Consider the following 54655-nt stretch of genomic DNA (forward strand, 5'->3'; position numbering starts at 1 on the left):
ACTTCGACATCAAGGGCGAATACACCGGCCTCACCAGCCGCGCGATGACGGCGCCGGACGGCAAAATCCGCATCCCCCTGAACGAGGAAGCCAAGCAGGGTGGCGGTCAGATCGAAGAATTCCTGATGGCGTTCAACGGCGAAGGCATCCAGCACGTCGCGCTCTCCACGAGCGACATCTACTCCACGATCGACAGCCTGAAGGCGCTCGGCCTGCCGTTCATGACCGCGCCGCCCGAGACCTATTATGCGATGCTCGATGAGCGCCTGCCCGGCCACGGCGAGCCCGTCGACGCGATGAAGTCCCGGGGCATCCTGCTCGACGGCTCCACCGAAAACAACGACCCGCGCCTGCTGCTCCAGATCTTCTCGGGCAACGTGCTCGGCCCGGTGTTCTTCGAAATCATTCAGCGCAAGAAAGACGAAGGCTTCGGCGAGGGCAATTTCAAGGCGCTGTTCGAATCGATCGAGCGCGACCAGATCGAGCGCGGCGTGCTCGAAACCGCGGAGGCCTGAGCCATGAAGCGCTACCTCAATTTCCCGCTGGTGAAGGGCGAGGCGAGCCGCCAGGCGCACGCCGATCTTCCCGAAGGCACCTACGAGCGCGAGATGTCGAAGGAGGGCTTCTTCGGCCCCGCCGCCTTCTTCTATCACCGCAACCCGCCGACAGCGTGGACCGATTTCGACGGGCCGCTCGCGCCCCGCGCCTTCGATCTCACGCAGATCAACGAAGCACCGAACTCGCTCTGGTCCGCCCCGGTGGTACTCCACAACAGCGCCACCGAAATCCGCCTGTGGCGTCTCGCCGACGCCATGACGGCGCTCGATCGCAACGGCGACGGCGATCAGCTGCTGTTCGTGCACCGCGGCAGCGGCGATTTCTTCTGCGATTTCGGCCATCTCGCGATCGGTCAGGGCGACTATGTCGTGATCCCGCGCGGCACGATGTGGCGCATCGTGCCCACCGAGCCGCTGCAGATCCTCGCCGTCGAGGCGACGAACTGCAGCTACACGCTCCCCGACAAGGGGCTGCTCGGCCCGCACGCGATCTTCGATCCGGCGGTCATGGATACGCCCGAGATCGATGAGGCCTTCCACGCGCAGCAGGGCGACACCGAAACGCGCGTCGCTGTAAAGAAGCGCGGGCAGGTTTCGTGGATGACCTATCCGTTCAACCCGCTCGACGCGGTGGGCTGGCACGGCGAGCTTTCGGTCGCACGCCTCAACGTGCGCGACATCCGCCCGATCATGAGCCACCGCTACCATGTGCCGCCCTCGGCGCACACGACGTTCCTTGCCGACCGCTTCGTCATCTGCACCTTCGCGCCGCGCCCGTTCGAAACGGACCCGAAGGCGCTGAAGGTGCCGTTTTTCCACAACAACGACGATTACGACGAGGTGCTGTTCTACCACGACGGCGACTTCTTCAGCCGCGACAACATCCACCCCGGCATGATGACGCTGCACCCCTGCGGCTTCACGCACGGCCCGCACCCCAAGGCGCTCACCCGGATGTTCGAGCAGCCCAAGCCGATGACCGACGAGTATGCGGTGATGATCGACACGCGCGATCCGCTCGAAATCGGCGAAGCGGCTTCCGCTGTCGAATGGACCGGTTACAAGGATAGCTGGAAAAGCAAATCCTGAAGGGGGCCCACATGAAACCCATGATCCTGTCCGCGGCGATGCTGTGCCTCGCCGCGCAGACGGCAACTGCCGCCGCGCCGAATTCGCCGCAAGGCACCGCCGCGCTCAGTCTCTACAAGGACATCGTCGAGATCCGCTCCGCCGCCGGTCACGGCAAGGTGCCCGAGGTCGCCGCGCGCGTCGTCAAGGATCTGAAGGCCGCTGGCTTCGCGGACGCGGACATCAAGGTCGTGCCGATGGGCGAGACCGTGTACCTCCTCGCCCGCTATCCGGGCAAAGCAGGTAGCACGAAGCCGCCCGTCGCCTTCCTCGCGCACATGGATGTGGTGGACGCGAAGCCGGAGGACTGGTCGTTCGATCCCTTCGTCCTGCGCGAGAAGGACGGCGACTTTCTCGGCCGCGGCACGCTCGACAACAAGATGGGCGTCGCCCACCTGACGCGCGCCTTCGTCGATCTCAAAAACAGCGGCTTCGTACCGGACCGCGACCTCTACCTCGCCTTCTCGGGCGACGAGGAAACCGGCATGACGACGACGCGCGCGCTCGTCGACGCGCTGAAGCCCGTGAAGCTCGAATATGCGCTGAATTCGGACGCGGGCGGCGGCGCGCTCACGCCGGACGGCAAGCCCTTCGGCTACGGGATGCAGGTCGCCGAGAAAACCTTCGCCACCTTCGACGTGACGATCCGCAACGAGGGCGGCCACTCAAGCCGTCCGCGCAAGGACAATGCGATCTACGATCTCGCCGCGCTCCTCAAGAATGTCGAGGCGCTCAAGTTCCCGATTCAGGCGAACAGCGTCACGCGCGCCTCGTTCGGTGCGATGGCGAAAGAACTGAAAGCCTCGCAGCCACAGGTCGCCGAGATGCTGCGCCGTTTCTCCGAAAACCCGAACGATGCCGAGGCCGCAGCCGCGCTTGCATCGAGCGAAGAGTTCGAGCCCGAAATGCGCACCACCTGCGTCGCCACGATGCTGAACGCGGGCCACGCCGAAAACGCATTGCCGCAGCGCGCGATCGGCACGGTCAATTGCCGCATCTTCCCCGGCGTGGACGTTGCGACCGTGCAGGCCGCGCTCGAACAGGCCGGCGGCAACCCGAAAGCCGAATGGAAGGTGCGCGGCACGCCGACGGCAAGCCCGGTTTCCGAACCCCGCCCGGACGTGACCGCCGCCGTGAAATCGGCGCTCGCGCTGCACTATCCCGGCGTCGCGATCACGCCCTATCAGGAATCGGGCGGCACCGACGGCATGTGGTTCCGCATCGCGGGCGTGCCCACCTTCGCCGTGTCGCCGATCTTCATGGACATGAAGAAAATGCGCGCGCACGGGCTTGATGAGAATGCGCCCGTCGCCTCGTTCTACAACGGCCTCGATTACTGGCCGCACCTTATAAAAACGCTTGCCGGAGGGAAGAAATGAAGCTTGCCAGCCTGAAGGGCGGACGCGACGGCCGTCTGGTCGTCGTCTCGAAGGATCTCGCGTGGTGCGCTGACGCCTCCGCCATCGCCCCGACGCTGCAGGCCGCGCTCGACGATTGGGACGTGGCAGCGCCGAAGCTCGAAGCCCTCGCCACCGATCTCGCGCACGAAGTGATCCCCATGATGCGCTTCCACGAGCGCGAGGCGCATTCGCCTCTCCCGCGCGCGTATCAATGGGCGGACGGCTCCGCCTATGTGAACCACGTCGAGCTGGTGCGGAAAGCGCGCGGCGCCGAGCTTCCCGAAAGCTTCTGGACCGATCCGCTGATGTACCAGGGTGGCAGCGATTCGTTCGTCGGCCCGCGCGATGCGATCGTGCTTGCCGACGAAAGCTGGGGCTGCGACCTCGAGGCCGAGGTCGTCGTCGTCACCGGCGACGTGCCGCAAGGTCTCTCGCCCGAGGACGCGCGCGCACACATCCGCCTCGTCGGTCTCGTCAACGACGTGTCCCTGCGCAATCTCATCCCCGCCGAACTCGCCAAGGGTTTCGGCTTCCTCCAGTCCAAGCCCGCGAGCGCCTTCTCGCCGGTGTTCGTGACGCCCGACGAGCTCGGCGCCGCGTGGGACGGCGGCAAGCTTCTCGGCACGCTCAAGGTCGATCTGAACGGGCAGCCGTTCGGCCGCGCCGAAACGCATGTGGACATGACCTTCGATTTCGGCGTGCTGATCGCGCACCTCGCCAAAACACGCGATCTCGAAGCGGGCTCGATCATCGGCTCGGGCACGGTTTCGAACCGCGACGCGGGCGGCGGCCCGGGCAAGCCCCTCGTGCAGGGCGGCCTCGGCTATTCGTGCCTCGCAGAGGTGCGCATGGTCGAGACGATCCTGTCGGGGAAGCCCGAAACGCCGTTCCTCAAATACGGCGACACGGTGCGAATCTGGATGGACGACGGCACGGGCCACAGCATCTTCGGCGCGATCGAACAAACCGTCGCGGCGAGCTGAGGCGCCGCTGTTTCCAACCTGTTAACGCCTGATGGGGCAGGGTCACGCGCACTGTATTCAGGGAGCGCGTACATGACACTCGGCAGCAAGGTTTCAGCGCTTCGCCGCGCAAAGGCGCTGCCGCCGGTCAGCACGGGCTCGCAGGAACGCCGCCTGCATATGCAGGCGCACAATTACTGGGCGACGCTGCCGCGTGCGGGCAGCGTGCCGCGCTGGAGCGATTTCGATCCGATGCTGATCGAGGACCGCTGCACGCAGAGCTTCGTCATCGATCTCGACGAAAACGAAGGTCCGCACCTCCGCCTGATCGGCGAGGCGCTGCAGGCCGAAGGCGGCGTCGATACCGACATCATCGGCCTCGCCGACGCGCCTCCGGGCTCGCTCCTCATGCGCATCAGCAGCTATTTGCCCGAGCTCCTCAGCCGCGCGGTACCGCTGTCGGTGGAGGCGCCCTACGAAACCGCCACGGGCCACCCCGGCATCTACCGCGCATTGCTGATGCCGTTCACCACGAACGGCGGCGCGATCGACGTGGTCTTCGGCGTCGTCAGCTGGCGCGAAACCACGCGCGAAAGCGAACGTCCGGCTGCCGCGCGCATCGTTCCCATCCGGGGCTGAATTTCCGAAAGCGTGTTAACCGGCAGTGATGAAGCGTTCCAGCTTGCCCAGCGTCTGCTGCCCAAGTTCCACGGCGCCGAACCCCTTCGCGTCCTGAAATTCCGCCGCTGTGCTGAAGACCATGCCCAGCGTCACCTTCGTCGCCCCGTCCTGTTCCTCAAACGCGGCCCAGGCGTCGGCGTGCTTGGGGCCGTTCTCGCCCCAAAGCAGCGCGTAGCCGATCCGCTCTTCGGGGCGGACCTCGTGGTAGAGATGATGGTTCGGGAACACGGTACCGTCAGGCCCGATCATGTCGAACACCCACTCGCCGCCTGCGCGCAGATCGATCCGCGTCGTGCGGCACGAAAACCCGTCCGGTCCCCACCATTGCGGCAGCGTTTCGGGATTCATCCACGCGCCCCACACGATCGATTTCGGCGCCTTGATAACCCGCTGCAAAATCATGGTGCGCTCGGCGACGGCAGCCAGATTATCGAGGCCGGCGCCGAAACCCTCCCGGTAACCGGCCGCCATATCTTGCGCGAGTGAGGAAAGCTGCACCGTCACGACCAGCCGACTGTGGCCGTCCGCATCTTCGAACCCGGCCGTCACCAGCGCCGCCGATAGCGTCGCGCCTTCACACGAGATCACCTCATAGTTCACGCTGCGCGCCGCCGGCTGCAGCACAAGCCAGCCGTTCTCGCAGCGGATGTCAGGCTCGCCTTCCACCTTGCAGAGCGAAATCTCGCGCCCCCCGACACGGGGATCGCTTTCCAGCATTTCGACGGTCACGGAGGGCGAAGGCGAAGCCCAGATCGCGCGTGCGGCCGGTGCCGTCCACGCCTCCCACAGCACGGCGGGCGGCGCAGCAATGCGGCGTTTGAAGGTGAGTGTCGCAAAGGGACTTTCGCCCCCCGATGCCGTCCCGTCGAAGGCCTGTGTCATTCCTTGCTTTCCTTCATCACGTTCATCACGAATGCGTCCAGCCGATCCAGCCGGTCTTCCCAGATCGCACGATGCTCATCGAGCCATGTCCGCGCCGGTTCCAGCGCCTCGGGAACAAGCGCGCAGGTGCGGACCCGGCCGTCCTTCGACGTGGTGATCAATCCCGCGTCCTCGAGCACCGAAAGGTGCCGCATCACCGTGGGCAGCCGCAGCCCCGTGGGATCGGCCAGATCCGTCACGCCCGCCGGTGTCGCCGCGAGCCGCGATAGGATCGACCGCCGGGTCGGGTCCGCCAGCGCATGGAACAGCCGCGAAAGCTCGGGATCATGCTTAGTCATGTTGCTAAGTAATTTGCGACGCGGCGTACGCGCAAGCAAAAACTTCGCTGATCAGCTAAGTTTCACGCGTGGCCGGCTTTTTATTTGTCAGCGGGAACGCGCGATCCCTATATTGGGGAGTACGAGGCGACACAGTCGTTTCGTCGTAACCGGAGAGTGGATGTCTGAGCTTGTACGATAAGGCTCTCTGAACCTCAGAGAGCCTCGTGAATTCAAAGCCGCCGGGTGCAGTGCGTCCGGGGTGTTTTTCACGCCTATCTTACGAGACTTCCATGAATATCTCACGAAATGAACAGCGTGCGCTGCACGTTCTGGCCCTTGGTGGCCGCATTCTGCACGAGCGCGGCGATGGCGCCAAAATCACGTCCGTGGCCTGCGTCACACGTGAAGGGATGTTCCTTGCCGGCTTCGACCTGACGGTTTTCAACCAGCTGCGGCGGAAGCGCCTCATCGAATCCCGGTCGGGCAGCCCCTATCGGATCTCGAAGCGCGGCCGCATCTCCGTCCGCGCGCAGCTCGACAATCAGGGGGTCTGACACAAGGCCGGGCTGTGTCGAGAGATACAGCCCGGCTGCCCATCGGGGCCGCGGCAAAGCTGATGCGGCTATTTGCCTTCATGCGGCAGTTGCAGTGACGATCCATGTTGCCGCACCCAAGCTCACCTTGCCATCCCGCTCGCGCGCTCGCAGTGCGGTACGGACCTGCGGTTCAGCTTTCGGCAGAAGTGCAGGCGTTTCCCTCAAGACCTTCCCCAGGGCGCCAACACGCGTGATCACCTTCAACATCGTGTCGGCGTCACCGCTGGAAATATCGGCATTGTATGCTTCGATACGGATACGTTCGAAGTCCGCCGATCGAAGAACGCGACTGATGGTATCGGCATCCTCGAAGCTGAACGGCGTGGCATCGACAATAATTGGCAAACCCGCTGCTTCAACGGGGAAGAAATCTAGTTCGTTTTCCCGCATTGATCGCCAGCAGATGAAACCGATCCTGCCGCCACGTCTCAGCATTCTATGTATGTTTGTAATTGCTTGCGTCGGATCAGCAAAGAACATCGTTCCAAACCGGGAAAAGACGCCATCGAAACTCTGGTCAGGCAGCGCAAGACTGGCAGCATCCTCCTGCAACAACGTTACCTGAGACAGGTGAGCCGTCCTTGTACGCGCAACAGCTAAAACACGCGGGGCTATATCGACGCCAACAACGCGGCCACTCGGACCCACGCGTTCTGCGAACTGCAGGATCGTCTCTCCCGCACCGCAACCGACGTCCAGAATCGTCTGTCCCGCTGCTGGAGCCAAGGCGTCCATAGCGACCAAGCCTAATGGAGACATTTGCAAATCGATCAGATCTGCCAAGTCAGCCCGAGCCTGATCACCAACGTATTGCACGACCGAATGCGCTTCCATGCCACCAGACTGAACAGGGAAAAGCATAACTGCAATGCAATCGAAAGCGATCACCCCACAGCACGTGTGCAATCGGCATGATCATCAAACGAAAAGGGCCGACGCGAATCCGCGCCGGCCCCTCCTGCGTTCGATCCTCCCCGAATCGATTGCGGCTGCTCGTTTAGAGCAGTTCGATATTGCCCGCAGCGACCTTGCCGCGGCGGTCGCGTGCCAGCTCGAAGCTGACGCGCTGGCCTTCGGCGAGGCTCGTGAGACCGGCACGCTCGAGCGCGCTGATGTGCACGAACGCGTCCTGCTTGCCGTCGCCACGCGAAATGAAGCCGAAGCCCTTCATCGTGTTGAAGAACTTGACCGTGCCTTCGATGCGTTCGCCGGGCGTGAAGTCGTCGTCCATGGCACCACCGCCCGACGGACCGCGGTCGCGGGCCGGACGTTCGGGGCGATCGGGACGCTCGGGCGCCTCGCCGTCGACCACGAGATCGGAAGCCGAGAGGCGTCCGCCGCGATCGAAGATCGAGAACGTGACCGGCTGGCCTTCATCGAGCGTCGTGCGACCGGCGCGTTCGACCGCGCTGATATGCACAAACACGTCTTCGCCGCTGTCGCGGGCGATGAAGCCGAAGCCCTTCGTGGCGTTGAACCACTTGACCGTGCCCGAAGCCGTGCCGAGCGAGGTGCCGGCGTCACGGCCTGCGCCGCCCCCGAACCCGCCGCCACCACCGGCACCGCCGCCGCGGAAACCACCGCCGCCGCCGCCGCCACCGAAGCGGTCACCGCCTCCGAAGCCGCCGCCACCGCCGCCGAAGCGGTCACCACCGCCGAAGCTGCGACCGGCATCGTAAAAATCGTCGCCACCGCCGAACGAATCGCGTCCTCCGCCGCGGCGGTCATAGCCACGGTCCCCACCGCGCTTGCGGCCATCAAAACCCATGTCGTGATATCCAGTCTGAATAACGTCGGCAGCCGGGCGCATGCCGCCACAGCACTGTCGTTCTCGGCCTAATTCTATTCGCGGCGTTCGACAGCCTGCTGTTCCCAAAACAAAATCCGTGCGCCCACGGACATTCATGACGAAGGCCCACACCAGTCTGAAACTGACATGAACTTCGCTAGCCTACAGGAGATTCGCGCAATCTGCGAGCAAAAAAGAAGCGTTCTCAATTCTTTCCGGTACGGGCAAGCGCGGCCTGCACTTCAGCGTGCCGCGCGGCGCTGAGCGGCAGCCGCGCGAGCACGAGCGCGGCCGGAATCAGGATCACCGGGGGCAACACGATCCAGAAGCCCTCGACCCACAGCAGCGACCCCGGGGTGCTCGCCGTCGCCGCTTCGGCGCTGAACCCGACAAGCGCGAGAATCGGGAACAATATCCCCACCGGCAGCGCGTAGCCGAGCTTCATCGCCGTCGTCAGCACGGCATTCAAGAGCCCGATCCGGTCCGCGCCGCTCGCCAGCCGCTCCTCGTCGCCGACATCGGCAAGCATCGCGCGAAGCAGGAAGCCGGGCGCGGCATAGGGCGTTCCGGCAAGCCCGATGGCAAGGTACGACAGCCACGCCTGCGCGGGATCGAAAACAAGAAACGCCGCGACGTGCAGCGCCGCCCCGCTCACGCACGCGGCGGCAGCGGCACGCTGTTTGCCGAGGCGCGCGGCAAGGCGCAGCCACAGTGGCAGCGCCAGGAGGCCGCTGCCGAAGTAGATGAGCAGCATCACCGCCGCCCCGGCCTGCGTGAAGCCGAGCAGGCGCACGAACACGAACTCGAAGAGCGCGCCCGTCACGCCCGGCGCGAGGTTCACCAGCACGTCGGCAAGCAGCAGCATCGCCAGCGTCCGGTTCGAAAACAGCCGGCGGATATCGGCCCACGTGATGCGCGGGTGTTCCGCCTGCGCCGCGCCCTCGCGCGCGCCGACGAGCGCGCCGATCACCGTAAGCGGAATGATGGCGAGGATGAACGCGCCCATCAGGTGCACCGGCCTCGGCGCCTGCGCGCCCATCACCTGCCCGAGCACGGCGGGAAGCACGAGCACGGTGATCAGCCCCACGAGATGCCCGCCGATCCACCAGCCGTAGACGCGCGAGCGCTCGTGATAGTCGCCCGAAAGCGTCGCGCCCCATGCGATGTGCGAGACGTTCAGCATCGAATGCCCGGCAAACAGCAGCATCAGCCAGCCGAACAGATACCAGACCGTGATGCCCGGCGTCGCGAAGAACACCGCGACCGTGGCGACAAGCAGCGTCAGCCCGCCCGCCACCAGCCAAGGCCGGAACCGCCCCCAGCGGCTGCGCGTGCCGTCCATGAAATGCCCGAGCAGCGGATCGAGCGGCATGTCGAGCATCCGCACGAGGAAGAAAACGAAGCCCACGGCGGCAAGATCGAGCCCCAGCGTGCCCGCGTAATAAGGCGGCAGATAGATGACGAGCGGCAACCCGAGCGCGGCAACGGGAAGGCCGGGGCCCGCATAAGCGGCAAGCGTGCGCGTCGGAAGCCGGGTCACACGGCCCAGCTTATCGGTTGGGGCGCGGACGCCGCCCTAGCGATGCTGGGAGGATCACCCCCCGGCTTCGACGAACCGCCCACGCTGTTCGACAGGCGTATAGCAAGTCCCGGCGTCGCAGCGTATGAACCCGTCATGATCGTTTTTCCCGAAAGGACTTCATTCATGACGCGCACCTTTGCGTCGGCCTTCGCCATCGCGCTTTCGCTCACGCTCGCCGCCCCCGTCTCGGCCCAGGCCCCGGCGGCGGCCTCTGCCGCGGCGCAGAACCCCGCCCATCAAGCACTCTGGCAGCTCTTCCAGGATTCGGACGAAGCGAGCCTCAAGCGCAATCCGATCAATGCGCTGTTCCGCGGCGACATGCGCTACGCGGACCAGCTTGGCGACTACATCACCGACGCCTACTTCGCGGCAGAGCGGGCGGCAGGCGAAAGCGACCTTGCGCGCCTGAAGGCGATCGACCGCAGCGCGCTCGATGCCACCGACCGCATCGCCTACGACGTGTTCAAGTGGCAGACCGAAGAGGCGCTCAAGGGCCTGACCCCTGAGATCCTCGCGCTCACCGTCGTGCGCCCGGTCAATCACTTCAGCGGCTTCCACACCTTCTACCCCTCGTTCGCATCGGCTACCGGCGGCGCGCCCTTCGCCACGCTTGCCGACTACGAGAACAACCTGAAGCGCCACCAGGATTATGTCACGCTGCTCGATCGCTCGGTCGGCCGCTTCCGTGAAGGCATGGCATCGGGCGTCGTCGAAACGAAGCTCACGATCAACAACGTCATCGAGCAGCTCGCCACCCAGCTCGCGCAGGCGCCCGAGGATTCGCCCTTCTACAGCCCCGTCACCAAGTTCCCCGAAGGCATCTCCGCCGCGGACCAGGCGCGCCTTAAGGCCGAGTACCGCGCGATCATCACCGGCAAGATCTATCCGACGTACCAGCGGCTGCACGATTTCCTGAAGACCGAATATCTTCCCGTCGCCCGCGATCAGGTCGGCCTCTCCGCCATGAAGGGCGGGCCGGTGCTTTACGCGCAGCTCATCGAAAACACGACGACGCTGCCGCTCAAGGCCGAAGACATTCACAATATCGGCCTTGCCGAGGTGAAGCGCATCAAGGCCGGAATGGAAAAGGTGAAGGCCGAGGTCGGCTTCAAGGGCACGCTGCCGGAATTCTTCGATTATCTGCGCAATGATCCGCAGTTCAAGCCGCAGTCGCGCGAGTGGCTGACCCAGAAATACTTCGAGATCGGCAAGGCGGTCGACGCCAAGGTGCCCGCGTATTTCTCCACCGTGCCGAAGTCTCCGCTCGATATCCGCCCCTACGAGCCGTTCCGCGAAAAGCAGCAGGCGGGTGGTTCCTACCAGCAGGGCACGCCAGACGGCTCGCGTCCCGGCATCTTCTATTTCAACGCCTATGATCTGCCCTCGCGCACCACGCCGGGCATGACGACGCTCTACCTGCACGAAGGCGCGCCGGGGCATCATTTCCAGATCAGCCTTGCGCAGGAAAACGCGGCGCTGCCGAGCTTCATGCGCTTCGGCGGCAACACCGCCTACATCGAAGGCTGGGCGCTCTATGCCGAAACGCTCGGCTATCCGATGGGCTTCTTCGATGACCCGTACCAGCGCTTCGGCACGCTCTCGGACGAGATGCTGCGCGCGATGCGGCTCGTCGTCGATACCGGGCTGCATTCGAAGGGTTGGACGCGCGATCAGGCGATCGAATACATGCTCGCCAACAGCGACATGGGCCGCACCGATGCAACCGCAGAGGTCGAGCGCTACATCGCCATCCCCAGCCAGGCGCTCGCCTACAAGGTCGGCGCGATGAAGATTCAGGAACTCCGCGCCCGCGCCGAAAAGGCGCTGGGGCCAAAGTTCGACATCCGCGATTTCCACGCGCAGGTGCTGATGACCGGTGCCCTGCCGCTCGCGGTCCTCGAAAAGAAGATCGACGACTGGATCGCGTCGAAGAAGTAAGCGTCCGATAAAGCCGCCGTTCCGGTCCAGCCGGAATGGCGGCTATCAGGCCGCCGGCCTACACAGTATAGGCCCCACCCATGCTCCAGCTTTCCTGCCTCTGCGGCCAAATCCGCATCGCGACCGAAAAACGGCCCGACTACATCCACGAATGCAACTGTACGCTTTGCACGAAGTCGGGCGCGCGCTGGGCCTATTATCATCCGTCGGAGGTCAGCGTCGAAGGCCCGACAAAAGGCTATTCTCGGCAGGACAAGGATGATCCGGCCGCGGAAATCCATTTTTGCCCCACGTGCGGCGCGACAACGCATTTCACCCTCACCGAAAGCGCCGCCTTGAAGTTCGGGAACAGCATGATGGGCGTCAACATGTGGCTGACGGACGAGAAGGATCTCGCCGGAATCGAACTGCGTTATCCGGATGGTCGCGCCTGGTCGGGCGCGGGTGATTTCAGCTATGTGCGCGAGGCGCGCATTCTCGGCTAGGGTGTGTGGGGATTCGGTTCAGGCCGAGGCGAAAACGGTGGATTTCGAGAACCGGCGCGCAGCGTACTTACAGTACGTGAGCACCGGAAGCGGAGAAAGCCGCCGTTTGCAGCCGGGCATGGGCCGAATACCCACACACCCTAAATTTCGACCTGGCTGCCCAGCTCCACGACGCGGTTCGTCGGCAGCTTGAAGAACTCCATCGCCGTCGCAGCGTTGCGCAGCATCCACGCGAACAGCTTTTCGCGCCAGATCGCCATGCCCGGCTTCGGCGCCGCGATCAGCGTCTGGCGCGAAAGGAAGAAGCTCGTCTGCATCATGTCGAACTTCGGCCCGCAGGCGTTCACGGGCGAGAGCGCCTTCGGGATGTCGGTTTCCTGCATGAATCCGTAGCGCAGCTTCATCCGGTAGAAGCCCTGCCCCAGATCCTGCGTCTCCACCACGTCGCACGTCTCGACGTAGGGAATATCCTCGATCGCCACGGTGAGCACGATCACGCGTTCGTGCAGCACCTTGTTGTGCTTCATGTTGTGGAGCAGCGCGTGCGGCACGCCGGTGGGCTCCGATGACATGAAGATCGCGGTGCCGGGCACACGGATCGCGCTGTTCGCGGCGGACTTCACGAAGATTTCCATCGGCATCGCGGCTTCCTGCATCCGCTGGCGCATCAGCAGGCGGCCCTTCGACCATGTCGTCAGCATCGTGAAGGCGACGACGCCGATGAGCAGCGGGAACCAGCCGCCGTCGGGAACCTTGGTAAGGTTCGCGGCGAAATACGCGCCGTCGACGATGAAGAATGCCGCGAGCAGCGGAATGGCGAGCCACGACTTCCATTTCCAGAGCGAAAACAGCACGACGGCCAGCAGGCACGTGTCGATGAGCATCGCGCCCGTCACGGCAATGCCGTAAGCGGCGGCAAGGTTGCTCGAATTCTGGAACATCAGCACGAGCAGGATCACCGCGGACATCAGCAGCCAGTTGATGACCGGGATGTAGATCTGCCCCTGCGTCGAGGCGCTGGTGTGCTTGATGGTGAGGCGCGGCATGAAGCCGAGCTGGATCGCCTGATGCGTCACCGAAAACGCGCCGGAGATCACCGCCTGGCTGGCGATCACGGTGGCAAGCGTGGCAAGCCCCACAAGCGGCAGGCGCAGGGCTTCGGGGGCGAGCATGAAGAACGGATTGCGGATCGCCACCTCGGCCTCGGCGGGCGTCATGCTCACGATCATGGCGCCCTGCCCCATGTAGTTCAGCATCAGCCCCGGCATCACGAACCATAGCCACGAGAAGCGGATCGGGCGGCGCCCGAAGTGCCCCATGTCGGCGTAAAGCGCCTCCGCGCCCGTCACGGCGAGGACGACGGAGCCGAGCGCGAGGAAGGCGAGCCAGCCGTCGAGCAGGAAGAACTGGAAGGCGTACCACGGGTTGAGCGCCGTCAGGATCTCCGGGTCTTTCGCGATGTTCACGATCCCGAGCACGGCGAGCACCAGGAAGTAGAGCACCATGATCGGGCCGAACAGGGCGCCGACCTTGGCGGTGCCGCGCGCCTGGATCAGGAACAGGAAGACAAGGATGAACACCGCGATCGGAAGCACCAGCGGTTCGAACGCGTCGTTCACGACCACGAGACCCTCGACCGCCGAAAGCACCGAGATCGCCGGGGTGATCATGCTGTCGCCATAAAAGAGCGCCGTGGCGAACACGCCGAGCATCACGATCACCACGCCGAGCCGCGCGTGCGCGGTCCTGCGTGAAATGAGCGCCAGCAGCGCCAGGCTGCCGCCCTGCCCCTTGTTGTCCGCACGCATGATGATCGTGACGTACTTGATCGTCACCACCAGCATCATCGACCAGAAGATCAGGCTGACGACGCCGTAGACGTGGACTGCGTCGAGCGCGAGCGGGTGGTGACCCGCGAAGGTTTCGCGGAACGCGTAGAGCGGTGAGGTGCCGATATCGCCGAAAACGATGCCGATCGCGGCCACCGCCAGCTTGGCGATGCCGTCATGGCGGTCGGAGGACGACGCGTGTGGGTTGTGGGGTCCGGTCATGGACGGATGCGGGGCATCGGTGCCGCGGTTAGCGGCACGAACCCCTGTAATCCTTGTTCTGCCGGGTCATGCGACTCATGCCTCAAGCTGCGTTGTTCCGAACCGAAGCGGCGGCGGCGACTAGCATAGCGTGCCGCACTGCACAACAGGCGTGCGAAACCGCTCACTCACCCACGATCCTGCGGATGCTGACCTGCGTCACCAACCGCTGCACGCCGGGCAGCGCCGCCAGCAGCTCGCGGTGCACGCGCTCGAAGCTGTCGCCTTCCTTCACCAGGATTTTCAGCATGTAGTCCGAATCGCCCGTGATCAGGTGGCCCTCGGCGATTTCGGGCGCGCGCGCGACCGCAGTTTCGAAGGCGGAAAGCGTTTCCTTGCGCTGGTCTGTGAGCGTGACGGCGACGTAGACGGCGGAAGGATTGCTCCGTGCCGCGGGCGACAGCACGGCGCGATAGCCGCGGATGAAACCCGAATCTTCCAGAAGTTTCACGCGCCGGTGGGCCGCCGATGCGGACAGCCCGACGCGATTCCCCAGCTGCTCGCTCGTCAATCCCGAGTCGATTGCAAGCTGGGCGATAATCTTGCGATCGATCTGATCCAGTTCGGACAATTTCCCGAAATCCTCGTCTATCTTCGAATATTCTCTACACAAGAGGCGTCCCCGCGCGCAACTTCGCAAACTTCTCCGACGTGATTTCCGGTAGATTCCCCTCAATTCATCAAGATGAGGGAGAACAGTCATGCGCGTCGGAGTTCCAAAGGAAATCAAGGTTCACGAATATCGTGTCGGCATGACGCCGGCCTCGGTCGCCGAGCTTACGCAGGCCGGCCACGAGGTTTTCGTCGAAACGGGCGCGGGTAGCGGCATCGATTTCGGTGACGACGCCTATATCGCGGTCGGCGCGAAGATCCTCGCGACGCCGCAGGAAGTGTTCGCCGCCGCCGACATGATCGTGAAGGTGAAGGAGCCTCAGCTCCACGAAATCGCCTGGCTGGAGCCGCGCCACACGCTCTTCACCTACCTGCATCTCGCCGCCGACAAGCCGCAGGCCGAAGCGCTGATGAAATCGGGCGCGACCTGCATCGCTTACGAAACCGTCACGAACGCGCAGGGCCGCCTGCCGCTCCTCCAGCCGATGTCCGAAGTCGCAGGCCGCATGGCCGTGCAGGTCGGCGCGCATTATCTTGAAAAGGAACAGGGCGGACGCGGCATCCTGCTCGGCGGCGTGCCGGGCGTGGCCCCCGCGAAGGTTTCGATTCTCGGCGGCGGCGTCTCGGGCTTCAACGCGGCGCAGATGGCCGTCGGCCTCGGCGCCGACGTGACGATCTACGACGTCTCGTCGACCCGCCTCGCAGAACTCGATGCGCTGTTCCAGAACCGCATCAAGACCGTCTACGCGAGCAGCGCCGCCGTGGCGCGTGCGGCGGAGAACTCGCACCTCATTATCGGCTGCGTGCTGATCCCGGGCGCAGCAGCACCCAAGCTCGTCACGCGCGAGATGCTGAAGACGATGAAGCGCGGTTCGGTGCTCGTTGACGTCGCCATCGATCAGGGCGGCTGCTTTGAAACCTCGCACGCGACGACTCACAGCGACCCGGTCTACACGGTCGAGGGCGTCATCCACTACTGCGTCGCCAACATGCCTGGCGCCGTCGCCCGCACCTCCACCTTTGCGCTCAACAACGCGACGCTGCCGTTCATCGTGAAGCTCGCGAAGCTGGGCGCAGAGGGCGCGATGCGCGCCGATCCGCACCTTCGCAATGGCCTCAACGTCGCGGGCGGGTTCATCACGTACAAGGCGGTCGCCGACGATCTCGGCCTCGCCTACCGCGCCTGGGAATAAAACGCTTCACCTGAGCGAAGCCAAAAAAGAAGGGCCGGAGGCGATGCCTCCGGCCCAACTGTTTTCGGACCGACAGTCGTTCAGAAGCGGAACGCGAGGCCCGCCAGAACCTGATCGGCCGCATAGCCGCCGTCCATATCGCGGTGGCGGTATTCGGTGCGGATGCTCGCCGACTCGTTGAGGCCGTATTCGAGACCGCCGCCATAGAGCAGGCCGTCCGACCAGCCCTTTTCACTCGTGGAAGCGACGCCCGCGATCGTGGAGACCGTCGAGACGCGCGTCTTCTCGGCGCCATAGCCGACCCGGCCGTAGACGAGCAGATTCGGCGTCGCGAGGAAGCCCGCGCGAGCACTCACGTCGTAATTCCACTTGGGATCGATCTCTGCGGTCAGACCCGCGATCGGCGTATCGCGCAGCGTCTTGCCGCCCATGCCGATGCCGGCCTCGACGCCGACCAGGAAGTTCTGGCCGATACCGTAGTCATAGCCGGCGAACACACCGTAATCGATGCCGTTGCGGCTCTTGTCGAAATCCTCAACGCCGGGCAGGCCGAAGTCGAGATCGACCGACCGTTTGCCCCAGCCGATCTGGCCGCCGACGAACGCGCCGCCGATGGCGCCCGCATCCTGAGCAAGCGCGGACGCCGGGAGGAGGGCAGTCGCGAGCGCGGCAAGAATAAGCTTTTTCATGAACACACCTCTACAAAGATTGCACTGTCCGCGAGGGGAGAGCCTTGCGGACGGCGGAGAGGTGGGAGCGAATTGCGGCCGAGAAATGGCATGGCGGCATGCCTTCGGCGAACGACCGTCGGAAACGGGACGAACGGCATACGCGCTTCGACGAACGACGTTCAGCGCACGTTAAACCGTCATATCGGGTGGAAAAGAGGCTCTAAAGTGCCTCTTCGGGGATCGCGAACAATGTTTCCGCGCCGCGCGTCACCGGCCCGAGCAGAGCCGCCGCCTGCGGCAGGAACTGTTCTGCGAAGAAACGCGCCGTCACGATCTTCGCATTCAGGAACGCCGGATCACCCTCGCCTGCCGCGAGACGCTTCGCTGCTGCCGCCGCCTGCTTCGCAAGCAGCCAGCCGCCGACGGTAAGGCCGAACATGCGCAGATACGGCGTCGCGCCCGCGGCATTGTCATCGCCGCCGCCCTCGGCAAGCCAGATGGTCGCGCTTTCGAGCGCGGCGAGCGCGTCCTCCAGATAGGGCGCCAGCTCGGCCGTTTGCGCAAAATCCGCGCGCATGTCCGCAAATAGACTCTTCCAGCGGACCTGCGGCAGCTTGCGCCCCACGAGATCCATCGCCTGGATGCCGTTCGTTCCCTCGTAAATCGGCGCGATGCGCGCGTCGCGGTAGTGCTGCGCCGCACCCGTCTCCTCGATGAAGCCCATCCCCCCGAAAACCTGCACGCCAAGGCTCGCGACCTCGACGCCGACATCGGTCGAGAACGCCTTCGTCACCGGCGTCAGCAGATCGGCAAGCGCCTGCGCCTCGCGCCGGGCTAGTTCGTCTATTTCAGCGTGCGCGCGGTCGACGGCGGCCGCATTCAGATAAGTGAGCGCCCGCGCCGCTTCGGTAAGGCCGCGCATCGTCATCAGTGTCCGCCGCACATCGGCGAATTCGATGATGCGCCGCACCTGCACGCGCTCCTTCGCGTAGGCGAGCGCGTGCTGATATGCGCGCTCGGCGATGGCAACGCCCTGCAGTCCCACGTTGATACGCGCGTGGTTCATCATCGTGAACATCGCACGCATCCCGGCGTTCTCGTCACCGATCATGAAGCCGACGCAGTCGTCGTTGTCGCCGTAGCTCATCGTGCAGGTGGGCGAAGAATGAATCCCGAGCTTATGCTCGATCGAAACGCAGCGCAGGTCGTTGCGCGCGCCCAGAGAACCGTCCGCGTTCACCAGAAACTTGGGTACGATGAACAGCGAAATGCCCTTGGTGCCTTTAGGCGACCCCGGCGTGCGCGCGAGGACGAGGTGGACGATGTTCTCCGCCACGTCATGCTCGCCCCACGTGATGAATATCTTGGAGCCCTTGATGCGCCACGTCCCGTCTTCCGCAGGCGTCGCGGTGGTACGCAGCGCGCCGACGTCCGTCCCGGCCTGCGGCTCGGTGAGGTTCATCGTGCCGGTCCATTCGCCCGAGATGATCTTGGTGAGGTAGATCTGCTTCTGATCCTCGGAGCCGTGCGCCGTCAGCGCCTCGATCGCGCCCTGCGAGAGCATCGGGCACAGCGACAGCGCCATGTTGGCGCTCGTCGTCTGTTCCTGCACGGCGGTGGCAAGCACGAACGGTAGCCCCTGCCCCCCGTATGCGGGATCGGCGCCGAGCGTCATCCAGCCACCTTCGACATAGGCCGCATAGGCATCGCGGAAGCCCGCGGGCAGCGTCACCACGCCGTTCGCCAGCTTGGCGCCCTCAGTATCCCCTATGCGGTTCAGCGTCGCGAAAACGCCTGCGGAGAGCTTCCCTGCCTCTTCCAGAATTGCATCGACAAGATCCACGGTCGCCGCCTCGAAACGCGGCAACTGCGCGAGACCGGGCAGGTCTGCGATGGTTTCGAGGACGAAGCGCTGCTCGGTGACGGGGGCGGTGTAGGTCATTGGCGGCCATCTATCGCTTGTGAGAGGAAACGGCGCGGGTATAGCGGGGGGCTGTGAGCGGGCAACCTGATCTTTTGAGCACTGAAACCGTGCCGCCGGACACGGCAGGCGTCTCGCTCGCCGCCGCGCTGCTGCGCACCGGCTCGGTCGTCGCGGTCCCCACCGAAACCGTCTATGGCCTCGCCGCAGACGCCACGAACGCAGACGCCGTCGCGCGCATCTATGCCGCCAAGGGCAGGCCCTCGTTCAACCCGCTCATCGCCCACGTCAGCGGCGCCGACATGGCGGCTGAGCACGTCGAGCTGTCCCCGCTCGCGCGCCGCCTCATCGACGCCTTTTGGCCAGGACCGCTGACGCTCGTCCTGCCGCGCAAACCCGGCAGCCCTATCGCTGCCATCGTCACCGCAGGCCTGCCGACGCTCGCCGTGCGCTGCCCCGATCACCCCGTGCCGCAAGCCCTGATCGCGGCGCTCGGCCGCCCGCTCGCAGCCCCTTCGGCCAACGCCTCCGGACAGATCAGCGCAACGCGCGCCGAACACGTCCTGAAAAGCCTCGGCGGTCGCATCCCGCTCATCATCGACGGCGGCCCATGCAAGGGTGGCATCGAATCGACAATCGTCGCCGTGGACGGACACCGCCTGCGCCTGCTTCGCCCCGGCGGCGTACCGCGAGAGGCGCTGGAGGCCTTCGCCCCCATTTCGCTTGGCGGTAGCGGCATCGAGGCACCGGGCATGATGGAGAGCCATTACGCGCCCTCGAAGCCACTCCGCCTCGACGCGCAAACCGCCTCGGACGACGAGTTCCTGATTGGCTTCGGGGCTATCTCAGGGGATATCAGCCTTTCCCCGACAGGCGATGCAGTCGAAGCCGCTGCCCGCCTGTTCGACTGTCTGCACGTCGCCGACGCGAGCGGAGCGGACGCCATCGCCGTCGCCCCCGTGCCCTGTGAGGGCCTTGGCGCCGCGATCAACGACAGGCTCCGGCGCGCCGCTGCACCACGCTGATTTTCGCTGTCCCTCGAATATGTTATGCGTGAGCCGCCGCGCATGACGCGGTCCTTCAGGGTGAGGGTATGAGCATGTTTGATCTCAAGAAGCTCACAGCGGAACTCTTCGGTACCTTCTGGCTCGTTCTCGGCGGCTGCGGCAGCGCCGTGCTGGCCGCAGCGTTTCCCGACGTCGGCATCGGTCTTGCCGGGGTCAGTCTCGCATTCGGTCTCACCGTACTCACCATGGCCTTTGCGTTGGGTCCAATCTCGGGCGGCCATTTCAACCCGGCCGTCACGCTCGGCCTCGCTGCGGGCGGGCGCTTTGCTTGGAAGGACGCGCCCGGCTATGTCGTCGCGCAAGTCGTCGGCGCGATCCTTGCGGCGCTCGTGCTCTACACGATCGCGAGCGGCAAGGCCGGTTACGCGGGCGGTCTCGCCTCGAACGGCTTTGGCGAACATTCGCCGGGTGGCTATTCGATGACGTCGGCGTTGTGGACCGAGATGGTGATGACGTTCGGGTTCCTGATCGTCATCCTCGGGGCAACGGCAAAGCGTGCCTCGCCGGGGTTTGCGCCGATCGCGATCGGGCTTGCGCTGACGCTCATCCACCTCATCAGCATCCCGGTGACGAACACGTCGGTGAACCCGGCGCGCTCGACGGGGCCGGCGCTGATCGAGGGCGGGATTGCGCTGGAGCAGCTGTGGTTCTTCTGGGTTTACCCGATCGTCGGCGCTCTGGTTGCGGGCTTTGTATACAAAGTAGTCTGGGACGAATGATGCGTTGACAGACGCCCTGTTGCGAATGATTATCAATATATTCGCAACAGGGATCGCATCATGGCGACGATTGCCGAAATAGCCGACTACCGGGGCGGGCCGTGGCTGAACCTTCCGCCAGACAGCCGGACGATTCTGTGGGCGCTGCGGCGGCTCGTCATCGGATGGCCGCGCCCGCCCTGCCTCCACGCGGCGCTCATCGAGGCCTACGGCGACAATGCCTGCGGCATCGAACACCTGCTGCGGTGCCTGCTGACGGGCATCGCGATACACGGCAGACAGCGGCTGGAGATCGGCGCGCCCTGCTGCGCGGCGCTGCTGCCGCACGAGACCGAACTGCTGGAAGCGATCGGGCTCGACGGCGCCGAACCCGACCCGTCCGCACTCGTCCGGCTTTGCGACAATCCTGCGGCGGCCCCGCTTTCGGTGATCGCGGCGGGCATTCGCGCAGCCGTGATCGGCGCTGCACATTAGAAGAGTTTCCGTTCGCGCGGCCCTGATTTATGTTCCGCTCAAATTGGCGGAAGAGGGACCGCATGACCGAACATTTCGACATGATCGTCGTGGGCGCCGGCATCTCGGGCATCGGCGCGGGCGTACACCTGAAAAAGCACTGCCCGGATCGCAGCTACATGATCCTCGAAGGCCGCCCCGGCATCGGCGGCACGTGGGATTTGTTCCGCTATCCCGGCATCCGATCCGACAGCGACATGTACACGCTCGGCTTCAACTTCAAACCGTGGACCGACCAGAAGGCGATCGCCGACGGCGATTCCATCCTGCGCTACCTCGATGAAACCGTGCGCGAATACGGCCTCTCCGAGAAAATCCGCTTCGGCCACCATGTCGAGGCCGCGGCGTGGGATTCGCGCACCGCACGCTGGACGGTGACGGCGCGAACCGACGGCAAACCCGTGCGGTTCACCTGCAATTTCCTCTACATGTGCTCGGGCTACTACCGCTACGACGCGGGCTATACGCCGCAATTCGAGGGCGCTGAGAGCTTCCGGGGCCGCATCATCCATCCGCAGCACTGGCCGCAAGACCTCGACTATGCGGGGAAGCGCGTCGTCGTGATCGGTTCGGGCGCGACCGCCGTCACGCTTGTTCCCGAAATGGCGAAGACCGCGCATGTCACCATGCTGCAGCGCTCCCCAACCTACATGGTCTCGCGGCCCGCCGAAGACCGCTTCGCGAACTGGCTGCGGCGCTGGCTGCCGCCGATGCTCGCCTACAACATCGTCCGCTGGCGCAACGTCGCGCTGCAGCAATGGGTCTTCCGGCTTGCGCGCAGCAAGCCCGAGAAGCTGAAAAAGAAGCTTCTCGGCGGCGTGCAGAATCTGCTCGGCCCGGACTATGACGTGAAGACGCACTTCACGCCGACGTACAACCCATGGGAGCAGCGGCTCTGCCTCGTTCCCGACCACGACCTGTTCGATGCGATCCGCGAAGGCCGCGCCGATGTTGTCACCGATCACATCGACCGCTTCACGCAAACCGGCATCCTCCTCAAATCAGGCAAGACGCTGGACGCGGACATCGTCGTGACCGCCACCGGCCTCGAACTGCTGTTCATGGCCGGGATCGACGTGACGCTCGACGGCCGCAAGGTCGAGTTTCCGAAGACCTACGGCTACAAGGGCATCATGTTCTCGGGCGTGCCGAACCTTGCGGTCGCGTTCGGCTACACCAACGCCTCGTGGACGCTGAAGGCCGACCTCACCAGCGAATATCTGTGCCGCGTGCTCAACCACATGAAGGCGACCGGCACCGACACGGCGACCCCCACGCTTACCGACCCGGACATGGAAGCCGAGCCGTGGATCGACTTCTCCTCGGGCTATTTCAAGCGCGGGCTTCACCAGTTCCCGAAGCAGGGCAAGGCGGTGCCGTGGCGGCTCAACCAGAACTATGCCGGCGACGTGAAGATGTTCCGCCACGCGCCCGTCGACGACGGCGTGCTGCGCTTCAGCAAGGCGGCGGATGTGCCAGCGCAGCGCGCGCCGGAGGCAATCGCGGCGGAGTAGGCTGGATCAGTTCCAACAGAATGATGTGTTTGGTTGCAAGCTCAGCGCTGTGTGTAGATATGCGCAAGTGGAGCTGTGCGCGTTCACAGACGGGAGAGGCGCCCGAACGCACAGTTCACCGTAGCTTGTCGGAGTGTCAGGTTGGGAAAACGGGATTTTATCAAGACGACCAAGCGCGCTCTTGTTTTCGTGGCGCTACTCGCCTTGATCCTGATGTTATTAGGCGTTCTATTTTTGATTCTGATTGGCTTTACTTTTATAGTCGATCCGGGACACGCAGAGACACGCGGCATTTCAATCGGCATAGTGACAACAATCGCCCTGCTCGCCTTGCCCATCATTTGGGGAATCTGTCGGACGACTTCCTATCTAAATGCACCGGAAGGCAATATATTCTTAAAGCCCGGCGCAAATGCTCACTACATTATATATATTCATTCGATTCCAAATAAAGTTATATATCCGATAAACATAATTATATTATTAATATTATTTTCTCCTTTTCTGATCGTTAATATCAAATTTCACAATGTTAATGTAAATCTTTTCATTTCGACGACAGTATTTATTATATACTTTTTTTCTATGTTAATATTATATTATAATATAATTAAACGCTTTAAAATATTGCTGAGGAAGCGCTTTAAAGACCACGCCGCTCTATGGACAACGGAAGACGGTGTTGCATTTGAAAGACTTGGAATTCTTCCTTGGCACAACATAGTGCGCTTCACGCGCATGAACCTTCGAGGAAATGACTTCATACTCATTCATGGAAGCGACCTTCCCGAAAATTTCGAACGGTATAGGTTTCCTTTTACAGAGAGCATAGTTTTCGGCCTCGGCAAGGCCGTTGAGGAACCCAAAGTCATATTAGAAGCACTGCAAGCGGAACAGGCTCGCCATCAGCCAAGCGCAAGCACCTAGAACCGGTTACAGCCTCAACTCAGCTTCTGCTTTTAAGGCGGTCGGCGTATTTTTCGCGGAATTTCCGGACCTTGGGGCCGACGACGAAGTTGCAGTAGGGCGTCGTGTCGCCGGTCCGCGCGTAATATTCCTGGTGATAGTCTTCGGCCGGATACCATGTGCCGCTCTCGATGGTCGTGACCACCGGGTCCGGCCACAGCGCCGCAGCCTTCACGATTGCCGCCTCTGCCGCCGCGCGCTGGGCATCGTCCTGCGGAAAGATCGCCGAGCGGTACTGCGTGCCGACGTCGTTGCCCTGCCGATTGAGCGTCGTCGGGTCGTGGATGTGGAAGAAGATGTCGAGCAGCTCTTCGTAGCTGACGACCGCCGGATCGAAATGGATCAGGATCGCTTCGGCGTGGCCGGTGTCGCCGCCGCAGACATCCTTGTAGGTCGGGTTCGTCGTGCGTCCGCCGATATAGCCGGATTCGACCGCCGCAACCCCCTGAAGATCATCGTAAATCGCTTCCACGCACCAGAAGCATCCACCTGCGAGGATTGCGGTTTCCATGGGCATGTTCCATTCGCTCCGTTCAATGTCGCCGCGCTTCCGACCGACCGCTGCGGCGGCATGTCGCAAGCCGGTGCTCTGGCGATTAACCACCAACATTATGTATATTCGCGGCAACAGAATACAAATTCTTGCGGATTGAGCCCGCGCCAAAGGCGGGCTCGACTTGTAAATGCGGGATTAATCCGTAACATTATAGTAACCAATCAACGCTCGCAGCGGGGCCGTGTCGCGAGCGGAATGAAACAAAGCATCAACGGGGCCCGCCGACGCAGTTGCGCGGCGAGCATAGGGCAGGTTTGGTTATGAATATCGCTGCTGCTGGGAAGCTGGCGCTGTGCATTTGCACCGGCGCCGTGGTTGGTGCCGGGGTGAACGAAGCCCGCCACAATGCCGACAAGCCGAAGGCCGTGAAGACGGCTTCCAAAAATCCTGCCCGTAAGGTCGTGCAGTTCCCGTGCGAACCCTACATCGTGCAGGATCAGATGATGCGCGACGCGCAGATTCCGAGCGACTTCGAGGCGACCGACCTTCCCGAATATGCCGAGCTGATCCTGCCGGGCGGCGGGGGTTCCGGCGGTGGCGGCGGCGACGATGATGGAGACGGCGGCGGCGATGGCGGCGGCGGCACGAATCCGGTGCCCGAGCCGGCCATGCTCGCGCTGTTCGGGCTCGGTGCGGCCGGTCTCGTCGGTGGCCGCAAGTATCTGCTTCGTCGCAAAAGCTGAACACAATCGCGCTAGCGGGAGGGCATGAGACTTTTCCTTGCCCTTTCGCTCTCGCTCATGCTTGCTTCCGGCGTGACCCAGGCTGCCGAACGTCCTGCCGAACGCCCCATCGTGATCGCGCATCGCGGCGCGAGCGGGCTTCTTCCCGAGCACACGATCGCCGCCTACACGCGCGCGATCGACGACGGCGCGGATTTCATCGAGCCGGACCTTGTGCCGACGCGCGACGGCGTCCTCGTCGCGCGACATGAGAACGAGATTTCGGGCACCACCGACGTTGCGGCGCGCCCGGAGTTTGCCGATCGCAAGGCAACCAAGACCATCGACGGCGCCGCCGTCTCCGGCTGGTTCACCGAAGACTTCACGCTCGCCGAACTGAAGACCCTGCGTACCCGCGAACGCCTGCCCGAGCTGCGCGGCACGGCGAACGACGGCCGGTTCGAAATTCCGACGCTGGACGAGATCATCGCGCTCGCCAAAGCGCGCGGTGTGGGCATCTACCCGGAGACCAAGCACCCGTCGTATTTCGCCGCGATCGGCCTTCCGCTTGAGAAAAGGCTCGTCGCCGCGCTCGATGCCGCGGGTTGGCGCGATGCCGATGCGCCGGTCTTCATCCAGTCGTTCGAAGTGGACAATCTGAAGCAGCTGAACACGATGACGGGGGTGCGCCTGATCCAGCTCGTCGCGGCCGAAGGCGGACCTGCGGACGGGGCGCGCCAGAGCTATGCCGAAATGCTGACGCCGGAGGGCCTCAAAGCCGTCGCGGCCTATGCGGACGGCATCGGCCCCGAAAAGACGCTGGTGATCCCGCGCGGCGCGGACATGCGCCTTGCCGCACCGACCCGGTTGGTGTCAGACGCGCACGCGGCGGGCCTGAAAGTGCATCCGTGGACATTCCGGGCGGAGAATTACTTCCTGCCCGCCGACCATCGAACGGGCGAAGACCCGCGCGCGCACGGCGATCTTCTCGGCGAAATTCGCGCCTACCTCGCCACCGGCATCGACGGGCTGTTCAGCGACTTCACGGCTGAAGCCGTCGCGGCGCGCTAACGGTCGAAGGGGTTCTTGCCGCCGCGCAGCGTCAGGCGGATCGGCACGCCGGTGAAGCCGAGATCGTCGCGGAGCGAGTTTGCCAGATAGCGGCGATAGCTTTCGGGAAGCTCGGTCAGGCGGTTGCCGAAGATCACGAATGAAGGCGGCCGCGACTTCACCTGCGTGACGTAGCGCAGTTTCAGGCGCTTTCCATCGGGCGCGGGCGGCGGATTGCGCGCGAGCGCGCCTTCGAACCAGCGATTGAGGCGGCTGGTCGGCACGCGCTGGCTCCACGCGTCGCGCTGCTCGAAGGCGGCCTTGAGCAGCGTATCGAGACCCTTGCCGGTCATCCCCGAAACCGCGAGCAGCGGCACACCCTTGATCTGCGCGAGGCCTTCGTCGAGCGCCTTGCGGACGCCCTGGAACAGGCGGGACTGATCCTCCGCCGCATCCCACTTGTTGAGCGCGATGACGAGCGCGCGGCCCTCCTCGATCACCATGTCGGCAATGCGAAGATCCTGCGCTTCGAGGCCGAGCGTCGCATCGAGCAGCAGCACGACGACCTCGGCGAAATCGATGGCGCGGCGCGTATCGGCGACCGAGAGCTTTTCGAGCTTCTCGTGCACCTTCGCCTTCTTGCGGACGCCGGCGGTATCGATCAGGCGCACGGGGCGGCCTTCCCAGTTCCACTCGATCTCGATGCTGTCGCGCGTGATCCCCGCCTCGGGCCCCGTGACGAGACGATCCTGCCCGAGCAGCGTGTTGATGAGCGTGGACTTGCCCGCGTTCGGGCGCCCGACGATGGCAAGCTTCAGCGGGCCTTCCGCTTCGTCTTCGCCTTCGAACGCATCGCCCGCCGCGACGATGGCGGCGTCAACGTGCGGCGCCAGCGCCTCGAACAGATCGGCAAGCCCCTCGCCGTGCTCGGCGGAGATGCCGACCGGCTCGCCAAAGCCGAGCGCATAGGCTTCAAGAATGCCCGAGTCGCCCGAGCGGCCTTCCGCCTTGTTGGCGACGAGCACCACGGGCACCTTCGCGGTGCGCAGCCAGTCCGCGAAGTGGCGGTCCATCGGTGTGAGGCCGGCGCGCGAATCGATGACGAGCAATGCCGCCGCCGCGTCTTCGAGCGCGGCTTCGGTCTGCAAGCGCATCCGCCCCGAAAGCGTCTCCGGCCCGGCCTCTTCAAGGCCCGCCGTGTCGACGGCGATGAACTCGAGATCGAACAGCGTCGCCTCGCCCTCGCGGCGGTCGCGCGTTACGCCGGGCGTGTCGTCGACGAGCGCGATGCGCTTTCCGACGAGCCGGTTGAAGAGCGTCGACTTGCCGACGTTCGGGCGCCCAATGATGACGACCTTGGGCTTTTTGCTGGTCATGGCTTTAACGGTAAGCGCTCAGGCGGCCGTCTTCGGAGAGAATGTAGAGCGTGTTGTCCGCGACCACCGGCTCGAGGAAGATTTCGTCCGCCACTTCGTTCGTGGAGACAACCGCGCCGTCCGCCGGCGACACCGCGACGAGATCGCCCTCGCTGCTCGTGAGATAAAGGCGATCCGATGCCAGCACCGGCCCCTGCCACATGATCGGGTTCTTGCGCTTCTTGACGTTCCGCCAGCGCGGGAGCTGCGTCACCCAGCGCACGCGCCCGTCCGAGCGCTGCACCGCCACGAGTTCACCGTCCACGGTCACCGCGAAGATATATTCGCCCGCGACCCAGGGCATCGAGGTGCCCGCGAGGTTGCGTTCCCATACGCGCTGGCCGGTCGACAGGTCGAGGGCCACCATGCGGCCGCCGTGCCCGATCGCGTAGACCCGGCCGTCGCTGATCACCGCTGAGGCATCAATGTCGCTGAGCGCGGCGAGCGAGGTGGTGGAGCCGGTGCGGTTGAGCGCATCCTGCCAGACGCTGCGCCCGTTTTCGACGCGCAGCGCAATAAGCTCACCGCTTGAAAAGCCGACAACCGCGGTGCCGAGCGCAACGGCGGGCGCCGCGGTGCCGAGCAGGCCGGCGGGCTCGACGGTCGCGGCGTTTTCCCACAGCGTTTCGCCGGTCGCGGTGGAGAGCACCTGCAACTGGTTGTCCTGCGTCATCACGAAGAGCTGCGAGCCCTCGACGGCAGGCGCGCCGCGCAGCGGCATACCGATATCGACGCGCCACGCCTGCGCACCCGTCGCGGCGTCGTAAGCGGCAACGAGACCGTAGCCCGAGGTCGCATAGACGCGGGCGCCGTCGGTGGCGACACCGCCGCCGAACGCGACGTTCTGGGATTCGCCGTCCTTGCGCAGCGTCGCCGACCAGAGCTGGCCGCCGTTTGCGGCGCTGAACGCGCGCACCGCCGCCTGGGTATCGATCGTGTAGACACGTCCGCCGGAAACCACCGGGCCCGACGTCAGCCGTTTCGTCCGATCGCTGCCGCTGCCGATCGAGACCGACCAGGCGCGCGAGGGATTGGCCCGCAGGCTGAGATGCCCGAGCGCCTTCGCCGCGCTGCCGCCCGGCTGTGTCCACTCCGCATTGGCGACGGGCGGCGGAAGCGCGACCGTGGTGTTCGCAAGGTCGGGGTCAGCGGTCGTCCGCGCCTCGTAGCTGAGCACGGCGAGGCGCTCTCCGGCGATCTTCGACTTGTTCTTCTCTCCGCCGCCGCGGAAGATTCCGCAGCTGGCAAGCGCCACGACCAGCGGCACGACGACGATAAGCGATTTACGCATCAATTCTTTCCGGTTGTCGGTTCGGCTGCCGGAGCATCCGCCACGGGGGCAGCATCGGGGGCAACGTCGGGGAGGCTGCCGAGCGAGGCGGCGAGCTGCTGCGCGCGCTGGCGCAGCGACGGTGCGATGGTTTCGTCTGACGAGATCGCGGCGAAGATCGGCCCCGCGAGTTCGGGCTTGCCCTGCGCCATGTAGGCGACCGCGAGCATCTCTCCGGCAACGCCGAACCACGGCGCGCCGGGCTGCGCGAGCGGCTTCAGTCGCGTCACGATCTCGGCGGGTGCGAGCGTATCATATTCGACGCGCACGGCGGTGATCGTCGCAAGGTCGCGCAGCGGCTGCGGCAGCTTCGCGTCGGCGGCAAGCGCCTTATATTCCGCAAGCGCCGCGGCATTGTCGCCGTTTTCAACGGCGCGCGACGCCTTGGTGAACCGTGCGAGCGCCGTGTAGCCGCCGTAGTTTCCGGTCGCGAAGCGCTCGATTTCCTCGACGGCCTTGGCGTTTCCGATTTCGAGACCCTGCTGCGCGGCGGAGAATTCCTCGCTGAGCACGCCGGCATTGCGGACCTGCTCCTCGCGCCACCAGAGGAAGCCGGCAAGCGCGACGAGGCCGACGCCAATCGCAATGACGATCCAGCGCCCGTAGCGGTTCCAGAAGCCGGAAAGCTGATCCCGGCGAAATTCCTCGTCAACCTCGCGGATGAAGGCGTCTTCGGGCGCTGTGCCCGATGGTTCCCTGGCCAATGTCGTGCCTCTCAAATTGTGCGCGGGACCATAGCGATGGCCGCGCGCGCACGCAAAACCCTATTTTTCTTCGTCGGCCCGGTAGAGGTTGTCTTCCGTGGGGAAGGTCCGCGCGCGCACATCGGCCGCATAGTCCTTCACCGCGTCCGCCACCACCTTTGACATCGCGCCGTAGCGCTTCACGAACTTGGGCGTGCGCTCGAAAAGGCCGAGCATGTCTTCGGCAACCAGCACCTGCCCGTCGCACTGCGCCGAAGCGCCGATGCCGATGGTGGGGCACGCAACCGTCTTCGTGATCTCGATGGCGATCGGTTCCATCACGCCTTCGATCACGATCGAAAACGCGCCCGCATCCGCCATCGCCTGCGCGTCAGCGACGATCGACCGGGCCTCCACGTCGCTCTTGCCGCGCACGCCGTAGCCGCCGAGGATGTTCACCGCCTGCGGCGTGAGGCCGACGTGCGCCATCACCGGGATGCCGCGCGACGTGAGGAACTCCACCGTGGGCGCCAGCACCTTTCCGCCTTCGAGCTTCACGGCCGCCGCGCCGGTTTCCTTCAGAAGCCGCGAGGCGTTGGTGAACGCCTGCTCGGGCGAGGCTTCGTAGCTGCCGAACGGCATGTCGACGATGACGGCGGCGTGATAGCTGCCACGCACGACGGCGGCGCCATGCGCGCACATCATCTCCATCGTCACCGCCACCGTGTGCGGCAGGCCGTAGATCACCTGCCCCAGCGAATCGCCGACGAGCAGCATGTCGCAGTGCGGATCCATGATCTGTGCCATGCGAACCGTGTAGGCGGTGAGCATCACGAGCGGCTCGCCGCCCTTGCGCTGCCGTATGCGCGGCACGGTCAGGCGCTTCATCGGCGCCGGGGTGGGGTTGGCACGGCTCGTCGAGGTGTCGAGCGTGAGCGTCATCGAGGTCGTAGACATGCGCGGCTTGTAACGCCTCCGCGCGGGCGTGGAAAGCTCAGCGGATCAAGGCGGCGTAAACCTCGGGCTTGAAACCGGCGACGCGCGTCTTGCCGTTATCGAGAATGGGGCGCTTGATCATCGAAGGCTGCGCCAGCATCAGATCGACCGCTTTCTTCGCATCAAGCTTCTCGCGGTACGCATCCGGCAGCTTGCGGAAGGTGGTTCCGGCGCGATTGAGCACCGTTTCCCAGCCGAGTTCCTTCACCCACGCTTCAAGGCGGGGCCGGTCGATGCCCGCTTTCTTGTAGTCGTGGAACGTGTAATCGACGTCGTTCTGCTCAAGCCAGGTCCGCGCCTTCTTCACCGTGTCGCAGTTCGGGATGCCGTAGAGCGTGGTCATTGGAACCTCGTTGATGTTTACCGGCTCATGCGCCTTACGGGGATGTCGAAGTGCATCACATCCTCGCGCGCGCCGAGCCCCGTGTAGAGCGCGACGGCGGGATCGTCACCATAGTCGGCCTGAACGTAGATGACCCACGCGCCGCGCGCGGCTGCGATCTCCTGCAACCGCCGGATGAGCGTCGTCGCGACGCCCTGCCTTTGGTGCGCCTCCGCAACGGCAAGATCGTAGATGTAGACCTCCGACCGCTCCTGCTCGAACTTTTCCAGCACGTAGGCCGCAAGACCGCCGACAACGACACCATCCCGCTCGGCAACAAGCGCGATAAAAGTGTCCTTCGCCAGCAGTCGCCGGAGCCATGCATCGCCGGGCGGCTTTGACACATAGCTTTCGGCATCGCCGAACACGTCCGCAAACAGCGTGTTCATCGCGCGCAGGCTCGCGGAATCCGCTGCGCCGAGCTGCCGGATGCCGATCATTCGGGCGTGCGCCGCTCCGTGTTCGGATAGCGGACGCCGAGCTGTTCCATATAGGAGCCGTAGCGGGCGGGGTTATAGTAGTGCTTCCGCAGCTCCGGCCGAAATTCGTCCATCCGCTTGCGGTTGAGCAGGATCGGCGGCGTATCTTCGGCCGAAAGGAAGGACACGTACTTCTGGTCCTTCGTCTGCACGTCGGTGAAATAGGTTTTCGCCTCGGCGAGCAGCGCGGGCTTCGTCATCAGATCGACGACCGTCATCGCCATCGCCATCGCGCCGTTCACGACGCCCTTGTGCGCGATCGGCGTCGCCATCGCGATCGCCGAGCCCCAGTGATGCGCGGGGATGCCGGGGATATTCGAGGGATAGGTGAGCGTGATCGTCGGCACCGTCCACGAAATGTCGCCGATGTCATCCGAGCCGCCGATGTAATTCTCTTCCGGCGGCGGACGCAGCGCATCGACCTTGGCCTTCAGTCCCTCCTCGGGGGCGCCGAGATTGTGCTGCACGGTCTTTGCGAAGGCCTGATCGTCGGCGCTCCATGCGGGCATTCCCACAGCGCTGATGTTCGCCCACGCCGCCTCGGCGAGCGGCTTGTTGAAGTGGCGCGGCGCCGCGACGCCCAAGATACGACGCGTGACCTTCGTGTCGGTCATGGCCGCGGCGGCGTCTGCGATGCGGTTGCCGATCGCGAAATTCTCCTTGATGCGATCGAAGGTCTGCTCGCGGAAATAATACCAGACCGACGCCTGCGGCGGCACGACATTGGGCTGATCGCCGCCGTTGGTGATGACATAGTGCGAACGCTGCTGCAGGCGCAGATGCTCGCGCCGCATGTTCCAGCCCATGTTCATCAGCTCGACCGCATCGAGCGCGCTGCGTCCGAACCACGGCGAGGCGCCCGAGTGCGCGGCCTTGCCATCGAACGTATAGGAGGCCGAGATCATGCCCGTGCCCGCCGCCTCACCCCAGCTTGTCGTGAAGCCGCTCGACACATGCGCGAAGAGAACCGCGTCGGCATCCTTGAACACGCCCGCGCGGACGAACCACGCCTTGCCGCTGAGAAGCTCTTCGGCGACGCCCGGCCAGATCATCAGGCGGCCGGGGATGCCTTCGCGCTGCATCACCTCCTTGGCGGCGAGCGCGGCGACCACCACGAGCGGGATGCCGCTGTTGTGCCCTTCGCCGTGACCCGGCGCTCCCGGCACGATCGGATCATGATAGGGCACGCCGGGCTTCTGCGAGGCCTGCGGCACGCCATCGATATCGCTGCCGAGCGCAATCAGTGGTCCGCCGCTGCCCCATGTCGCCGTCCAGCCCGTCGGCAGCCCGGCAACGCCGCGCGTGACCTTGAAGCCGTTCTTTTCGAGAATGTCGGTGACGTAGCGGCTGGTTTCGGATTCTTCGAAACCGATCTCGCCGAAGCTGAAGATCGAGTCGGTCATCTGCTGCGCGAGTTTTCCGCGCGCCTCGACGGCCTTGGCGACTTCAGCTTTCAGCGCGGCGTTTTCAGCGGCTGCTGCCGCACCCGGAAGAAGCGCGAGACACCCCGCGAGCCCCACGACAAACGCTGAACCGCGAAATCCCTGCTTCATGCCCCACCCTCCTGCAAGCTGCTCGACAAACGTCTGTCCGCAAACTTGCCACCCGGTAGGCGCGAACGCCAATGCCTATCGAGGCGCTCGGCGCCTTATTCCCACTCGATCGTGCCGGGCGGCTTCGAGGTGTAATCGTAGACGACGCGGTTGATGCCCTGCACTTCGTTCACGATGCGCGTTGCGACGCGGCTGAGGAAGGCGGCGTCGAAGGGGTAGACGTCCGCGGTCATGCCGTCGACCGAGGTTACGGCGCGGAGCGCGCAGACGCGGTCGTAGGTGCGGCCGTCGCCCATCACGCCGACGGTGCGGACGGGGAGCAGCACGGCGAACGCCTGCCAGATCGCATCGTAGAGACCTGCCTTGCGGATCTCTTCGAGGTAAATGCGGTCCGCCTTGCGCAGCGTGTCGCACTTCTCCTTGTCGACCTCGCCGGGGATGCGGATGGCAAGGCCGGGGCCGGGGAACGGGTGGCGGCCGACGAATGCCTCGGGGAGGCCGAGTTCGCGGCCCAATGCGCGGACCTCGTCCTTGAAGAGTTCGCGCAGCGGCTCGACGAGCTGCATGTTCATGCGCTCGGGCAGGCCGCCGACATTGTGGTGGCTCTTGATCGTAACGGACGGCCCGCCGGTGAACGAGACGCTTTCGATGACGTCCGGATAGAGCGTGCCCTGCGCGAGGAAATCGGCGCCGCCGATCTTCTTCGCCTCGGCCTCGAACACGTCGATGAAGGTCTTGCCGATGAACTTGCGCTTGGCTTCGGGATCGGAGACCCCCGCTAGACCGGAGAGGAACAGCTCTTCGGCGTCCACGTGCACGAGCGGGATGTTGTAGGCCCCCCGGAACAGCGAGACGACTTCCTCCGCCTCTTGCGAGCGCATCAGGCCGTGGTCGACGAACACGCAGGTGAGCTGTTCGCCGATCGCCTCGTGGATCAGCACCGCCGCGACCGCCGAATCGACGCCGCCCGAAAGCCCGCAGATGACGCGGCCCTTGCCGACCTGCTTGCGAATGTCCGCGATCTTGGCGTCGCGGTAGCCCGCCATCGACCAGTCGCCCGCGCAGCCCGCGACGTGGCGCACGAAGTTCGAAAGCAGCTTCGCGCCGTCCGGCGTGTGCACGACCTCCGGGTGGAACTGCACGCCGTAGAAGCGGCGCACATCGTCGGCGATGGCCGCGAAGGGTGCGCCGTCCGACTTCGCGACGACTTCGAAACCCTGCGGGATCGCCTCGACACGGTCACCGTGGCTCATCCAGACCTGATGCTTCTCGCCGGTGGCCCAGAGGCCGTCAAACAGATGGCAATCGCGCACGATCTCGATGAACGCGCGGCCGAATTCGCGGTGGTCCGACGGCGTGACCTTGCCGCCGAGTTCAGCGCACATCGTCTGCTCGCCGTAGCAGATGCCGAGCACCGGCACGCCCGCCGCGAACACGGCGTCCGGCGCCTTCGGGCTCGCGCCTTCGGTGACGGAGGCCGGGCCGCCCGAAAGGATGATGCCTTTGGGCTTCAAACGCTCCACCGCCGCCTCGCCGCCCGAAAACGGCACGATCTCGCAGTAGACCCCCGCCTCGCGCACGCGCCGGGCGATGAGCTGCGTCACCTGGCTGCCGAAATCGAGAATGAGGATGGAATCGCCGTGGGGAACGGTCACGCGGGGCCTCGAAGATCAGAACGTGGGAATCCGGCCGGGTTAACGCTGCAGGGGGGGCGTGTCCAGCCATGGCTTTGAAGGCGGCGAAAGGTGACGACGTTTGTTCGAGACGCCCTTTCCTTACGGTGTTTCGCCCACTCCTCACAAAAGCTTCCGCGAATCGTCACGCCGCTGTCAGGCGCCACGCCGAGACATGGTTAACGCTGGCGCGGGACGCCAGTGCAATGCCAACCGTCCTTACAGGGGTATTCGTATGCTCAAGCTTCTCCTCGGCGCTGCCGCGTCCGCCGTTTTCGCCGCCTCCGCCCACGCCGCCGTCATCACGCCGGTTTCGGCGACCGCCAGCAGCACGTTCAACAACGGCTTCTACAACGCCGAAAACCTGATCGACGGCAGCGGCCTTTCGGGCGGTCAGCACGATTCGAACTTCGCCAACATGTGGATGACCGACCTCGGCGCAAGCAAGGCGCAGGTGACGTTCGACCTCGGCGGCCTCTTCAACCTCGCGAGCGCGGACATCTGGCAGTTCAACTTCGGCACCAACACGCCGGTGATCTCCACGCTCGACCGCGGCGTGAAGGATTTCCGCGTGCTCGTTTCGCTCGACGGCGCGAGCTTCAGCGAGATCTTCACGGGAACGCTCGACCGCGCGCCGGACGGATCGCCGATCACCGCGCAGACCATCGCACTGTCGGGCGCCGCGCGCTTCGTGCAGTTCGATATCCTCAGCAACTACACCTACGGCACGATCTACGAAGCCTGGGAAGCCTCGGGCCTTTCGGAAGTGCGCTTCAACAGCGCGGACGTGCCGGAACCGGCCAGCCTCGCGCTCGTCGTGCTCGGCCTCGGCGCGCTCGGCTTCGCCCGCCGCCGCCGCGCGATCTGACCTCTCCGTCCCCGCCGGGCATGTGCGCGGCGGGGACACGCCTTCCCTCTTGAGAGACGGCGCAAACCCGCCTACATACGGCCTCACATCAAGAGTTGGGTTCAGCCCAACGCCAACCTGCTTTCCGGGCAAGGTGGCGCTCCCTTCGGGGAGGATGTGGCCGAGCCGGCAACCAAACGGATCAAGCCACCGCGTCTTACCCGGAAAGTGACCCGAGGATAGACGCGTCGATGCCGATCAAGATTCCCGACGACCTGCCCGCCCGCAGCACGCTGGAGCGCGAAGGCGTGATGATCATGGGCGAAGCGGACGCCGTGCGGCAGGACATTCGTCCGCTGCGCATCGGGCTTCTGAACCTGATGCCCAACAAGATCCGCACCGAAACGCAGATCGCGCGGCTGATCGGCGCGACACCGCTGCAGATGGAACTGACGCTGGTGCGGATGAGCGACCACGTGCCCCGCAACACGCCCGCCGACCACATGCTGTCGTTCTACCGGCCGTGGAGCGACGTTCGGGACGAATATTTCGACGGCTTCATCACCACCGGCGCGCCCGTGGAGCTGCTGCCCTTCGAGGAGGTAAGCTACTGGGACGAACTGCGCCGCGTGTTCGACTGGACGCAGACCAACGTGCACGGCAGCTTCAACATCTGCTGGGGTGCGCAGGCGGCGGTGCATCACTTCCACGGCGTGCCCAAGCACGCGCTGGACAAGAAGGCGTTCGGCGTTTTCGAACACCACAACCTCGCCCCGGCCTCTCCCTATCTGCGCGGCTTTTCGGACGATTTCGCGATCCCCGTTTCGCGCTGGACCGAAGTGCGGCGCGAGGATCTGCCGGAAGATCACGGCATCGTCGTGCTTGCCGAAAGCGCCGAGACGGGGCTCTGCCTGCTCGACGACCCGCAGCACCGGTCGCTGCACATGTTCAACCATGTCGAGTATGATTCGACGTCGCTCGCCGAGGAATATTTCCGCGACCGCGACGCCGGGAAGCCGATCGAGGTGCCGAAGAACTACTTCCCCGGCGACGACCCTTCGGCGACGCCGCAGAACCGCTGGCGGAGCCACGCACACCTGCTGTTCGGCAACTGGATCAACCAGCTCTACCAGACCACGCCGTTCGACATGGCGGACATCGGCCGGAGCTGAGCGGGCGCGGCTACCAGCCGACGCCGGGCTCGGCGAGATAGGCGAGTTCGTCGGTCGTTGACGCACGATCGAGGATCGCGTTGCGCGTCGGATAACGACCGAAGCGTTCGATGACGGCGGCGTGATCGCGCGCGAAGTCGATCTGATGTTCGAGACCAGGCTCCGCGAAGCAGCGCAGCGCAAACCGCTGCACGCCGCGATCCTCGGCGTGCATCAGCGGCATGTAGAAAAAGCCGCGCCGAATAGGCGCGAGCTGCCGGTGCCAGCCCTCGCCGATGCCGAAGAGCGTGAGATCGAGCGCGGCGGCATCCGCTTCGAACGCACGCGGGGTATCGCGGTGAATGTTGCGCGAGAACTGATCGAGCAGGATGATCGCGGCGAGCAGCGTATCGGCATCGCGCGTCCAGGGCGAGGTGTCCGCAAGCGCCCGGTCGCGCAGCGCACCGAAGCGCCGAACAATCTCTGCATCGAGGTCGGCGGATTTCGTCCAGTGCTGTTCGGACGTCAGTTCATCGAACCAGAAATGAAGAACGGCGGCGGACTCTTCGCGAACGGACAAAGGCTGGTCTCCTGCAGGAAGGGGGGGGATGCAGGAGACCAAGCCTAGCCGTAGATGGCTGCAAGAGCCAGTCAGCGACCTGCGTAAGCGCTTTCGAAGCGGAAATCGGTGATGCGGTCATTGCGGACGTAGCAGGTGAAGCTCTCGTCGCGGCGGTTGTCGTCGCGGTCGCTGCCGCGCAGCTCGACGCGGCCCGAGACGCGGTACTCGCCGCCCTGCCGATCGAGCCCCCCGATATCGTTCACGCGCGCCTCGCGGCCGTAGCGGCTGCCGAGGTCTTCGGCTTCGCGTGCGCACGTGGAAATCGCGGCGCGTTCTTCCTGCGTGCGGTTGTTCCAGTCGCGGTCCTGCCAGCCCCAATCGCTATTGCCCGGACGGCCGTAGGTGCCGTCGCGGTTCCAGTCGCCTTCCGGCTCCCAGCCCGAATCGAGCGGACGTTCCCGCTCTTCCTCTTTCTTCTTCTTGGACGCGCCGGAGAGAACGGCGATAAGGCCGCCCGCGACCACGGCGCCGACGATCGCGTCGCCAAGATCGAAACCGTCGCCACGGCGGTGGCGGCGATAGTAGCGGCCGTCGGCATGGGCTTCCGATACGCCGAGCGGCGTGTTCGCGAAACCGGGAATACCCGCCATTGAAGAGACCACGATGGCCGTGGCGATGCCGAAACCCGTTACCTTGCGCATGATGCTACCCCGCGATGATCTGCCGCGAGAATGCGCCGGGCGAGCTTTATCCGCGATGAACCGAAATCGCCTCCAGCGCGGCGCGAAGACCGGCGGGAAGCGGCACGGGGCGGCGAGTTTCGCGGTCCACGTAGACATGGATGAAAAAACCCTCGGCGGCCGCTTCGGCCTCCCCTTCCGCAAACAGCCCGACCTCGTAGCGGACGGAGGAGGTGCCGATGTGGGCGGCACGGATCCCGGCTTCGATCGTCTGCGGAAAGGCGAGCGGCGCGGCATAGCGGCAGCCGGTTTCGACGACGAGGCCGATGACGGCGCCGCCGTGGATGTCGAGCACGCCCGCCTCGATCAGATGCGCGTTCACCGCCGTGTCGAACCAGCTGTAATAGACGACGTTGTTGACGTGGCCGTAGACGTCGTTGTCCGCCCAGCGCGTGGTGATGCCGCGGAACGCGGCGTAATCGGCGCGGGCGCGGAAGGGTTCGCGGCTCAAAGCGCGGCCTCGTAGAGACGGCGCGCGTCCGCAAGGTCGATCTCGCACGGATTGTTGATGAGCAGGCGCTGCTGCTTCATCGCTTCGGATGCAAGCAGATCGAGGTCGGCTGCCTTCACGCCGACATCGCGCAGGCGCGCGGGCACGCCGCAATCGGCGGCAAGGGCGACGAGGGCTTCGACGAGGCCCTGCGCCTGCGCCTGCCGACCGAGAGAGGCCAGGCTGGAATCGAGGATCAGCGCGAGGTCGGCGTAGAGCGGCAGGGCGGCCGCCATGTTGTGGCCGAGCACGTGCGGCAGCATCAGCGCGTTCGACAGCCCGTGGGGGACATGGAAATGCCCGCCGAGCGGATAGGCGAGCGCGTGCACGCCCGCGACGGGGGCATTGGCGAAGGCGACGCCCGCGAGGTGCGACCCGAGCAGCATCGCGCCGCGCACGTCGGGATTGGCGGGATCATCGCAGGCTTGGCGGATATTGGCGCCAAGGAGGCGGAGCGCTTCCTTCGCGAGGGCGTCCGACAGCGGGTTCTTGAGACGCTTCGTGGTGAACGCCTCGATGGCGTGGACCATCGCGTCGATGCCGGTGGCGGCAGTGACACCGCGCGGCAGGCCGAAGGTGAGCGCCGCGTCGAGGATCGCCCAGTCCGCATAAAGCGGTCGCGAGACAACGCCCTTCTTCTCGGCGCCGCCGACGGTGAGGATCGCGATGGGCGTGGCTTCCGAGCCGGTGCCCGCCGTGGTGGGGATGAGGACGAGCGGCAGGCGCGCGCCCTGCGCCTGATCGACGCCGTAGATGCTATCCAGATCATCGCCCGAGCCAAGCAGGTAGGCAACCACCTTGGCGACATCCATCGGGCTGCCGCCGCCGAAGCCGATAACCGACGTGACCCCGGCCTCGCGCCCGGCCGCGACGGCGGCAAGCGCGGTTGCAGAAGAGGGGTCGGCCTCGACGGCATCGAACACCAGCGCCCGGTCACCGAGCGCACCCAGCATCGGATCGGCAAGGCCAAGGCCGCGCACGCCTTTGTCTGTGACGACGAGCACGGGGCCTTCGGGCACGAGATCGGGAACGGACGTGCTGCGGCCGGTCCCGGAGAGCACGCGGGGGCCATAGTCGAAGCGGAAGTCGGTCATGGGCCGCACCCTATTGGCTCACCCGAAAAAGAAAAGGGCCGCACCCGAAGGCACGGCCCCTGTTCTTTCAGCGAAAGCGCCTGATCAGGCGGCTTCGGCTTCGTCGTATGATTCGACCGGACCAGAGTCCTGGCCCTTGGCGCTGGTGTCGCGATCGACGAACTCGATGATCGCCATCGGCGCGGCGTCGTCTCCGCGAATGCCGGCCTTCAGCACGCGGATGTAGCCGCCGGGGCGACCCTCGTAGCGCGGTCCGAGCACCTCGAAGAGCTTCTTCAGCTGTGTTTCGTCCATCAGGCGCGACTGCGCGAGACGGCGATTGGAAAGGCCGCCCTTCTTGGCGAGCGTGATCAGCTTTTCAACGTACGGGCGAAGTTCCTTCGCCTTGGGCAGCGTGGTCTTGATCTGCTCGTGCTTGATGAGCGCGGCGGCCATGTTGCGGAACATCGCCTGACGATGGCTCGAGGTACGGCCGAGCTTACGGTGTCCTACGCGGTGACGCATTTTGTCTTCCTTCTCGTTTGTTCACGGAGCCGTGCGAGGTACTCCGGACCAGGCGGCAGAAACCGGGCGCCGCCCAAACCCGTGCGGGGTAAGGCCGAAGCCTTAGCCCCCAATTCAGCCCATGATTTCCTGTTCGAGCTTCTTGGCGAGTTCCTCGATGTTCTCGGGCGGCCAGCCCGGGATTTCCATGCCGAGGCGAAGGCCCATCTGCGAGAGGACCTCCTTGATCTCGTTGAGGCTCTTGCGGCCGAAGTTCGGCGTGCGGAGCATCTCGGCCTCGGTCTTCTGAACGAGGTCGCCGATGTAGATGATGTTGTCGTTCTTCAGGCAGTTCGCGCTGCGCACCGACAGTTCCAGCTCGTCCACCTTCTTGAGGAGGTAGCGGTTGATGGCGCCTTCGTCTTCCTGCGCGGCGGCAGCCGTGGAGGGAACGGCGGCAATCGCGGTCGGCTCGTCGAAGTTGATGAACAGCGCCAGCTGGTCCTGAAGGATGCGCGCCGAATAGGCGAGCGCATCATCCGGCGTCACGGTGCCGTCGGTTTCGATCGTGAGCGTCAGCTTGTCGTAGTCGAGTTCCTGGCCGACGCGGGTGTTTTCCACCTTGTAGGCGACCTGACGCACCGGCGAGTAAAGCGCATCGACCGGCACGAGGCCGATCGGCGCGTCCGCCGGACGGTTCTGCGAGGCAGGCACGTAGCCCTTGCCGGTCTCGACCGTCAGTTCCATGTTGAGCGTCGCGCCCTCGTCGAGCGTGCAGATGACGAGATCGGGGTTCATGATCTCGATATCGCCCGTCACCGAGATCTGGCCCGCGGTGACTTCGCCCGGACCTGACGCGGTGAGGTGCAGACGCTTGGGCATGTCGTCGAGCATCTTCACCGCGACCTGCTTCACGTTGAGCACGATGTCGGTGACATCCTCGCGCACGCCCGTGAGCGAGGAGAACTCATGCAGCACGCCATCGATCTTGATCGAGGTGACGGCAGCACCCTGCAGCGAGGAGAGCAGCACGCGGCGGAGCGCATTGCCGAGCGTGAGGCCGAAGCCACGCTCCAGCGGCTCGGCGACGAACGTCGCCTTCCGCGCCTTGTCCGCGCCGGCCTTCACTTCGAGGCTGTTGGGTTTCTTCAGTTCCTGCCAGTTCTTTGCAATTACGGCCACTGTCTTCCCCTTCGCGGGCTGGCGGGCCGGAGCCCGCCGCATAGGATTTTCGGACGAAACGCTTCGGCGAAACGCGCGGACGCGCTCAGACGCGGCGGCGCTTCGGCGGACGCACGCCGTTGTGCGGGATCGGCGTCACGTCGCGGATCGCGGTGATCTGGAAGCCGACCGCCTGCAGCGCGCGGAGTGCCGATTCGCGGCCCGAACCCGGGCCCCGGACTTCGACTTCCAGCGTGCGCACGCCGTGCTCGGCAGCTTTCTTGCCGGCGTCTTCCGCTGCGACCTGCGCGGCGTAAGGCGTCGACTTGCGGCTGCCCTTGAAGCCCATCGTGCCGGCCGACGACCAGGCAATCGCATTGCCCTGCGCGTCCGTGATGGTGATCATGGTGTTGTTGAAAGAGGCGTTCACATGCGCGACGCCCGAGGTGATGTTCTTGCGCTCGCGGCGTTTGATGCGAGCCGGTTCCCGTGCCATTTCGAATAGCTCCCTTTTGCTCGCTTATTTCTTCTTGCCGGCGATCGGCTTCGCCTTGCCCTTGCGGGTGCGGGCGTTCGTGTGCGTGCGCTGACCGCGGACCGGCAGGCCCTTGCGGTGGCGAAGGCCGCGATACGAAGCAAGGTCCATCAGACGCTTGATGTTCATCGACGTCTCACGGCGGAGGTCACCCTCCACAGTGTGATCGCGGTCGATCATCTCGCGGATCTGGATGACTTCCTGATCGGTGAGGTCCTGAACGCGGCGTTCGGCCGGGAAGCCGAGCGTCGAGCAGATCTTCGCAGCGGTGGTACGGCCGATGCCGTGAATATAGGTAAGGGCAATCACGACGCGCTTGTTGGTCGGGATGTTAACGCCCGCAATACGTGCCACAGACGGTTCTCCTAGCTCCACAGGCCGCGTGGGCGCGCGGGCCTATCTCAAAGCGTGAAACCCCAATGAACACACAAAACCGGCGAGCACGCGTTATGCGCCGCCGGAATGCGATACATTCGGGATGTGGGGGAGATAGGAGCCGAATCGGCCCCTGTCAAGCGGCGTCAAGTGGCCGGGCGACGCCGGTGTCAAGATACGAAACGCAGCGGCCGCCGGAACGGGCCCGCCCTTCGCGGTTGACGCGTGCATCGCATATCGCCATCGGCGGTTGCAATATCGTGAACGGGGGATCGCATGGCTGAAGCCGGACAACTGCCGTCATCGACGCGGCGCGTGCTGACGGCGAGCCTCGTGGGCACGGCGGTGGAGTTCTACGACTTCTATATCTACGTGACGGCGGCGGCGCTGGTGTTCGGGCCGCTGTTCTTTCCGGCGGAATCTCCTTCCGTTCAACTGATGATGTCGTATGCGAGCTTCAGCATCGCGTTTCTCGCGCGGCCGCTCGGCGCCAGCGTTTTCGGCCACTTCGGCGACCGCATCGGGCGCAAATCGACGCTCGTCGCGTCGCTGATGCTGATGGGCGGCTCGACGCTCGCGATCGCCTTCCTGCCGACCTACCAGACGGCCGGCTGGATCGCGCCGCTGCTGCTCTGCATCCTGCGCTTCGGGCAGGGCTTCGGCCTTGGCGGCGAATGGGGCGGCGCGGCGCTGCTCGCGGTGGAGAACGCGCCGCCGGGCTGGCGCGGGCGCTTCGGCATGTTCCCGCAGCTCGGCGCGCCAGTCGGCTTCATCGCGGCGAACGGTCTGTTCCTGATCCTCGGCCTCACACTGACGCAGGAGCAGTTCTTCGCGTGGGGCTGGCGGCTGCCGTTTCTTGCAAGCGCGGTGCTCGTCGGCGTCGGCCTGTGGGTGCGGCTGAAGCTGACCGAGACGCCTGCCTTCGCTGCCGCGATGGAACAGGGGCCGCCGCCGAAGGTGCCGCTTGCCGAGCTGCTGAAGGATTACTGGCGCGAGACGCTGGCGGGCACGCTCGCGGTCGTCTGCTGCTTCGCGATCTTCTACCTCGCGACCGCGTTCGCGCTCGGCTACGGCACGACGACGCTCGGTATCGCGCGCGAGACGTTCCTGTCGATCCTGCTCGGCGCGATCCTGTTCATGGCCGTGGGCATCCTGATCGCGGGCTGGCTTTCGGACGTGAAGACACCGCGCTTCATCCTGATGGCGGGCTGCGTCGGCACCGTGCCGACGGCGCTTTTGATGGCGCCGATGATGGAAGGTGGGGCGCTATTCCCGATCTTCGCATACCTGTCGCTTATGCTTCTGATGATGGGGTTCGTTTACGGTCCGCTCGGCGCGTTCTTGCCCGGCCTGTTTCCGGCGCGCGTGCGTTACACGGGCGCATCGATGGCGTTCAACGTGGGCGGCATCCTCGGCGGCGGGCTCGCGCCCAACATCGCGCAGGCGCTCGCCGACCGGGGTGGGCTTGCGCCGGTGGGGCTCTATCTCGCGGGCGCGGCGACGGTGAGCTTCCTCGGGCTGCTGATGGTCAAGCCGGAGCCCCGCTGACGTTTCAGGCGTGCGGCAAGGGCTTGTCGCGCAGGAGCGCGAGCAGGTCGCGGTAGGCGGGCTCGTTGGTGGTTTCCGCAAGCTTCGCTTCGAAGGCGCGGTAGGTATCGAGCAGGGTGCGGCCGAAGGGCGTGAGGCGCGCGCCTTTGTCTGCGCCGCCGCCCGCGGTCGTCTCCACGACGCGGTCTTTCCAGCAGCGGTTGAGACTGTCGACGAGGAGCCAGGTGCGGCGGTAGCTCATGCCCATCGCCCGGCCCGCGCCGGAGATCGAGCCTTCGCGGTCGATGGCTTCAAGAAGGTCCGCCTTGCCGGGCCCGATCGCGGGCTCGCCGCCGCAGAAGATCTGCGCCTTGAGCTTGAGCGGGCCGATGATCGCCACGCGGCTCAGTCTTTGGGAAACAGCGCGGCGAGGCGGGTGAGCTGTTCGTTCAGCACCTGGCCGACGAGCGGCGCGGTCGCCGGGACATCGAAGCGCATGTGCCCGCCGACGACATAGGTCTGCGTGATCTCGGTGCCGTTCGGGACGGGCTTCAGCGCCCACATGAGCGTGGCGGCGACGCCTTCGGATTGCAGGGGCCCGAGCCCGCCGACCAGGCGCAACGTGCTGCCGGGCATGGCAAACACGACGCGCATGTGCTCGACCGAACCGCCGTCCGGCAACGCCTCGCAGAAGCAGCCGCCCGCCTTCGCATCGAGCGTGAAGTTCGCCGCCTTGCCCGAATAGCTGTGGTCAGGGTTCCAATAGCGCGCGGGCGCGACAAGCGCCGCCCAGACAGCTTCAGGCGTGGCCGCCGCGACGGCCTTGTTTTCGACGACGAAGCCGCTTTCGCCGATCTTCACGTCCGCAGCGGCAGGCGCGGCGGCAAGCACCAGCACGGGTAGAATGTAGCGCATACGTCCCTCCCCTCAATTCAGAGCGGAAGTGTGCCCGAAAAGCGCGTCAGGCGTCCAGAATTGCCGCGATGCTGGCAGCGACGTCGCCCATGTCCGCCATGCCATCGACGCGCTGCACGAGGCCGCGCGCTTCGTAGATCGGCAGGATCGGCGCGGTCTTGGCGCGGTATTCGGCCATGCGCGTGCGGACCGTCTCGGCGTTGTCGTCGGGGCGGCGCTTGAACTCGGTGCCGCCGCAGACGTCGCAGACGCCTTCGGTCTTCGGCTGCTTGAACGTGTCGTGGTAGCCTTCGCCGCACTTCGCGCAGGTGAAGCGGCCCGTGATGCGCTCGACAAGCGCGTCTTCATCGACATCGAGCTCAATGACGTGATCGAGGCTGCGGCCACGCGCGCTGAGGATCGCATCGAGCGATTCCGCCTGCGCCGCGGTGCGCGGATAGCCATCGAAGATCGCGCCCTTATCCGGGCCCATCTCGTCGAGCTTGTCGCCGATGAGGTCGGAGACGATCTCGTCGGAAACGAGCTGGCCCGCGTCCATCACGGCCTTCGCCTTGAGACCGACCGGCGTTCCCGCCTTCACCGCCGCGCGAAGCATGTCGCCGGTCGAGAGCTGCACCATGCCGCGCTCTTCGACGAGCTTGCTGGCCTGCGTGCCCTTACCCGCCCCCGGCGGGCCGAGCAGTATGATGTTCAACGCCGATTCCCCCTCAGCTTCGCCTTCTTGATGAGCCCCTCATACTGGTGCGCAAGCAGATGCGACTGAATCTGCGCAACCGTATCCATCGTTACGTTGACGACGATGAGAAGGGAAGTGCCGCCGAAATAGAAGGGCAGCGCGAACGACGAGATCAGGAATTCGGGGATGAGGCAGATGAGCGTAAGATACGCCGCGCCGACCACCGTGATGCGCGTGAGCACATAATCCAGATACTGCGTCGTCTTCTCACCCGGACGAATGCCGGGAATGAAACCACCCTGCCGCTTCAGATTGTCCGCCGTCTCCTCAGGATTGAAGACGACCGCCGTGTAGAAGAAGCAGAAGAAGATGATGCCGAACGCGTAGAGCGACATGTAGAGCGGCGAGCCGTGCTGCAGCGCGGTGGTGACCGCGATCATCCATTCGTTCTGCGAATTCTGCCCGGCGAACTGCGCCACGGTGAGCGGCATCAGCAAGAGCGACGAGGCGAAGATCGGCGGGATGACGCCCGCGGTGTTGAGCTTCAGCGGCAGGTGCGAGCTTTCGCCCTGCGACATGCGGTTGCCCACCTGGCGCTTTGGATACTGCACAAGGATGCGTCGCTGCGCGCGCTCCATGAAGCAGATGAACGCGATGACGAGGATGACCGCGAGGATGATCGCGAGGATGACGATGCCCGACATCGCGCCGGTGCGGCCCTGCTCGAAGAGACCCGCAAGCGCGCCCGGGAGCGTCGCGACGATGCCCGCCATGATGATGAGCGAAATGCCGTTGCCGATGCCGCGCGCAGTGATCTGCTCGCCGAGCCACATCAGGAACATGGTGCCGCCGAGCAGCGTGATCATCGTGGTGATGCGGAAGAACCAGCCCGGATCGAGCACGGCCGACGCGCCCTGGCCCGCGCCCCAGCCTTCGAGGCCAACCGCGATGCCGTAGCCCTGGAACAGCGTGAGCGCCACTGTGCCGTAGCGCGTATACTGGTTGATCTTCTTGCGGCCGCTCTCGCCCTCCTTCTTCAGCTGCGCCATGGTGGGCGACAGCGAGGTCATGAGCTGCACGATGATCGAGGCCGTGATGTACGGCATGATGTTGAGCGCGACGATCGACATGCGTTCGAGCGCGCCGCCGGAGAACATGTTGACGAAATCGAGCACGCCGCCGCGCGTCTGATCGAACAGAAGCTCGAGCTGAATGGGATCGATGCCAGGCAGCGGCACGAACGAGCACAGGCGGAACACGATGAGCGCGCCGAGCGTGAACCACAACCGCTTCTTGAGGTCGGTCGCCTTGGAGAACGAGCCCCAATTGAGATTGGCTGCAAGTTGTTCGGCTGCTGACGCCATCACATTACCCCGGAAAAAGCTCTGCCCTGCCCCCGATACGGCCGGCGACCGGAACTAGATAGGGCGCGGGACGGCTTTGCGCCATGCCCACGCCCCGAAAAATCCGTGTCAGCCCTCGGCGGACTCAGCGGCAACCGTCGTGGTGACCTTGCCGCCGGCCTTCTCGACCGCCGCGAGCGCGCCCTTGGAGGCACGCGCGACGGTGATGTCGAGCTTCGCCTTCAGCTCGCCCTTGCCGAGCAGGCTGACGCCGTGCTTCGACTTGCGGATGAGGTTCGCGGCGAGCAGCTCGGCAGCGCCGATGGCGGCCTTCGCATCGAGCGTCTTCTCGTCGATCGCGCGCTGGATCGTGCCGACGTTGACGATCGCGTAATCCTTGCCGAACGGGTTGTTGAAGCCGCGCTTCGGAAGACGCATGTGGAGCGGCATCTGGCCGCCCTCGAAGCCGTTGATGGCAACGCCCGAACGGCTGGTCTGGCCCTTCTGGCCGCGGCCGGCGGTCTTGCCGAGACCCGAACCGATGCCGCGCGCAACGCGCGTACGGCTCTTGCGGGCGCCCTTGTTGTCCTTGAGATCGCTGATTTTCATTGTGTGCACTCGCTTTCGCTATGTTCGCGCCAAATTCGAAGCCCTCTTTCGCGGAGAAAGAGGGCTCGAACCTATTCTAGTTGATGACCTGCACCATGTGCTGGACCTTGCGGATCATGCCGCGGACTTCGGGGGTGTCCTCAAGCTCCGACGTGCGGTGGAGCTTGTTGAGGCCGAGCCCGACGAGCGTCGCGCGCTGGTCCTTGGTGCGGCGGATGGGCGAACCCACCTGCTTGAGCTTGATCTTCGCCATGATGACTTACTCCGTGACCGCGTCGGCTTCGACCTGAACGGCAGCGCCGGACACATCGCCGCGACGGCCGATGAGGTCGGCGATCTTCTTGCCGCGACGCTGGGCAACAGCCTTCGGAGAAGCCTGTTCCTTCAGCGCCTCGAAGGTCGCGCGGATCATGTTGTAGGGGTTGTTGGTGCCAACCGACTTCGTGACGACGTCGGCAACGCCAAGGCTTTCGAACACGGCGCGCATCGGACCGCCGGCGATGATGCCGGTGCCCTGCGGCGCGGAGCGCACGTAGACCTTGCCGGCGCCGAAGTGGCCGAAGCCGTCGTGGTGCAGCGTGCGGCCATCGCGCAGCGGCACGCGGAGCATCGCCTTCTTGGCGGCGGCGGTGCCCTTCGAGATCGCTTCCGGCACTTCGCGGGCCTTGCCGTGGCCGAAGCCGACGCGGCCCTTGCCGTCGCCGACGACGACGAGCGCTGCGAAGCCGAAGCGCTTGCCGCCCTTCACCGTCTTCGAGACGCGGTTGATGTGGACGAGCTTCTCGATCAGCTCCTCGCCCGGCTCCTGACGCGGCTCGCGACGATTGCCGCGGCCGCCGCGGTCGTCACGACGACCACGTCCGGCGCCGCCTTCGCGGCCCTGTCCGCCGCGACCCCGACGGCCCCGGCCTTCGGTCTCGACCGCTTCCGCCTCGGGGGCGTCGATCTGGGTTTCGTCAGCCATACTAGAACTCCAATCCGCCTTCGCGCGCCGCCTCGGCGAGCGCTTTCACCCGGCCGTGAAACAGGAAGCCGCCACGATCGAAAACAACCTGCGTCACGCCTGCCGCCTTCGCCCGCTCGGCAAGGCGCTTGCCGACATCGGTCGCCGCCGAAACGGTCGCGCCGGCCTGGCCCTTCACGTCCTTGTCCAGCGTCGAGGCAGACACGAGCGTCTTGCCCGCGGCGTCGTCGATGATCTGCGCGTAGATGTGCTGCGACGAGCGGTGCACCGAGAGGCGGGGACGCGACCCGGCCTTCAGCCGAAGCCCCGTCCGCACGCGGCGGCGGCGCTGTTCGAATGGTGTGAGTTTCTTGCCCATCGCTACTTCTTCTTGCCTTCTTTGCGGAAGATGAATTCGCCGCGGTACTTGATGCCCTTGCCCTTGTAGGGCTCCGGCTTCCGCCAGCGACGGATTTCTGCAGCCACCTGGCCGACCTGCTGACGATCGATGCCCGAGATCTCGACCGTGGTCTGATCGGGCGTCTTCACCGTGATCCCCTCGGGGATCGCGAAGTCGACATCATGGCTGTAGCCGAGCTGCAGCTTCAGGGTGTTGCCCTGCGCGTTCGCGCGGTAGCCGACGCCGGTGATCTCCAGCGTCTTCGTGAAACCCTCGGTGACACCCGTCACCAGGTTCTGCACGAGCGTGCGCTGCATACCCCAGAAGTCGCGGGCACGCCGCGAGGCGTTCGCCGGACCCACGGAGATGCGACCATCCTCGACCGCGTAGCTGATGTCATCGTGCGTGACGATGCTGAGCTCGCCCTTCGGCCCCTTCACCGACAGCCGGCCATCGGCCAGCGTCGCGGTGACGCCTGCAGGTACGCTCACGGGTCTTTTTCCAATGCGTGACATCGTCAATACCCCTAGAAGACCTGGCAGAGCACTTCGCCGCCGACGTTCTGCTCACGCGCTTCCGCGTCTGAGAGAACGCCCTTCGGCGTCGAAACGATGGTGATGCCGAGGCCATTGCGGACGCGCGGCAAATCCTTCGCGCCCGAATAGACACGGCGGCCCGGCTTCGAGACGCGCTGCAGGTGCTGGATCGCCGGCTGGCCTTCGAAATACTTGAGATCGATACGAAGCTCGCGCATCGCCTGGCCGGTGTCTGCGGCAGAATAGCCGCGGATGAAGCCTTCGCGCTGCAGCACGTCGAGGACGTGGCTGCGCAGCTTGGAGGCCGGGGTGAGGACAGAGTCCTTGCGGGCCTGCTGACCATTGCGGATGCGGGTCAGCATATCGCCCAGCGGATCGGTCATCGACATGGGATCGATCCTTTCCTTACCAGCTCGACTTCGTCACACCCGGGATCAGGCCCTTGTTGGCCAGTTCCCGGAGCATGATGCGGCTCAAGCGGAATTTGCGGTAATACGCACGCGAACGGCCGGTGAGTTCACACCGGTTGCGGATGCGCGTCGGGTTTGCGTTGCGCGGGATCTCGGCAAGCTTCAGGCGCGCCATCAGACGCTCCGTCTCATCCTTGCTCTCGTCGTTCGCGATCGCTTTCAGACGGGCATACTTGCCCGCATATTGCTTCACGAGCTTCTTCCGACGCTCGTTCTTGTTGATCGAACTCAGTTTCGCCATGACTTAAGTTCAGCTCCTCTAGCGGCCGCTTACGCGGCCTTCTGGGTTTCGTCGCGGTCGGTGAAGGGCATGTTGAGCGCACGCAGCAGCTCGCGGCCTTCCTCGTCCGTCTTCGCGGTGGTGGTGATGATCACATCCATGCCCCGGACCTTTTCGACCTGGTCATAGTTGATCTCTGGGAACACGATCTGCTCCTTGATGCCCATCGCGTAGTTACCGCGGCCGTCGAACGACTTCGGGTTCACGCCCCGGAAGTCGCGCACGCGGGGCAGCGCGATGTTGATGAGACGATCCAGGAATTCCCACATGCGGTCAGACCGCAGCGTCACCTTCACGCCGATCGGCATGCCTTCGCGCAGCTTGAACTGCGCGATCGAAACGCGGGCCTTGGTGACCACCGGACGCTGGCCGGCGATCTGCATCATCTCGGCAAGTGCCGCGTCGATGCGCTTCTTATCCTGCGTCGCATCGCCAACGCCCATGTTGAGCACGATCTTCTCGATGCCTGGGACTTCCATGGCGTTCTTGTAGCCGAAGCGCTCGGTGAGCGCGGCGCGCACCTCCTCTTCATACACCTTCTGAAGGCGCGGCTTCACGCGTTCTGCCTTAGCCATTGATCACCTCACCCGACCGCTTGGCGACACGCACCTTGCTGCCGTCTTTCTCGATACGGAAACCGACGCGGGTCGGCTTGCCGGTCTTGGGATCCTCAAGCGCCACCTTCGACGCGTGGATCGGCGCCTCGCGACGCTCCAGCCCGCCCTGCGGATTCGCCTGGCTCGGCTTCACGTGGCGGACCACGATGTTGATCCCCGACACGACGACCTTGCCGTCCTTCGGAAGCGACTTCACGACATCGCCATGCTTGCCCTTGTCCTTGCCGGACAGGACGACGACGCGGTCACCCTTCTTGATCTTCGCTGCGGACATTTAGAGGACCTCCGGCGCAAGGCTGATGATCTTCATGTGCTTCTTGGCACGCAGTTCGCGCACCACCGGCCCGAAGATGCGGGTGCCGATCGGCTCCTCGCTCTTGTTGATGAGCACGGCCGCGTTCGAATCGAAGCGGATCACGGTGCCGTCGGCGCGGCGGATGTCCTTCGCGGTGCGAACGATGACGGCGCGGTGCACATCACCCTTCTTCACGCGGCCGCGCGGCGCTGCTTCCTTCACCGAGACGACGATCACGTCGCCAACGGTTGCGAAACGGCGCTTCGAACCGCCGAGCACCTTGATGCACTGCACCCTTTTCGCGCCGCTGTTGTCCGCGACGTCGAGGTTCGTCTGCATCTGGATCATGTCAGCTCACCTTTTCCGTGACGCGCCACGTCTTCAGCTTGGAGATCGGCGCACATTCTTCGATCCGCACGGTGTCGCCGGCCTTGAAGGCATTGGCTTCATCATGCGCGTGATATTTCTTCGAGCGGCGGATGATCTTGCCGTACAGCGGGTGCTGAACCCGGCGTTCGACCTTCACAACTACCGTCTTGTCGGTCTTGTCGGAGACTACCTGCCCGACGAGGACGCGTTTCGGCATCGTTATTCCCTTCAGGCTTCGGCCGCGGCGCTGGCGCGACCGCGTTCGTTCTGCAGCGTCCGGATACGCGCGATGGTGCGGCGCACCTCGCGCACACGGCTCGCCTTTTCCAGCTGACCGGTCGCCGCCTGGAAGCGCAGGTTGAACTGCTCCTTCTTCAGCTGGGCAAGATCGGCGGAGAGCTGGTCGTCAGTCTTGGTCTTGAGGTCTGCGTGCTTCATGGCTGCATCCCCTCCTTAGTGCTGGTCGCCAAGACGAGCGATCAGCTTCGTCTTGATCGGGAGCTTCGCGGCGGCGCGTTCGAAGGCGCCGGCGGCGACCTCGTAGCTGACGCCATCAAGCTCGAACATCACGCGGCCCGGCTTCACGCGGGCAACCCAGTATTCCGGCGCGCCCTTGCCCGAGCCCATGCGGACTTCGGCAGGCTTGCGGGAGACCGGAACGTCCGGGAAAATGCGGATCCAGAGGCGGCCCTGGCGCTTGATGTGACGCGTGATGGCGCGGCGCGCGGATTCGATCTGGCGCGCAGTGACGCGCTCCGGCTCGAGCGCCTTCAGGCCATAGGCGCCGAAGTTGAGTTCGGTCCCGCCCTTGGCGTTGCCGTGAATGCGGCCCTTGTGGGCCTTGCGGAACTTGGTGCGTTTCGGTTGCAGCATCTCTTATCGCCTTCTGACAGGAATCGGTCCTCGATCAGGCGACGCAGTTATGGTCTTTCGACCTTAACGCGCCGGCCGGACTCCCGACGTCTGTGCATCCATCATGATCCGGTCCTGCGCCAGCGGGTCGTGGTCGAGGATCTCACCCTTGAAGATCCAGACCTTGACGCCGCAAACGCCGTAAGCCGTGTGAGCCTGGCCTTCCGCGTAGTCCACGTTCGCGCGCAGCGTGTGCAGCGGAACGCGGCCTTCACGATACCATTCGGTTCGCGCGATCTCGGCGCCGCCGAGACGGCCCGAGCAGGTGATGCGAATGCCTTCGGCGCCGAGACGCAGTGCCGACTGAACGGCCCGCTTCATGGCGCGGCGGAACGCGACACGGCGCACGAGCTGGTCAGCGACCGACTGTGCGACGAGCTTTGCATCGACCTCGGGCTTGCGGATTTCGACGATGTTGAGCGAAACCTCGCTCGACGTCATCGCGGCGAGCTGCTTGCGCAGCTTGTCGATATCCGCACCCTTCTTGCCGATGATCACACCCGGACGCGCGGCATACACCGACACGCGGCACAGCTTGGCCGGACGCTCGATCACCACCTTCGAAATCGCCGCCTGCGGCAGCGTCTTCATCACGAAATTGCGGATCTTCAGATCCTCGAGCAGCAGACGACCGTAGTCCTCGCCGTCCGCGAACCAGCGCGAGTCCCAGGTGCGGTTGATCTGCAGCCGCAGGCCGATGGGGGAAGTCTTGTGACCCATATTACGCTCCTGCCTCTTCGTCCGCTTCGCGCACAACGATGCGGATGCGGCTGATCGGCTTCATGATCTTCGCCGAGCGGCCGCGTGCGCGCGGCGTCCAGCGCTTCATCGTGATCGACTTGCCGACGCTGGCTTCCTTCACCACGAGCGCATCGACGTCGAGGTTGTGGTTGTTTTCCGCGTTGGCGATCGCCGAGGCGAGAACCTTGCGAACGTCAACCGCCATCGCCTTCGTGGAGAAGGTGAGGATGTTAAGCGCATCGCCGGCTTTCTTGCCGCGAATGAGACCGGCGACGAGGTTCAGCTTGTACGCCGAACCGCGAACGGTCGTCGCCACCGCGAGCGCCTCGCGCTCGCCGACACGACGGGGGTTTGCAGCCTTGCTCATCGCTTACCTCTTCGCCTTCTTGTCGGCGGTGTGGCCGAAATAGGTGCGCGTCGGCGCGAACTCGCCGAGCTTCATGCCCACCATGTCCTCGTTGACGGTCACCGGCACGAATTTCTTGCCGTTGTAGACGTTGAAGGTGAGCCCAACGAACTGCGGCAGGATCGTCGAGCGGCGCGACCAGGTCTTGATCGGCGCACGCGCACCGGAATCCTGGGCGGTCTCGGCCTTCTTCAGAAGGTGCAGGTCGACAAACGGACCCTTCCAGACGGAACGCGCCATGGCTTACCTCTTCTTCTTCGCGTGACGCGACCGGATGATCATCGCGTTCGACGCCTTCTTGCGGTTGCGCGTCTTCGCGCCCTTGGTCGGCTTGCCCCACGGCGTCACCGGGTGACGGCCGCCCGAGGTGCGGCCTTCACCGCCGCCGTGCGGGTGATCGACCGGGTTCTTCGCGACACCGCGCGTGAGCGGGCGCTTGCCAAGCCAGCGGTTGCGACCGGCCTTGGCGAGGTTCTGGTTCGAGTTGTCGGGGTTCGACACCGCACCAACCGTCGCCATGCAATCGGCGGGGACGTAGCGCTGTTCACCCGAACCGAGACGAACGATCGCCATGCCGCGGTCACGTCCGACGACCTGCACGTAAGTGCCGGCCGAACGCGCGATCTGGCCGCCCTTGCGGGGCTTCATCTCGACGTTGTGGACGATGGTGCCGACCGGCATCTGACCGATTTCCATCGCGTTGCCCGGCTTCACGTCGGTCTTCTTGCCCGCGACGATGGTGTCGCCGACGGCAAGACGCTGCGGTGCGAGGATGTAGTTCAGCTCGCCGTCCTCGTATTTCACGAGGGCGATGAACGCCGTGCGGTTCGGGTCATACTCGATCCGCTCGACAACAGCCGCCATGTCCCACTTGCGACGCTTGAAATCGACGATGCGATAACGACGCTTGTGACCGCCGCCGATGCCGCGCGCCGTGGCGTGGCCCTGGTTGTTGCGGCCGCCGGACTTGTGCAGACCTTCGGTCAGGCCCTTGACGGGCTTGCCCTTGAAAAGCTGCGACTTGTCGACAAGGACAAGGCCGCGGCGCGCTGCGCTGGTGGGGTTATAGGATTTGAGCGCCATGGCTTAGATTCCCGTGGTCACGTCGATCGACTCGCCTTCGGCGAGCGTCACGACGGCTTTCTTCGCGTCGGAGCGGATGTAGCGCTGACCCTTCCAGCGCTTCGTCTTGCCCTTGGCGATGAGCGTGTTCACGCCCTTCACCTTGACATCGAACAGCGCTTCGACCGCCGCCTTGATGGCGGGCTTGGTCGCGGTCTTCGCGACGTGGAACACAACCTGATTGTATTCCGACACCTGCGTCGACTTCTCGGTGATGACCGGCGACAGGATCACGTCGTAGTGCTCCAGCGCGATCTCGGCCTTCTTCGCGGCTTTAGCCATTGAAGCGCGCCTCCAGCTTTTCGACCGCCGACGTCGTGAGGACGAGGGTGTCGTGATTGAGGATGTCGTACACGTTCGCGCCGATCACGGGCAGCACGTCGACCTTGTAGAGGTTCGCGCATGCCAGACGGAAGTTCGCGGGCGTGTCACCGTCGATGAAGAGGCCGCTGGTGATGCCGAGCTTGCCGAGCTGCTCGCGCAGCGCCTTCGTCTTGGCGTCCTTCAGCTCAAGGTCCTTGACGACGATGAGCTTGCCTTCCTTGGCCTTCGCCGACAGCGCGGTCTTGAGGCCGAGGACGCGGATCTTCTTGTTCAGGCTCTGCTCGAACGAACGCGCACGCGGACCGTGGGCCTTGCCGCCGCCGATGAAGATCGGCGAACGACGGTTGCCGTGACGGGCCGTGCCGCC

The 54655-nt window shown here is 64.8% G+C and carries 68 protein-coding genes and 1 riboswitch (2 of these 69 cut by a window edge); of the genes, 19 read left to right on the forward strand and 49 right to left on the reverse strand.

Annotated elements, in window-relative coordinates; genetic code table 11:
• The 5 genes from hppD to H2052_RS09480 form a co-directional block, all read left to right on the forward strand.
• Positions 1-515, forward strand: partial view of a 4-hydroxyphenylpyruvate dioxygenase gene (gene hppD, locus H2052_RS09460; protein ID WP_293780707.1) — the 3' end only. The gene continues 568 nt to the left of window position 1, outside the view; 515 of the gene's 1083 nt are visible here — the last part of the coding sequence; its start codon lies off the left edge, out of view; the stop codon is at positions 513-515.
• Between the two features lie 3 nt (positions 516-518).
• Positions 519-1646, forward strand: a complete 1128-nt coding sequence (locus H2052_RS09465) for a homogentisate 1,2-dioxygenase (RefSeq protein WP_293780710.1) — start codon at positions 519-521, stop codon at positions 1644-1646.
• 11 nt (positions 1647-1657) lie between these two features.
• The gene (locus H2052_RS09470; protein ID WP_293780713.1) at positions 1658-3064 is read left to right on the forward strand and encodes a M20/M25/M40 family metallo-hydrolase; all 1407 of its coding nucleotides are present in this window, start codon (positions 1658-1660) and stop codon (positions 3062-3064) included.
• Positions 3061-4068 carry a fumarylacetoacetate hydrolase family protein gene (locus H2052_RS09475; RefSeq protein WP_293780716.1) on the forward strand — a complete coding sequence of 336 codons (1008 nt, stop codon included), beginning with the start codon at positions 3061-3063 and terminating at the stop codon, positions 4066-4068. The genes H2052_RS09470 and H2052_RS09475 overlap by 4 nt, the downstream gene beginning before the upstream one ends.
• A gap of 72 nt (positions 4069-4140) precedes the next feature.
• Positions 4141-4686: a PAS domain-containing protein gene (locus H2052_RS09480; protein ID WP_293780719.1), complete on the forward strand. Its 546-nt coding sequence runs from the start codon at positions 4141-4143 to the stop codon at positions 4684-4686.
• A 15-nt stretch (positions 4687-4701) separates the two neighbouring features.
• Here H2052_RS09480 and H2052_RS09485 read toward each other — a convergent pair whose 3' ends face one another.
• On the reverse strand, positions 4702-5610 hold the full coding sequence (locus H2052_RS09485) for an SRPBCC family protein (RefSeq protein ID WP_293780722.1): 909 nt from the start codon (positions 5608-5610) through the stop codon (positions 4702-4704).
• Positions 5607-5948 (reverse strand): metalloregulator ArsR/SmtB family transcription factor, encoded by a 342-nt coding sequence (locus H2052_RS09490; protein ID WP_293780725.1) that lies wholly within the window; start codon positions 5946-5948, stop codon positions 5607-5609. The genes H2052_RS09485 and H2052_RS09490 overlap by 4 nt, the downstream gene beginning before the upstream one ends.
• A gap of 272 nt (positions 5949-6220) precedes the next feature.
• Between H2052_RS09490 and H2052_RS09495 the strand changes: the two genes are divergently transcribed.
• Positions 6221-6484 carry a YjhX family toxin gene (locus H2052_RS09495; RefSeq protein ID WP_366484412.1) on the forward strand — a complete coding sequence of 88 codons (264 nt, stop codon included), beginning with the start codon at positions 6221-6223 and terminating at the stop codon, positions 6482-6484.
• 78 nt (positions 6485-6562) lie between these two features.
• Here H2052_RS09495 and H2052_RS09500 read toward each other — a convergent pair whose 3' ends face one another.
• The 3 genes from H2052_RS09500 to H2052_RS09510 all read right to left on the reverse strand — a co-directional run bounded on the left by H2052_RS09500 (position 6563) and on the right by H2052_RS09510 (position 9855).
• Positions 6563-7309 carry a methyltransferase domain-containing protein gene (locus H2052_RS09500; RefSeq protein ID WP_293780731.1) on the reverse strand — a complete coding sequence of 249 codons (747 nt, stop codon included), beginning with the start codon at positions 7307-7309 and terminating at the stop codon, positions 6563-6565.
• Positions 7310-7523: 214 nt separating this feature from the next.
• Positions 7524-8294, reverse strand: coding sequence for a cold-shock protein (locus tag H2052_RS09505; RefSeq protein WP_293780734.1), 771 nt, complete (start codon positions 8292-8294; stop codon positions 7524-7526).
• A 226-nt stretch (positions 8295-8520) separates the two neighbouring features.
• On the reverse strand, positions 8521-9855 hold the full coding sequence (locus tag H2052_RS09510) for an MFS transporter (protein ID WP_293780737.1): 1335 nt from the start codon (positions 9853-9855) through the stop codon (positions 8521-8523).
• Positions 9856-10020: 165 nt separating this feature from the next.
• On the opposite strand from H2052_RS09510, the gene H2052_RS09515 reads away from it, so the two are divergent.
• Positions 10021-11835 (forward strand): DUF885 family protein, encoded by a 1815-nt coding sequence (locus H2052_RS09515; protein ID WP_293780740.1) that lies wholly within the window; start codon positions 10021-10023, stop codon positions 11833-11835.
• A gap of 80 nt (positions 11836-11915) precedes the next feature.
• On the forward strand, positions 11916-12320 hold the full coding sequence (locus H2052_RS09520; RefSeq protein WP_293780743.1) for an aldehyde-activating protein: 405 nt from the start codon (positions 11916-11918) through the stop codon (positions 12318-12320).
• 140 nt (positions 12321-12460) lie between these two features.
• Here H2052_RS09520 and H2052_RS09525 read toward each other — a convergent pair whose 3' ends face one another.
• Together H2052_RS09525 and H2052_RS09530 are read right to left on the reverse strand one after the other, a co-directional pair.
• Positions 12461-14371 carry a potassium transporter Kup gene (locus H2052_RS09525; RefSeq protein WP_293780746.1) on the reverse strand — a complete coding sequence of 637 codons (1911 nt, stop codon included), beginning with the start codon at positions 14369-14371 and terminating at the stop codon, positions 12461-12463.
• A 163-nt stretch (positions 14372-14534) separates the two neighbouring features.
• Positions 14535-14972 (reverse strand): Lrp/AsnC family transcriptional regulator, encoded by a 438-nt coding sequence (locus H2052_RS09530; RefSeq protein ID WP_293780905.1) that lies wholly within the window; start codon positions 14970-14972, stop codon positions 14535-14537.
• A gap of 139 nt (positions 14973-15111) precedes the next feature.
• On the opposite strand from H2052_RS09530, the gene ald reads away from it, so the two are divergent.
• Positions 15112-16215, forward strand: coding sequence for an alanine dehydrogenase (ald, locus tag H2052_RS09535; protein WP_293780749.1), 1104 nt, complete (start codon positions 15112-15114; stop codon positions 16213-16215).
• An 80-nt stretch (positions 16216-16295) separates the two neighbouring features.
• On the opposite strand, the gene H2052_RS09540 is transcribed toward ald, so the two are convergent.
• Entirely contained in the window at positions 16296-16904 is a 609-nt protein-coding gene (locus H2052_RS09540; RefSeq protein WP_293780752.1) for an outer membrane beta-barrel protein, read from the reverse strand.
• 202 nt (positions 16905-17106) lie between these two features.
• A complete protein-coding gene (locus H2052_RS09545; RefSeq protein ID WP_293780755.1) occupies positions 17107-18828 on the reverse strand; it encodes an acyl-CoA dehydrogenase in 1722 nt (573 codons plus the stop codon).
• A 74-nt stretch (positions 18829-18902) separates the two neighbouring features.
• Between H2052_RS09545 and H2052_RS09550 the strand changes: the two genes are divergently transcribed.
• From H2052_RS09550 to H2052_RS09570, 5 genes are all read left to right on the forward strand, one after another.
• A complete protein-coding gene (locus H2052_RS09550; RefSeq protein ID WP_293780758.1) occupies positions 18903-19832 on the forward strand; it encodes an L-threonylcarbamoyladenylate synthase in 930 nt (309 codons plus the stop codon).
• 74 nt (positions 19833-19906) lie between these two features.
• Positions 19907-20593, forward strand: coding sequence for an aquaporin Z (gene aqpZ, locus H2052_RS09555; RefSeq protein ID WP_293780908.1), 687 nt, complete (start codon positions 19907-19909; stop codon positions 20591-20593).
• Between the two features lie 60 nt (positions 20594-20653).
• Positions 20654-21067, forward strand: a complete 414-nt coding sequence (locus tag H2052_RS09560) for a hypothetical protein (RefSeq protein ID WP_293780761.1) — start codon at positions 20654-20656, stop codon at positions 21065-21067.
• Positions 21068-21129: 62 nt separating this feature from the next.
• Positions 21130-22620 carry an NAD(P)/FAD-dependent oxidoreductase gene (locus H2052_RS09565; protein ID WP_293780764.1) on the forward strand — a complete coding sequence of 497 codons (1491 nt, stop codon included), beginning with the start codon at positions 21130-21132 and terminating at the stop codon, positions 22618-22620.
• Positions 22621-22761: 141 nt separating this feature from the next.
• Positions 22762-23547 carry a hypothetical protein gene (locus H2052_RS09570; protein WP_293780767.1) on the forward strand — a complete coding sequence of 262 codons (786 nt, stop codon included), beginning with the start codon at positions 22762-22764 and terminating at the stop codon, positions 23545-23547.
• Between the two features lie 19 nt (positions 23548-23566).
• On the opposite strand, the gene msrA is transcribed toward H2052_RS09570, so the two are convergent.
• Positions 23567-24103 carry a peptide-methionine (S)-S-oxide reductase MsrA gene (msrA, locus tag H2052_RS09575; RefSeq protein ID WP_293780770.1) on the reverse strand — a complete coding sequence of 179 codons (537 nt, stop codon included), beginning with the start codon at positions 24101-24103 and terminating at the stop codon, positions 23567-23569.
• A gap of 299 nt (positions 24104-24402) precedes the next feature.
• Here msrA and H2052_RS09580 point away from each other — a divergent pair, with 299 nt between their 5' ends.
• Together H2052_RS09580 and H2052_RS09585 are read left to right on the forward strand one after the other, a co-directional pair.
• Positions 24403-24825, forward strand: coding sequence for a PEP-CTERM sorting domain-containing protein (locus H2052_RS09580; RefSeq protein WP_293780773.1), 423 nt, complete (start codon positions 24403-24405; stop codon positions 24823-24825).
• A 57-nt stretch (positions 24826-24882) separates the two neighbouring features.
• Positions 24883-25875: a glycerophosphodiester phosphodiesterase gene (locus H2052_RS09585; RefSeq protein ID WP_293780911.1), complete on the forward strand. Its 993-nt coding sequence runs from the start codon at positions 24883-24885 to the stop codon at positions 25873-25875.
• Here H2052_RS09585 and der read toward each other — a convergent pair.
• The 8 genes from der to guaA all read right to left on the reverse strand — a co-directional run bounded on the left by der (position 25872) and on the right by guaA (position 34347).
• Positions 25872-27230 carry a ribosome biogenesis GTPase Der gene (der, locus tag H2052_RS09590; RefSeq protein ID WP_293780776.1) on the reverse strand — a complete coding sequence of 453 codons (1359 nt, stop codon included), beginning with the start codon at positions 27228-27230 and terminating at the stop codon, positions 25872-25874. The genes H2052_RS09585 and der overlap by 4 nt on opposite strands.
• Positions 27231-27234: 4 nt before the next feature.
• A complete protein-coding gene (locus tag H2052_RS09595; RefSeq protein ID WP_293780779.1) occupies positions 27235-28560 on the reverse strand; it encodes a PQQ-binding-like beta-propeller repeat protein in 1326 nt (441 codons plus the stop codon).
• The gene (locus tag H2052_RS09600) at positions 28560-29303 is read right to left on the reverse strand and encodes a tetratricopeptide repeat protein (protein ID WP_293780782.1); all 744 of its coding nucleotides are present in this window, start codon (positions 29301-29303) and stop codon (positions 28560-28562) included. The genes H2052_RS09595 and H2052_RS09600 overlap by 1 nt, the downstream gene beginning before the upstream one ends.
• 60 nt (positions 29304-29363) lie before the next feature.
• Positions 29364-30239: a 3-methyl-2-oxobutanoate hydroxymethyltransferase gene (panB, locus tag H2052_RS09605; RefSeq protein ID WP_293780785.1), complete on the reverse strand. Its 876-nt coding sequence runs from the start codon at positions 30237-30239 to the stop codon at positions 29364-29366.
• A 37-nt stretch (positions 30240-30276) separates the two neighbouring features.
• Entirely contained in the window at positions 30277-30621 is a 345-nt protein-coding gene (locus H2052_RS09610; protein WP_293780788.1) for an ArsC family reductase, read from the reverse strand.
• A gap of 17 nt (positions 30622-30638) precedes the next feature.
• Positions 30639-31100 carry an AAC(3)-I family aminoglycoside N-acetyltransferase gene (locus H2052_RS09615; RefSeq protein ID WP_293780791.1) on the reverse strand — a complete coding sequence of 154 codons (462 nt, stop codon included), beginning with the start codon at positions 31098-31100 and terminating at the stop codon, positions 30639-30641.
• Positions 31097-32692 (reverse strand): amidohydrolase, encoded by a 1596-nt coding sequence (locus H2052_RS09620; protein ID WP_293780794.1) that lies wholly within the window; start codon positions 32690-32692, stop codon positions 31097-31099. Before H2052_RS09620 ends, H2052_RS09615 begins: the two co-directional genes overlap by 4 nt.
• Before the next feature lie 95 nt (positions 32693-32787).
• Positions 32788-34347 carry a glutamine-hydrolyzing GMP synthase gene (gene guaA / locus H2052_RS09625; RefSeq protein WP_293780797.1) on the reverse strand — a complete coding sequence of 520 codons (1560 nt, stop codon included), beginning with the start codon at positions 34345-34347 and terminating at the stop codon, positions 32788-32790.
• A 253-nt stretch (positions 34348-34600) separates the two neighbouring features.
• Here guaA and H2052_RS09630 point away from each other — a divergent pair, with 253 nt between their 5' ends.
• The gene (locus H2052_RS09630; protein WP_293780800.1) at positions 34601-35233 is read left to right on the forward strand and encodes a PEP-CTERM sorting domain-containing protein; all 633 of its coding nucleotides are present in this window, start codon (positions 34601-34603) and stop codon (positions 35231-35233) included.
• An 80-nt stretch (positions 35234-35313) separates the two neighbouring features.
• Positions 35314-35419: riboswitch (SAM-I-IV-variant riboswitch) on the forward strand.
• A 44-nt stretch (positions 35420-35463) separates the two neighbouring features.
• Positions 35464-36384: a homoserine O-succinyltransferase gene (gene metA / locus H2052_RS09635; protein WP_293780803.1), complete on the forward strand. Its 921-nt coding sequence runs from the start codon at positions 35464-35466 to the stop codon at positions 36382-36384.
• Between the two features lie 10 nt (positions 36385-36394).
• Here the strand turns inward: metA and H2052_RS09640 are convergent, their stop codons facing one another.
• From H2052_RS09640 to rpsM, 8 genes are all read right to left on the reverse strand, one after another.
• Entirely contained in the window at positions 36395-36943 is a 549-nt protein-coding gene (locus H2052_RS09640; RefSeq protein WP_293780806.1) for a DUF924 family protein, read from the reverse strand.
• A 71-nt stretch (positions 36944-37014) separates the two neighbouring features.
• On the reverse strand, positions 37015-37626 hold the full coding sequence (locus H2052_RS09645) for a hypothetical protein (RefSeq protein ID WP_293780809.1): 612 nt from the start codon (positions 37624-37626) through the stop codon (positions 37015-37017).
• A gap of 46 nt (positions 37627-37672) precedes the next feature.
• Positions 37673-38116, reverse strand: a complete 444-nt coding sequence (locus tag H2052_RS09650; RefSeq protein ID WP_293780812.1) for a thioesterase family protein — start codon at positions 38114-38116, stop codon at positions 37673-37675.
• Complete coding sequence (locus H2052_RS09655; protein ID WP_293780815.1) at positions 38113-39249, reverse strand: iron-containing alcohol dehydrogenase; 1137 nt, start codon at positions 39247-39249, stop codon at positions 38113-38115. The genes H2052_RS09650 and H2052_RS09655 overlap by 4 nt, the downstream gene beginning before the upstream one ends.
• 84 nt (positions 39250-39333) lie before the next feature.
• Entirely contained in the window at positions 39334-39753 is a 420-nt protein-coding gene (rplQ, locus tag H2052_RS09660) for a 50S ribosomal protein L17 (protein WP_121047271.1), read from the reverse strand.
• Positions 39754-39867: 114 nt separating this feature from the next.
• Positions 39868-40914, reverse strand: a complete 1047-nt coding sequence (locus H2052_RS09665) for a DNA-directed RNA polymerase subunit alpha (protein ID WP_293780820.1) — start codon at positions 40912-40914, stop codon at positions 39868-39870.
• A gap of 85 nt (positions 40915-40999) precedes the next feature.
• Positions 41000-41389 (reverse strand): 30S ribosomal protein S11, encoded by a 390-nt coding sequence (rpsK, locus tag H2052_RS09670; RefSeq protein WP_121047270.1) that lies wholly within the window; start codon positions 41387-41389, stop codon positions 41000-41002.
• A gap of 24 nt (positions 41390-41413) precedes the next feature.
• Entirely contained in the window at positions 41414-41782 is a 369-nt protein-coding gene (gene rpsM / locus H2052_RS09675) for a 30S ribosomal protein S13 (RefSeq protein WP_271257745.1), read from the reverse strand.
• 297 nt (positions 41783-42079) lie between these two features.
• On the opposite strand from rpsM, the gene H2052_RS09680 reads away from it, so the two are divergent.
• Positions 42080-43351 (forward strand): MFS transporter, encoded by a 1272-nt coding sequence (locus H2052_RS09680; RefSeq protein WP_293780827.1) that lies wholly within the window; start codon positions 42080-42082, stop codon positions 43349-43351.
• A 4-nt stretch (positions 43352-43355) separates the two neighbouring features.
• Here the strand turns inward: H2052_RS09680 and H2052_RS09685 are convergent, their stop codons facing one another.
• From H2052_RS09685 to rplD, 23 genes are all read right to left on the reverse strand, one after another.
• Entirely contained in the window at positions 43356-43730 is a 375-nt protein-coding gene (locus H2052_RS09685) for a LysR family transcriptional regulator (RefSeq protein WP_293780830.1), read from the reverse strand.
• 5 nt (positions 43731-43735) lie between these two features.
• On the reverse strand, positions 43736-44245 hold the full coding sequence (locus H2052_RS09690; RefSeq protein WP_293780833.1) for an ATPase: 510 nt from the start codon (positions 44243-44245) through the stop codon (positions 43736-43738).
• Between the two features lie 46 nt (positions 44246-44291).
• Complete coding sequence (locus tag H2052_RS09695) at positions 44292-44939, reverse strand: adenylate kinase (RefSeq protein WP_293780836.1); 648 nt, start codon at positions 44937-44939, stop codon at positions 44292-44294.
• Positions 44936-46285 (reverse strand): preprotein translocase subunit SecY, encoded by a 1350-nt coding sequence (gene secY, locus H2052_RS09700; RefSeq protein WP_293780839.1) that lies wholly within the window; start codon positions 46283-46285, stop codon positions 44936-44938. Before secY ends, H2052_RS09695 begins: the two co-directional genes overlap by 4 nt.
• Positions 46286-46393: 108 nt before the next feature.
• A complete protein-coding gene (rplO, locus tag H2052_RS09705) occupies positions 46394-46873 on the reverse strand; it encodes a 50S ribosomal protein L15 (RefSeq protein ID WP_293780842.1) in 480 nt (159 codons plus the stop codon).
• Positions 46874-46949: 76 nt separating this feature from the next.
• Positions 46950-47126, reverse strand: a complete 177-nt coding sequence (rpmD, locus tag H2052_RS09710; protein WP_293780845.1) for a 50S ribosomal protein L30 — start codon at positions 47124-47126, stop codon at positions 46950-46952.
• Positions 47127-47132: 6 nt separating this feature from the next.
• Positions 47133-47837 (reverse strand): 30S ribosomal protein S5, encoded by a 705-nt coding sequence (gene rpsE, locus H2052_RS09715; RefSeq protein ID WP_293780848.1) that lies wholly within the window; start codon positions 47835-47837, stop codon positions 47133-47135.
• Position 47838: 1 nt separating this feature from the next.
• Positions 47839-48195 (reverse strand): 50S ribosomal protein L18, encoded by a 357-nt coding sequence (gene rplR, locus H2052_RS09720; RefSeq protein WP_293780851.1) that lies wholly within the window; start codon positions 48193-48195, stop codon positions 47839-47841.
• A 2-nt stretch (positions 48196-48197) separates the two neighbouring features.
• Positions 48198-48731, reverse strand: a complete 534-nt coding sequence (gene rplF, locus H2052_RS09725) for a 50S ribosomal protein L6 (protein ID WP_293780854.1) — start codon at positions 48729-48731, stop codon at positions 48198-48200.
• An 11-nt stretch (positions 48732-48742) separates the two neighbouring features.
• A complete protein-coding gene (rpsH, locus tag H2052_RS09730) occupies positions 48743-49141 on the reverse strand; it encodes a 30S ribosomal protein S8 (protein ID WP_293780857.1) in 399 nt (132 codons plus the stop codon).
• Positions 49142-49157: 16 nt separating this feature from the next.
• Positions 49158-49463: a 30S ribosomal protein S14 gene (gene rpsN, locus H2052_RS09735; RefSeq protein ID WP_121047258.1), complete on the reverse strand. Its 306-nt coding sequence runs from the start codon at positions 49461-49463 to the stop codon at positions 49158-49160.
• 29 nt (positions 49464-49492) lie between these two features.
• On the reverse strand, positions 49493-50077 hold the full coding sequence (rplE, locus tag H2052_RS09740; protein ID WP_293780863.1) for a 50S ribosomal protein L5: 585 nt from the start codon (positions 50075-50077) through the stop codon (positions 49493-49495).
• A complete protein-coding gene (gene rplX, locus H2052_RS09745; RefSeq protein WP_121047256.1) occupies positions 50070-50393 on the reverse strand; it encodes a 50S ribosomal protein L24 in 324 nt (107 codons plus the stop codon). The genes rplE and rplX overlap by 8 nt, the downstream gene beginning before the upstream one ends.
• A complete protein-coding gene (gene rplN / locus H2052_RS09750) occupies positions 50394-50762 on the reverse strand; it encodes a 50S ribosomal protein L14 (protein ID WP_121047255.1) in 369 nt (122 codons plus the stop codon).
• 1 nt (position 50763) lies between these two features.
• Positions 50764-51000, reverse strand: coding sequence for a 30S ribosomal protein S17 (rpsQ, locus tag H2052_RS09755; protein WP_121047254.1), 237 nt, complete (start codon positions 50998-51000; stop codon positions 50764-50766).
• An 11-nt stretch (positions 51001-51011) separates the two neighbouring features.
• Positions 51012-51221 carry a 50S ribosomal protein L29 gene (gene rpmC, locus H2052_RS09760; RefSeq protein WP_121047253.1) on the reverse strand — a complete coding sequence of 70 codons (210 nt, stop codon included), beginning with the start codon at positions 51219-51221 and terminating at the stop codon, positions 51012-51014.
• A 15-nt stretch (positions 51222-51236) separates the two neighbouring features.
• On the reverse strand, positions 51237-51656 hold the full coding sequence (rplP, locus tag H2052_RS09765; protein ID WP_121047252.1) for a 50S ribosomal protein L16: 420 nt from the start codon (positions 51654-51656) through the stop codon (positions 51237-51239).
• 63 nt (positions 51657-51719) lie between these two features.
• Entirely contained in the window at positions 51720-52415 is a 696-nt protein-coding gene (gene rpsC / locus H2052_RS09770; RefSeq protein WP_293780872.1) for a 30S ribosomal protein S3, read from the reverse strand.
• A gap of 1 nt (position 52416) precedes the next feature.
• Positions 52417-52803: a 50S ribosomal protein L22 gene (rplV, locus tag H2052_RS09775; protein ID WP_293780875.1), complete on the reverse strand. Its 387-nt coding sequence runs from the start codon at positions 52801-52803 to the stop codon at positions 52417-52419.
• Positions 52804-52806: 3 nt separating this feature from the next.
• Positions 52807-53082 (reverse strand): 30S ribosomal protein S19, encoded by a 276-nt coding sequence (rpsS, locus tag H2052_RS09780; RefSeq protein ID WP_293780878.1) that lies wholly within the window; start codon positions 53080-53082, stop codon positions 52807-52809.
• A gap of 3 nt (positions 53083-53085) precedes the next feature.
• Complete coding sequence (gene rplB, locus H2052_RS09785; protein WP_293780881.1) at positions 53086-53925, reverse strand: 50S ribosomal protein L2; 840 nt, start codon at positions 53923-53925, stop codon at positions 53086-53088.
• A gap of 3 nt (positions 53926-53928) precedes the next feature.
• Complete coding sequence (locus H2052_RS09790) at positions 53929-54246, reverse strand: 50S ribosomal protein L23 (protein WP_293780884.1); 318 nt, start codon at positions 54244-54246, stop codon at positions 53929-53931.
• Positions 54239-54655 carry the 3' portion of a 50S ribosomal protein L4 gene (rplD, locus tag H2052_RS09795; protein WP_293780887.1) on the reverse strand. The gene runs 204 nt beyond the window's last position, so the window shows 417 of its 621 coding nt (coding positions 205-621); its start codon lies beyond the right edge, outside the window; it ends in the stop codon at positions 54239-54241. The genes H2052_RS09790 and rplD overlap by 8 nt, the downstream gene beginning before the upstream one ends.

It is taken from the genome of Sphingosinicella sp., assembly GCF_013911755.1.
GTDB lineage: Bacteria > Pseudomonadota > Alphaproteobacteria > Sphingomonadales > Sphingomonadaceae > Sphingosinicella.

Coding starts and splice junctions, on each gene's coding strand:
- H2052_RS09465 (WP_293780710.1), top strand. CDS start 519: ATGAAGCGCTACCTCAATTTCCCGCTGGTGAAGGGCGAGGCGAGCCGC.
- H2052_RS09470 (WP_293780713.1), top strand. CDS start 1,658: ATGAAACCCATGATCCTGTCCGCGGCGATGCTGTGCCTCGCCGCGCAG.
- H2052_RS09475 (WP_293780716.1), top strand. CDS start 3,061: ATGAAGCTTGCCAGCCTGAAGGGCGGACGCGACGGCCGTCTGGTCGTC.
- H2052_RS09480 (WP_293780719.1), top strand. CDS start 4,141: ATGACACTCGGCAGCAAGGTTTCAGCGCTTCGCCGCGCAAAGGCGCTG.
- H2052_RS09485 (WP_293780722.1), bottom strand. CDS start 5,610: ATGACACAGGCCTTCGACGGGACGGCATCGGGGGGCGAAAGTCCCTTT.
- H2052_RS09490 (WP_293780725.1), bottom strand. CDS start 5,948: ATGACTAAGCATGATCCCGAGCTTTCGCGGCTGTTCCATGCGCTGGCG.
- H2052_RS09495 (WP_366484412.1), top strand. CDS start 6,221: ATGAATATCTCACGAAATGAACAGCGTGCGCTGCACGTTCTGGCCCTT.
- H2052_RS09505 (WP_293780734.1), bottom strand. CDS start 8,294: ATGGGTTTTGATGGCCGCAAGCGCGGTGGGGACCGTGGCTATGACCGC.
- H2052_RS09515 (WP_293780740.1), top strand. CDS start 10,021: ATGACGCGCACCTTTGCGTCGGCCTTCGCCATCGCGCTTTCGCTCACG.
- H2052_RS09520 (WP_293780743.1), top strand. CDS start 11,916: ATGCTCCAGCTTTCCTGCCTCTGCGGCCAAATCCGCATCGCGACCGAA.
- H2052_RS09525 (WP_293780746.1), bottom strand. CDS start 14,371: ATGACCGGACCCCACAACCCACACGCGTCGTCCTCCGACCGCCATGAC.
- ald (WP_293780749.1), top strand. CDS start 15,112: ATGCGCGTCGGAGTTCCAAAGGAAATCAAGGTTCACGAATATCGTGTC.
- H2052_RS09540 (WP_293780752.1), bottom strand. CDS start 16,904: ATGAAAAAGCTTATTCTTGCCGCGCTCGCGACTGCCCTCCTCCCGGCG.
- H2052_RS09545 (WP_293780755.1), bottom strand. CDS start 18,828: ATGACCTACACCGCCCCCGTCACCGAGCAGCGCTTCGTCCTCGAAACC.
- aqpZ (WP_293780908.1), top strand. CDS start 19,907: ATGTTTGATCTCAAGAAGCTCACAGCGGAACTCTTCGGTACCTTCTGG.
- H2052_RS09560 (WP_293780761.1), top strand. CDS start 20,654: ATGGCGACGATTGCCGAAATAGCCGACTACCGGGGCGGGCCGTGGCTG.
- H2052_RS09565 (WP_293780764.1), top strand. CDS start 21,130: ATGACCGAACATTTCGACATGATCGTCGTGGGCGCCGGCATCTCGGGC.
- msrA (WP_293780770.1), bottom strand. CDS start 24,103: ATGCCCATGGAAACCGCAATCCTCGCAGGTGGATGCTTCTGGTGCGTG.
- H2052_RS09580 (WP_293780773.1), top strand. CDS start 24,403: ATGAATATCGCTGCTGCTGGGAAGCTGGCGCTGTGCATTTGCACCGGC.
- H2052_RS09585 (WP_293780911.1), top strand. CDS start 24,883: ATGCTTGCTTCCGGCGTGACCCAGGCTGCCGAACGTCCTGCCGAACGC.
- der (WP_293780776.1), bottom strand. CDS start 27,230: ATGACCAGCAAAAAGCCCAAGGTCGTCATCATTGGGCGCCCGAACGTC.
- H2052_RS09595 (WP_293780779.1), bottom strand. CDS start 28,560: ATGCGTAAATCGCTTATCGTCGTCGTGCCGCTGGTCGTGGCGCTTGCC.
- panB (WP_293780785.1), bottom strand. CDS start 30,239: ATGTCTACGACCTCGATGACGCTCACGCTCGACACCTCGACGAGCCGT.
- H2052_RS09610 (WP_293780788.1), bottom strand. CDS start 30,621: ATGACCACGCTCTACGGCATCCCGAACTGCGACACGGTGAAGAAGGCG.
- H2052_RS09615 (WP_293780791.1), bottom strand. CDS start 31,100: ATGATCGGCATCCGGCAGCTCGGCGCAGCGGATTCCGCGAGCCTGCGC.
- H2052_RS09620 (WP_293780794.1), bottom strand. CDS start 32,692: ATGAAGCAGGGATTTCGCGGTTCAGCGTTTGTCGTGGGGCTCGCGGGG.
- H2052_RS09630 (WP_293780800.1), top strand. CDS start 34,601: ATGCTCAAGCTTCTCCTCGGCGCTGCCGCGTCCGCCGTTTTCGCCGCC.
- metA (WP_293780803.1), top strand. CDS start 35,464: ATGCCGATCAAGATTCCCGACGACCTGCCCGCCCGCAGCACGCTGGAG.
- H2052_RS09645 (WP_293780809.1), bottom strand. CDS start 37,626: ATGCGCAAGGTAACGGGTTTCGGCATCGCCACGGCCATCGTGGTCTCT.
- H2052_RS09655 (WP_293780815.1), bottom strand. CDS start 39,249: ATGACCGACTTCCGCTTCGACTATGGCCCCCGCGTGCTCTCCGGGACC.
- rplQ (WP_121047271.1), bottom strand. CDS start 39,753: ATGCGTCACCGCGTAGGACACCGTAAGCTCGGCCGTACCTCGAGCCAT.
- rpsK (WP_121047270.1), bottom strand. CDS start 41,389: ATGGCACGGGAACCGGCTCGCATCAAACGCCGCGAGCGCAAGAACATC.
- H2052_RS09680 (WP_293780827.1), top strand. CDS start 42,080: ATGGCTGAAGCCGGACAACTGCCGTCATCGACGCGGCGCGTGCTGACG.
- H2052_RS09690 (WP_293780833.1), bottom strand. CDS start 44,245: ATGCGCTACATTCTACCCGTGCTGGTGCTTGCCGCCGCGCCTGCCGCT.
- secY (WP_293780839.1), bottom strand. CDS start 46,285: ATGGCGTCAGCAGCCGAACAACTTGCAGCCAATCTCAATTGGGGCTCG.
- rplO (WP_293780842.1), bottom strand. CDS start 46,873: ATGAAAATCAGCGATCTCAAGGACAACAAGGGCGCCCGCAAGAGCCGT.
- rpmD (WP_293780845.1), bottom strand. CDS start 47,126: ATGGCGAAGATCAAGCTCAAGCAGGTGGGTTCGCCCATCCGCCGCACC.
- rpsE (WP_293780848.1), bottom strand. CDS start 47,837: ATGGCTGACGAAACCCAGATCGACGCCCCCGAGGCGGAAGCGGTCGAG.
- rplR (WP_293780851.1), bottom strand. CDS start 48,195: ATGGGCAAGAAACTCACACCATTCGAACAGCGCCGCCGCCGCGTGCGG.
- rplF (WP_293780854.1), bottom strand. CDS start 48,731: ATGTCACGCATTGGAAAAAGACCCGTGAGCGTACCTGCAGGCGTCACC.
- rpsH (WP_293780857.1), bottom strand. CDS start 49,141: ATGTCGATGACCGATCCGCTGGGCGATATGCTGACCCGCATCCGCAAT.
- rpsN (WP_121047258.1), bottom strand. CDS start 49,463: ATGGCGAAACTGAGTTCGATCAACAAGAACGAGCGTCGGAAGAAGCTC.
- rplE (WP_293780863.1), bottom strand. CDS start 50,077: ATGGCTAAGGCAGAACGCGTGAAGCCGCGCCTTCAGAAGGTGTATGAA.
- rplX (WP_121047256.1), bottom strand. CDS start 50,393: ATGTCCGCAGCGAAGATCAAGAAGGGTGACCGCGTCGTCGTCCTGTCC.
- rplN (WP_121047255.1), bottom strand. CDS start 50,762: ATGATCCAGATGCAGACGAACCTCGACGTCGCGGACAACAGCGGCGCG.
- rpsQ (WP_121047254.1), bottom strand. CDS start 51,000: ATGCCGAAACGCGTCCTCGTCGGGCAGGTAGTCTCCGACAAGACCGAC.
- rpmC (WP_121047253.1), bottom strand. CDS start 51,221: ATGAAGCACGCAGACCTCAAGACCAAGACTGACGACCAGCTCTCCGCC.
- rplP (WP_121047252.1), bottom strand. CDS start 51,656: ATGCTGCAACCGAAACGCACCAAGTTCCGCAAGGCCCACAAGGGCCGC.
- rpsC (WP_293780872.1), bottom strand. CDS start 52,415: ATGGGTCACAAGACTTCCCCCATCGGCCTGCGGCTGCAGATCAACCGC.
- rplV (WP_293780875.1), bottom strand. CDS start 52,803: ATGAGCAAGGCTGCAAACCCCCGTCGTGTCGGCGAGCGCGAGGCGCTC.
- rpsS (WP_293780878.1), bottom strand. CDS start 53,082: ATGGCGCGTTCCGTCTGGAAGGGTCCGTTTGTCGACCTGCACCTTCTG.
- rplB (WP_293780881.1), bottom strand. CDS start 53,925: ATGGCGCTCAAATCCTATAACCCCACCAGCGCAGCGCGCCGCGGCCTT.
- H2052_RS09790 (WP_293780884.1), bottom strand. CDS start 54,246: ATGGCTAAAGCCGCGAAGAAGGCCGAGATCGCGCTGGAGCACTACGAC.